We start from the raw sequence: 57,671 nt of genomic DNA, 5'->3' as shown, positions 1-57,671 counted from the left end.
GTCTCCGATCTTGGACTGAATCTCCGACGAACTGTATCCGGCCGCCGAAAGCACCAGATAGATGCCGTTGGCAGACCCTTCTTTTGCCAGCTGGATCAGCACGTCTTCATATTGGTTCTCCGTTTTTTCCTTAAAATTCGCATAGCTGTCTATCATCACTATAATTGACGGACAGGTCACTCCGTTAGCCTGCACATACTGGCTGTAATTTCCGCCCTTAAACAAAAGCTTGCGCTCTGATAAGATCCTGGAAATCATGGTGAAGAACTTGGAAATCTTCTCCATATCCCCTTCATACATGATCCCGCCCACATGGGCCAGCCCCTCAAACGGGGACATCATGCGGCTGCTGAAATCAATGGCATACAGGTTTACATAATCAGGCGTATACCGGCTGACCAGCGCAAACGCCAGAGACTGTAAAAATGTGCTCTTTCCGCTCATAACCATACCGCAGACCGCATGGTGTCCGCCTTCTGCAAAATCCACCACAAGCGGGCTCTGAGCCTGGTTCTCAGGATCGTCATAAAGTCCGATCTTAACCTGAAGATTCCATCTGTGGCCCTGTTCCGGCCATCTTTTTCCGTCAAAGCTTTCCTCTTCATATCCGGGAAGCTGTTTCAAATACATGGTTTCAGGAAGAACGGGAAGCCATAATTTGATATCGTTTTGGTATCCCAGCCGCTGAGCCGATTCTTTCAGGTATTCCACCACAGCGTCCAGCTGGGTCTTCTCCTTCTGCTCCGGCAGCTTCTTTCCAAGGCGTTTTGCAGCCGCCACAATGCGGGCCGCCTGTTCTTTTTTGTCTTCCTCCGCTTCCATACAGATATCTTCGTACAGCTCTGTAAAATCCATCAGCCGCCTTGTGTTATAATCGTTCACAGCATAGTCCACATGATCCCTCTCCATCATCTGATAGATCAGAGCCACCGCTTTTTCCATATTTCTGCCGGTCTTTTCAAGAGCTTCTTTCGCATAGCCCATCAGTTTGATAATCCAGCGTTCCAGAACCTCTTCTTTCCGCTTCATCTTCGTATGGCTTCCGGTGATTCCGGTCTTTCCGGTTTCGGAAATCATCTTTGCCACCACATTTTTCGCATTGCCAAGTTCCGCGTCATAGGACGCTCCGCTCCATCCCGACTGGAATAATTCATACAGCTCATCATTTCCCACCTGAAGATAGCATCTTCCCGCCTGGGTGAGATAAGCCGCGTCCGGTTTATGCAGCATATCCATGCTGTCCTGACGGTCCTGAACTCTCAGGCAGAGGCGGAATTTGGAGTTGCTCCAGATATTATCATCCACCGTTCCGCTGGGCTTCTGGGTTGCCAGAATCAGGTGGACGCCAAGGCTTCGGCCTACCTGAGCCACGCTGATCAATTCCCGCATGAAATCCGGTTCTTCCCGCTTCAGCTCTGCAAATTCATCGATGATGATGAACATGTGGGGAATGGGGATTTGGGCCTCTTTATTCTTATACAGATTGGTATACAGGTTAATATTGTTGACGCCGTATTCGTTAAAGATCCTCTGCCGCCTGCGGTTCTCACTTTTAATGGATACCATGGCTCTGTGAACCTGATTTCCCGACAGATTGGATATCTGTCCGATCAGATGGGGAAGTCCGGCAAACAGGTTTGCCATTCCGCCGCCTTTATAGTCAATGATGAAAAATCCGATGTCGTCCGGGCTGAAATTAATGGCCAGGGAGAGCATATAGGTCTGAAGGGTTTCGGACTTACCGGAACCTGTGGTTCCTGCCACCAGACCGTGAGGCCCGTGATATTTCTCATGAACGTCCAGATAACAGGGCGCTCCTCCGGCTTTCTGTCCCACAAGAGCCCTCATATTCTCAAAGGTTCTGTTCTTTCTCCAGCGGTCCGCCACATTCAGCTCATTAAGGCCGGAAATTCCGTACATGTCAAAAAATGTCAGTGAAGACGGAATCTCGCCGCCGATCTCCACTTCGTTCACTTCGATATTGCTGAGACGCCTTGCAAGCGCCTCCAATGCATTCCGGTTCATCTCGTCAAAGCGGACAGCCGTCCGTTTGGCATAATCGCTGGCCGCATTATAGAATCCGGCAAAGGAGCTGTCATTTTGAATAATGCATTCGACCGCATTGGGCAGGTCCTCATATTTTTCCGCCAGCAGAATGGTTGACAGGCCAAGATTCCCCGCCCCTCCGTAGATATACTTTGCCGCAGGCTCGCCTTCCAAAAAGGAGGGTTCTGCAATCACCAGGATATAATACGGCTTGGGCGCCGTCTCTTTATTCCGTCCGGCCTGCTCTTCGGACCTGAAGCGGAATACCTTTGTCAGTTCATAGAATACGTCGCTGGCATCCGATTTGGTACCCGCCACATAACGGGTTTTCTTATCTTCCGACCACACATGGGGCAGCCATCTGGCAAATTCCCAGCAGTCCGCGTCAATTCCCTGGGCTTTATCATAGATAAACGCCAGTTTTACGTCCGTATAGGAGTTGTTAGCCGCTATCTGGGTTACCAGATTGTAAACCACATCCACTGCGCCCTTTTTATGCTCTCCGCCGATCACGCCGATCAGATGCTCTTTTAACAGATCCATGCAGATGGGAACATCGTGAAGAGTGCTGTAATTATCCTGAATGAATTTAGGTTTATCGGCCAGGGAATCGTTAATTAACGTAAATTTTTCCTTAGGAATGGTGATGGGAACCTGAAATGGAATATCCCCCATGCCCAAGCGCTCCGTCAGGAAATCCCCATGGCTGCTGTTTCTGTTCCAAAGCTGCATGGTTGTGCTGTCATATCCGCTGCACACCGCTGCCGACGGGTATTGTTCATTTAAAATCCGGGTATTTTTTTCATATTTTCCCCTGATGGTATCCGTACATTTGATCAGATATTCGCTGTAGCGCTCAAACCGCTTCAGCTCTTCCTTCTTCTTTCGATCTTTCGTATAGCGCAGATTGGCAATGGCCCATCCGGCTCCGATCACGGCCGACGATACGGCTGTGATCAGCCCCGTATACATAAAAGCGCTTGTATTGCCGCCTGACATCCGGCTGCTGTAGATGGCCAGACCGCTTCCTAACAGCATGGGAATTGCCATAGTCATGGCCGGCCCGATTACCATCGCCAGGGGAGTCTCCCCCATATCCTGAGGGCTTGGCGGCGCTTCGATCTCCACCGCTTCGTCTTCCAGCTTTTCGATATTTCTCGGCGCGCGGTGAAAATATTCTTTCTCGCGTTTGATCAGTCCCTGAGGCTTTGAAACCTCTTTGACCGGCATAGTCCAAACCTTCAGCAGTTCATGATTGATTTCCAACGCTTTACAGGGACGGACCGCCAGAATATCCCCCAGACAGACCATATTGAGCCCGAAGATATCCACGCTGTCCCCAAAATGAAGCTGGGCCGAGCCCACCACCCGGACGGAGTTGACGAATACGCCGTTTCTGCTGGTATCCTCCAAACGGAGCACATGACCCTGCATCTTTAAAACCGCATGGTCACGGGAAACCAGTTTCTGATACTGGTAGCGGATCATGGATTCCGGTTTATTTCCCACCGTGACCGCCATGCCGTCTTTTAACAGGTATTTTTCATAGGCGCAGAAAGAGCTTTCCTGCTCGCTGACCGTAATGGAAAGCTGTTCTTCATAGGGCGTGTTCACCAGAAAAATGTCATCGTTTCGCAGCGGCTCCCTTCCGTACGGCTCTGTTCCTCTGCTTATGGAATAGCGATTCCCGGCAAACATCCAGCGGTTTTCGATCACTTCCAGCTTTAAAACCACATCCTGATGCAGCCGGAACAAACGCTTATCAACTATGATGGTGGTATCATCATTATTAATTGCAGGCAGTACAAATTCTTTAAATGCGCTTTTACTATAAACGGAAAGTACAATACTCATATTTTTCTCCATTCTGCAGGCAAAGACGGCTTTTCCTCATCAATTTCTGATAATGGAAACTTCTAACCGGACGGAACCGGCGCTGATGCAGTCTCCTGACTGTATTTTAATGCCTCTTTCATCTACAATGACGGAATCCGACTTTCGAAGCAATATGGTGGGAACCGACATTTGGCAGTTTCTGATATATAAATCCTGTCCGTACTGAAAAATCTCACACTGGCGTTCCGACAGGCTTTGATTATTGATCACAATTGTATTTACATCAAACTGCCTTCCGATCCTTATGACTTCAGATGGGTTCAGCAGATATTTTCTCGTCGATAATTCATTGATCTCGGTCAGCTCCAGCATACATCTGCCGCGGGCCGGGGCTTCCCGTTTCAGCGCTTTTTCATCCTGTCCATAATCCACCGCAACAGGGCGCTGAAGACCTTTTCTCTCTTTCACCTCTTTCTTTTTAGCCGGATTTTCAAGAGCCCGGTCCAACGCTTCTTCCCGCAGTTTTTCCATGGCAAGCCTGCGCTGTTCCTTCTTCCTTTTTCCGGTTTTCGAAACGGTTATGAGAGCTATGATAACAATTATAACTATTACACCGATTATTATATAGAATGGATTATTTAGTAATTTGAAACCCATTTTCACCGGGACTCCCCCCTGTTTTCTAAATTCTTTTTATAAATAAGGAGTCTGACAAGTCAGACTCCGGCGTTTGCTATGATATCAAAAAAAGAGCCCGAATATCCAGCATTGTGATGGCTTGCGTCATCACAATACCAGTATTCTGCTCCTTTCGATTTTCGAAACCAGCTTTTACGACCACGCTCATCATACTTCCCCTGTGTGTAAAATCTTTTTTTAATGGTTCAAGTATACCATGTAAACGGTATTACGACAAGCTGATTTACATCCGGTTTTACTACCACAAAAGGCTGGAAACGATGTTAAAATCACCGGAAGTTATATCGATACACCACTTACCGTTAACCTTAATTACGTTCACCGTAATATCCTGGTCATCGTCATCTTCTTTTCCTTCAATGCTGATATTAACTTCCAGAGTATATCCGTCTGTCACCTCAATATCTTTTAAATCGTCAGAAAGCTGATTCACTAATTTATTGAATTTTTTAAGCGTAGAGGAATCCAGTTCATCCTCAATATCTCCGTAAAATCTACCGTCTTCCTGTACCCATTCCAGATAAGAACGAAGGTTTTTATAGGAACTTTTAACCTTTTTAAGATCGCTCTTGCTCATCTTGTCTTTATCCAGGATTTCGTATTTCACTTTGAAATCTTTTCCGTACATTTCCTTCAAATCGTCAAATCCGTCGCTTAATTCATCTTTGGCCTCGTCCATAGCCTCGTCAAATCCGTCTATGTCGCTCATGAGGCTGACACCATTGTTATACGCGTTTACCATGAACTTAGGACATACCGCATCTACGTATTTTTCAATCTTAGTATCTCTGTTATTCAGTAATTTGCATACCTGATTCAAAGGCTTTGTATAGCTTCCGCCTCCGAAAACCTTCATCGCGATCACCACGATCACGATCAATGCCAATGCTCCGGCCGCAAGACCTCCGATCAGCTTAACATTCTTCTTGTTGTTCTGTACCGGAGCCGGCTCTGCCTCATATACCGGCTGATTCACATAACCTGATGGCTGCTGTACGCCACCTGCCTCTTCGTCTACTCTCTGTCCGCAAGTTCCACAGAACACGGAATCATCTGGAAGCTCTGTTCCACAATTTGGGCAAAACATACTCATTTCCTCCTTTTGTATCTCTTGGTCTTTATCTATCAGTGATTTATTTGATAGCCTTATTCTAACTCAATTAATACTGCTACCGCATAATTCCTGATAAAATGCACATCAGGCATGATGAACAACCTGATTCAAGGCCATTTTATACCAGTTCATACAATTAAGCAATCTCTGTTTTACACAATTACGACACAATTCGAGCTTTTTATCATTCATATTTTCCCTAAACTGTCTTCAATGAAACAGAGGCGAAAAATACGCCGTCCCGCTGTTCAAATTTCACGGTTCCCCCATAACGGGCGGCAATTTCGCGTACCGAAGCGGTGCCGATCCCCTCGCCTTCCCGTTTGGTGGACAGAGGCGTTCCGTCTTTAAATGATACCGGCGTCCGGCACGTATTATCTACCAGAATCAGCAGTGAAGACTGCCCCCTCTGTTTCACTCTGAGCTTAATAAACTTTTGGCAGTCCTTTTCCTTTTTACAGGCCTCCACGGCATTTTCCAGCAAATTTCCTAAAAGTACCGTAATATCGGTTCTGGACATGGGACATTCCTTGGGATAAGAGACTTTCGACATAAATTCGATTCCCGCCTCCCGCGCCATTGACGCATAATAGCTGATAACCGCATTTACCACGTCGTCTCTGCAGAAATATTCCGTCACATCGGGCGGAAGCTTACTTTGGTAAATGTCCAGATAATCCGCCAGTCCCGCCTTATCATCCCGGTCAATATAGGACTGTACCACGGTCAGATGCTGGCGCAGGTCATGGCGGGCCTTCCTCATCTCATCCATGTGGGCAGAAAGGCTGTCAAACTGCTTTTTCTGAGCCATCAGACTCCGGTCCGCATATTTCAGCTTCTCTTCTAACTGTGTGCGGCTGCGGGAGATTTCCAGAACTTTCAACGCAACATAGGACACATAGCAGGTACCGAACAGCATAAGGTAGCGGGACACGATAAACTGCCGTGTGGCATAAGCATAAACATCATCGGTGAAACAGTACAGCATTCCGAACATCGTGGAAAACAGCGGAATCTCCCACAGATACCGCCATATGGATTTATCCTCAATTTTCAGGGCGCTGGCTACGGTCCGGTAGAAAAACCGGAGCATAAACGGGCTGATTATCAGATAAATCACCACTCGGGCAATATTGTAAATCAAGTACGGATGACGGTCGGAGAAATCCCAAAAGTAACGGCTTTCAATATAATTGGCATTGCCATAGACGAAAAAGGCCCAGGCAATCAGCAGCAGATTGGTAAACAGCACTTTAGTGAACCGCTCCTTGATAAACAGAAAAGACAAGGTCATATAGAACAACAGAAAGCTGTAGCGCATCAATGTGGTACACTGCGCCGCCGCTTCATATCCGCCCAGATTGACCACATAAAAAGCTGCGCAGTTGATGACCGTAAGGGAAAACAGCACCATCACCGTATATCGGAACGGAATCCTCAGCTTGTCCCGAAAAAGCCAGTACTGGGGCAGACTGAAGGGAAGAAAATCCAAAAGGGGAAATGCGATAACCATCAAAGTGTCAATCACCTTCATCATTCCATCTCATCCTCCCTTTCCCTCCAGAATAAATACTCATCAAAAAGCTCTTCCATCTCTTTCTTTTTCCTCCCGGAAAAAGGAACTCTGTCACCGGTATCCAGCAAAAAATCCAGGCCGTCCACCTGTTCCACCCGGTCCATATTGACAATACAGCTCTTATAGCAGTTCACAAACTGCCGGTAAGGCGCCAATAGCCCGGTCAGTTCCGCAAAAGGGATGCGGGAGCGGAACATGCCCCTCTTTTCAGTATGTATCTGAATATAATGTCCGTCACGGTCACACCAGAGAATCTCCCGCAGCAAAAACTTATTCTGTTCTACGCTGATAAAGCGGGCGCTTCGTATCTTTTCCAGATGGGTAAGTTCCATGGTTTTCCTGAATTTCTCATATGTATATGGTTTAACCAGATAACCGCAGGCCCTCACCTCGTAACTGTCTATGGCATGGCTGAGACTGGTAGTGACAAATACAAGAGCTGCCAGCTCGTCCTTTTCCCGGATTTTTTTGGCGGTGTTGATTCCGGATAACCCATTCATATACTGATCAATAAAAATAATGTCATAGTCCCCCGGCCTGAAATGGGACAAAAAATCCTCCCCGCTTTCAAACTCCCGGATCACCGGCATGTCCCCCGAATAAGTTTCGTCCAAATAGCGATTCAAACTCTCACGCATTTCCTCCCTGCAAATCGCAAGGTCATCTATAATAGCGGCTTTCATCTCAGAAGTCCCCCTCCCGCATCGTCAAACAATTTGCCTGTTAAAGACTATTTTACAAGAAGAATTGGATTCCCGCAATGTAAGTTCAGGCCAAAAAACGTCACTTTCAGGCCCGGCGCTTGTAAACCGCCGTCTTTTCATCTATGTTAAAGTTAAATTAATGGATCATACGGATTCGGGTTTCAAAAGGTCTTGCCCCTGCAAATTGTCTGAATTGTTTGCATGTGCAGGAATTTAGGAATCCTTAGACTGCCGGATTTAGCGTTGAGACGAAAATGACAGCATGTCTGAGCGCAGCGAGTTCTGCATTTTCGTCTCGCTTTTAGCAAAATTTGGCGGTCTTAGGAGTCCTTAATTCCGAACCCTGACAAACAATTCAGACAATTTGCAGGGGCAAGACCTTTTGAAACCCGAACCCCATACGGAAAGGAGGAATTCTATGTGGAATATAATTGTCTGTACCTCTGACCCGGCGGAACGGGAAGAGATTTTAGAATATGTCAGGCGTTTCTGCGCCCAGAAAAACCAGGAGGTATCGGCCAAAGGATGTAAAAACTGGCCAGAATTATTTGATATGCTCCGGCAGGCGGAACCCGACATAATCGTCATTGCCCAGAATGGGGTTGACGGGCTGAACCTCATCACCAGCATCCATCTGCCGCATGAGAAATTCATCTGGTTTTCCGACCTGGATTTTGGAGTACAGGCGTACAGACTTTGTCTGTCCTGGTTTGGGAAAAAACCGGTGACCTATCAAAAAATGCAGCAGGCCCTGGGGCGGTGCATGGGGGTGGGGGAATAAGCGTTTACTGGCGAGGGGACGCATGGAATCGGGAGGCGGAACCGGGAGACGAAGGTTGAAGGGGCTGTCCGGGCCGGGGAAGGAAGATGCGGGCAAATGGGATTCGGGATTCGCCCCTAAGTGCTGCTAAGGCCCGTAAGGACAGAACGAGGCAGCACTAAAGGGGTTCCATACGATCCCATTTGCCCGCATCTTCCTTCCCCGGCCCGGACAGCCCCTTCAACCTTCGTCTCCCGGTTCCGCCTCCCGATTCCATGCTGGTTTTCGCTGGCCTGGTGAAAAGCAAACTGCTTATTCAGGTAGATTGAGTATGGTGTGAAGGGATATTCTTAGGTAAAAGCGTTCTGGACCAATTGGGACAGGGTTTCTGGGTTAAAGGGTTTTACCAGGAAAGACCAGGCGCCTAGGTTTAGTGCTTTTTGGACTATTTCTTCTTTTCCGACTGAGGAGCACATGATGACGCGGGCTTGGTGGTCTATGTTTATCAGGGCTTCTAATACTTCTAGGCCGGACATTCCTCCCATGGTTATATCAAGTATTACGAGATCAGGCTTTTCTTTTTTATACAGTTCTAGCGCTTCTTTTCCTTTTTCAGCTTCTAAAAAGCGGCTGAAACCGGCGCGTTTTAATGTATTCTTAATCAGAAGCCGGATAAATGCCGCGTCATCCACGATTAATATTTTTTCTTCCATTCTTTTCCTCACATTCTGCCGCTTCAGCAGCATTTTTTTATCAAAGGCTTCTGTAACTCCTTTTTTAATATGTAACTGTTTGATCCGCAGTAATAAAAATGCTTATATAATATTAAATCGCAAAGAATGGCAAAATAAAACGGGCATTTAGCGATTTTTTATTTTCGAGGGCGAAAGTCAGGTAACAGTTCCGCCTTCCAATCCCTGCGCGGGCTCCGTCTGTTTCCAAAAACAGAGGATTCATAGACAAATTCAAAAGATGGTAGTAAAATGTATAGAGAACAGAAATTAACGAAGTTAAATTGGAGGAGGTTCTGTGGCAATGGTTAGAGAAGTTAAGGAAAGCGATTTAAACGGATTACTTCATTTGTACGAACAATTACATAACAGCGAAGTCGTTATAAATTCAGACGAATTATCAAAACTTTGGAATCAGATTTTACAGGACAATAATCATCACATTATTGTAGTGGAGGAAGATGGTAAAATAGTCTCTTCCTGTGTCTGTGTAATTATTCCTAATCTAACGCACAACCAGCAGCCATATGCATTTATAGAAAATGTCATTACAGATGAAGCATATAGGAAAAAAGGATTGGCCACAATATGTCTTAATTATGCGAAAGATATTGCGATAGCAGAGAAATGCTATAAGCTTATGCTGTTAACCGGTTCCAAGAAAGATGCAACATTACAATTCTATCGAAATGCCGGCTATAATAGCGAAGATAAGACGGCGTTTATACAATGGATTTGATACATTCCGATTTATAAGGGGTGGGACAACGCCACAAATCGGGATTTGGAGGGAACTATGGAATTAAATATAAATTCTCCCGCTTATTTTACAGAGCATTTTGGTGTTGATGATGAAGTATATAGGTTCTGCCAAAAAGCATATATTTTTTTCAAAGGCAAGGAATACAGTGATATTTTGCATATTATTGGTATAGTTCCTGTTGTGGCTCCACAAATTTGATTATGATAAATTCACAAACGATTTATTATCCATAAACTAAGCAACTTCATAGCTGTCCTCCAATTAACCATATTGGCTATAACAAAAAAAGCCCGCCGTACAAAATTATCCGCAAAAAGAGAACAATCTTTTCCAACTGACTTTCCTGTCTGTAAACCCTTGCTTTGTTGAATCGAAAAACGTTTTTTACTCCATTTCGATCTCAATTCCCAATTCTTTAGCAATCCGCTCTTTTGTTCTTTGGCTTAAATTCCGTCCAAAAATAACATCACTAATCGTAGAATTTGTATACCCCAGCTTTTGGGCCAATTCCTGATTCGTCATGTTGTTTTTAATCAGCGCTATTTTTACCTGCATTCCAAAAGGCGTACATTTTTTCAAATTAGTCATAAACGATGCCCCTGCTTTCTCTGGTGTTTTTAATCCGGCCCGAGGTCATACCCGCCGGAACTTTACTACATAATGTAAATTATGTAGTGTTCTTTTGATAAATACATATTTATTATGCAATTTTTTATTTAAAAAAGCAATATGAGGGTCTCCAAAATTTGCAAAAAAACTGGTTTGCAAGTAAATTTATTGTTTTTACCTTTCAATATTTCTCTTTTTAATCTTCTATAATAAATAAATATTCGCTTTTTATCTCTTATTTACCGGGAAAAAACCACATAATTTACAATATGTAGTTTTTTTATTTTCTTAACATAGCAGTTTTAATTTGGAAAGCATTTTTTTGTGTTCCGTACCGCTTGAAACCGTATAAATTCTGGTTGTTTCGATGCTGGAATGTCCCAGAATATCCGCCAGTCTCAGTAAATCCTTCTCTATTCCATAGAAAGTAAATGCGAATAAATGGCGCAGATTGTGAGGATATACCTTTTTGGAGTCCACACCTGCATCCTTGCATAAAGCTTTCATCATGGTCCATATATTGCTGCGGTCCAACGGTTTACCGCTCTTAGTAATAAAAACCGCCCCGTTCTTAATACGATTCCTATTGCAGTATTCCATCAAACGCGCGGACAATTCCGGCGCCAGAAATATGGTTCTGGTCTTTCCCTTGTTGCAGATAACCGCATATCCTTTTTTTACTGCTTCTACAGATATAAACTGGTGCTCGCTGACTCTGATCCCTGTGCAGCATATGGTCTGCATCAGCAGGCTCAGCCGTTCATTGTCCCTGGATTTTGCGGCCTGTACCAGTTTAAGATATTCTTCCCTGGTCAATTCCTGGTCTTTACGGCAAAAAAGATTTCTCTGCAGCTTAAATTGTTTCACACGGCATTCCATAAGACCGGCATAAACAAGAAAACTGTTGACTGCAACCAGAATCGAATTTACACTGCTGATCTTATAGGTCCGCGCCAATTGATTTTTGAATGCGATCATCGCCTCTTTGCTCACGCGTTTGTCCTCTGACAGGAACAGGAAAAACTTTTTAATATCCCTGATATATTTTTCTATCGTCGCCTTGCTTCTTTCTTCTTCAAACAGATGCCTTTCATAACGTTCAATCAATTCCATGGTGATTTCGCCAGTTATCATAATACGCTTCTCCTTTCCGATTCCATTATTTCAAACATACATATAGTATAAACAGTATATTGCCCGGACAAACATCCTTTATGCGGCGTTCCTTAGATATGTAAAAATACCGTGCTTCTATGCATCACCATATTAGAACAAAAAAGCACAACAAAAAAGACTACTTCTGGTCTTTTTTGCTGTGCTCTGCAAATTAAATATTTATAAAATTGTTGAGTTCTTCCAACAGGCTCTGGATGTCTAAAGGCTTTACAATATACCCGTCCATTCCGGCTTCATATGCAATCTTCCTGTCTTCGTCAAATGCATTAGCCGTCATTGCTAAAATCGGCACCCGGTATCCCGTATCACGTTCCAGCATACGGATTGCCCTGGTCGCTTCCAGCCCATCCATAACCGGCATGCGGATATCCATGAGTACTGCAAAATAATATCCCTGGGACGCCGCCAGATATTTTTCCACCGCCATCTGTCCGTTGGACGCATCATCCACCTTGATTCCATAATTCTCCAAAAGGACTTTAGCGATCTCCAGATTCAATTCATTATCTTCCACCAGCAAAACCCTCTGCCCGTTAAAGCAGAACTGATTTGCACTGGTGCGAGACGGAGACGGCCTGCGCCGTTCTTCCAGATGGGCAAATGTCTGATATATGGTGGAGCGGAACAACGGTTTTGGAATAAAGCAGTCCGCTCCCGCCTCCCTGGCCTCTTCTTCTATTCCGGACCAGTCATAGGCCGATATAATGATAATCGTGGTATCCGGCCCGGTTATACGGCGAATCCGGCGGGTAGTTTCCAACCCGTCCATATCAGGCATTTTCCAGTCAATCATGGCAATATCATAAATATGTCCGCGTTCCAGAGATGCCTTCATCTCCTCCACCGCCTTCTGCCCTGTATCCACCCAAAGTGAATTTGCCCCGATCCCGCTGAGGATTAAAGCCGCCTGTTCCCCCACAATCTCATCATCATCCACGACTAAGACATGAATATCCTTTAATAATTCCCTGTTTTTCCTCTGCAGTTCCTGTTCTTCGTTATCTTCCGTCACTTCCAAAGGCACGGTAACACAGAAAGACGCCCCTTTTCCCTTTTCACTCTGAACGGTCACGGTTCCATTCATGAGCTGAACCAGGTTATAGACAATTGCAAGCCCCAGACCGCTGCCCACATTATTGCGCGCTTTTTCAGAGGATTCCTGCTCAAACGGCTGGAAAATTCTTTCTAAAAATGCCTGGTCAATTCCGATTCCCGTATCGCTCACCTTAATATCCAGATATGCGAATCCATTGGTGCGCCTCGCCTCCCGGATATCCATATCCACCCTTCCTCCGGAAGAGGTGAATTTCAAAGCGTTGGACAACAGGTTTAAGAGAATCTGTTTCAGCCTCAGTTCATCTCCTATATAATACCGTTCTATCTCCTGGCTGATATGCACTTCAAAATGAATCCCTTTGTCAATGGACTGAGGATAAATGATGGATATCAATTCTTCCACAAAATCGGTAAAATCGAATTTTTCTTTCATGATCTCCATCTTTCCCGTTTCGATCTTGGACATGTCTAAAATATCGTTGATCAGAGAAAGCAGGTATCTGGAAGAAGCGTCTATCTTTTGGAAACAAGACATAACATGCGCCGCATCATCGGTCTTTAACTGGCCGATCGTGCTCATGCCGATGATGGCATTCATCGGAGTCCTTATATCGTGACTCATTCTGGAAAGGAAATCTGATTTCGCATTATTCGCCGCTTTGGCGGCCATCAGCGCATCCCTCAGAAGCTGTTCCTGGCGCAGCTTTTCTTCCCGCTGTTTATCCAGCACTTTTACCATCTGAATCGCCAGCACATCATCATTAACCGGATTGTCGACATAGATCATGTGAATCGCAATCCAGTGTTTTTCACCGGTGGATTCTTCTTCCTGCAGTTCCATATAGATCTCATGTTCCCCGGATTCAAACCGTTTTAGTATTTCCTGCCTGGAAAATTTATTGACAAAATCTTCCCGGAAAGAAGGGTAAACCTGCGACGCCATTTCCTCCAGCAGATCATCAAACGCTCCCTGACTGGATTTTAAAAAGCTCTTCTGCTCTTCAATAAAACAATTATAAAGGTTCTTCGTCAGGTTAATGCTCATAATCATAGGATAAGCCGTGCAGGTAGCTGCCCTCAGCGAACGGTTTTCTATGATCCGTTCCTGCTCCTGGGCGATCAAAAGGGTTTTCATCTCTGTTATATCATTAAAAATCGCCTGGTTAACTTCCACGCCATCCGCATTGATTAAACGTTCCATAACCACATTAACCCAGACAGAACTTCCGTCCTTTCTGCGCCCTTCCCGGCTATAGGTTATCATCCCGCCGCCAAGCGTCATATTTCTGAGAAGTTCTTCCACCTCTTCCCGGTCTTTTAAAAGTACCAGTTCAAGGGGTGATTTAACTTCCTTCCGATATTCCTCTTCCGATGAAAAACCATAGATTTCCCACACCCGCCTGTTTATGCTGACAATCTGGTGGGAATCATCCGGCATAAACTGGATAATTCCACATGGGATCGTATTATAAAGCTGGGCCAAAAACCTGGTTCTCCGCTCCACGTCCTGATTGGCTTTGGCAATCTGCCTCTCCTTTAAATCCAGGCTCTCCTTTAACCGCTCATACGCCTCTCTGCCGGCCCTCGCCGGGAAGAGCTCATCTTCAGAAATATCCGAATAGTCTACTGAATTATGTATGTGGGCGGTCTTCAGCCGGCCGTTTTCACGCACAAAAATGAAGGTAATCCGCTGGTGCGTCATAAAATACATCTCAGTATTGTTCTTTGGTGAAATCCAGCTCTCTCCTTCACACAGGTAGCAGTCTTCCGCCAGCTGACGCGTCACATAACTTCCCTCCGACATGTCACAGGGGGCCAGATCGCTCTGTCCGCTCCGAAAGCAGGCCGCAACCCGTTCCGCCCCTTCTTCCTTCTGATTCGGTCCGGCTCCAAGCCACACAATATCCGGAGTAAATGTGGAGATCAGAAACTCTACATTCGATTCACAGAAATAGCTGCGCAATATCCGGTCTGCGAAGGATTCTATCTCTTCCTGAATTTCTCTATTCATTAACCTCCCCCTCCACAATCATCTTATGGCGCTCCAGCATAAGGCGCAGTTCTTCCTGAGCCTTCTTTGTCTGTGTGATGTCAATTAAAACGCAGACAAAATGTTCTTTTCCTTCGTCTCCCGTCACAAGGCGGCTCTTATCCAATACCCACAGAACACGCCCGTCTTTTGCAGTCACCCGGTACTCCACTTCCACGGAATTACCGGATTTCAGCTGTTCCTTCACCTGCCGCAGAAACTCCTGCCGGTCTGCCGGGTAGATAAGATTAACAAACTGGTTGTTGAATTTCTCCTTAATCTCCTGCTCCGTGTATCCTAATAAGTCTGCAAATCCCTCATTTATATGGAGGATGGTAAATCCCTGGTCATTGAGACACTGCTGAATCCCTCCCAACAGTCCCTGTAAAACATTGTCATCATAACCGGAAGGCGCATTTTCCTTTGCCTCCGAAATCTCCTGATCCAGTTCTTTCCATATTAAAACAGCCTTTCTTTGATGAGGATATCCGGTATCAATCCGCATCACCGTAACTTCGCACCAACGGTATATCTTCCTGATCCGGTCATAAATGCGGCACTTTTTCGCCTTTTTCATATAACCCGCTTCAAAAAATTCCGCCATATCAGCATCCAGAAATTCAAGCATCATGGCCTGATCCTCCGGATGGACCGCATTTTCAGTAAAGTTATGAATTGCTTCCGTAAACTGGCTGCCCGTTTTCAAAGGCTCAAAATCTTTGCTGGACAGATAGACCACATGATACAGATTTGTATTTAAATCCACTTCCATAACCGTGGAATCCATGTATCTGAGCAGCGTAAAATACTTCATCTGCCCCAGCTGAACGGTGTCTAAGCTGTCATTGATCTTGGGTTTTAAAAAGGAATCGGACTTTAAATCATCGCTCTTTTGAAGATTATTATCCGCATATTCTTTCGAAAGATTTGCAAATGTGACGCGCACGTTCTTAAAACATTCCAATAGCTTAGGTGAAAATGATCCGCACTCCCCATTTAAAATCATGTTAAATGCCACTTCCGGCGAAAGGGCTTTTTTGTATACACGATCCGTAGTCAGCGCGTCGTAGCAGTCGGCAATTCCAACAACCTGTGCGTATACGGGTATACTCTCTCCTTTCAGTCCGTCCGGATATCCTTTTCCATCCCACCGTTCATGATGGTAGCGGCAGATGTTATAGGCATACTGAAGATACTCACGATCACTCATCCGGTCGAGTCCGGCCAGCAGCTCACAGCCTTTTACCGCATGGGTTTTCATGATCTCAAATTCTTCGGGCGTCAGGCGTCCCGGTTTATTGAGGATCGAATCCGGTATGGCTATTTTCCCGATGTCATGCATGGAAGAAGCGCTGACAATAATGCTGATATTCTGCTCTGTTAATCCGAATTCCGGATAACTTCGGGCCACGTCCTCCAAAAGGATCTGGGTAAACATCCGGATACGTTTAACATGCTGTCCTGTTTCCACGCTCCTGTACTCGATAATAGAAGACAGCGCATCGACCATAACCGCATTGGACTCCCTCAGCTTTGCCGCCTGTTCTTCAATCAGCTCTTCCTGATTTAATTTATGTAAATTCAGTTCTATGATATTCTGAACACGCCGTTTTACCACATGAGGTTCAAATGGTTTCATAATAATATCGGATGCGCCCAAATCAAATGCCTGAACCTCATTCTCAGCCGAATCCTCAGCAGTTATCACGATAACCGGAAATTCAGCCAGAAGATTCTTATTGCCGATCTCTGTCATTACCTGATATCCGTCTTTTACCGGCATCACCAGATCTAAAAGCATGGCTGCAATCTCGCTGTGATGCTGTTCTGCCAAAAGGAGAGCCTGATCTCCATTTTCAGCCTCCAGCAGCTTATAATCTTTTTCGAACACGCCCCGAAGAATAACACGGTTGATCTCCATGTCATCTACAATAATGATCGTATCTCTTTTCATACCTTTTATCACCTCTGTTCATGTTCTATAATCTGGTATATCTCCTTATAGGCGTTTTCAAAATTATTGTATAAGCCTTTGGCATCTTCATACTTTTCATTTCGAATCAGATTGACAATCTCAGAAGCAATTTCATAAACTCTGTTAATTCCCAAATTGGCGCTGACGCCCTTTAGCGTATGAGCAGCAATCAAAGCCGTATCAAAATCATTGTCTCTGAATGCCGGCTCCATCTTATCGAAATTATCGTCAGCCAGAAACTTCATTAAAAACTTCTCATATAACCCTTCATTACCGCAGAACCGTCTGATACTTCCTTCCACATCTACCCCAGCTTCAACCAACGCCGTCTTAAAATTTTCGTTCATCTCTTTCTCCTTATTATTATCACTGATATTTATATGTTCCTAATCCAAAATTGTTCAGTACTCTCATAAATTAACTCCATAAAAGACAGGCAGCTAACCTGCAATAACAAATACCTGCTTTTATAAGTTTAACACAATCACAAATTTTATAGAATAGATATTTTGTTCGATCTGTCAAAAAAAGCCTGAAATATGAATAAAAACCGAGTAAATACGTTTTTTATCCAAATTGCAGGCAGGCTCCTGATATGATATCATACTAGAGGGTATTTCGTCAGACGGTGATCCGTCTGCTGAAACTAAATATATTGGAGGTTTTGAATGAAAAAGTTAGAAACGGTCAAAGAATTTATTATCATTACTCTGGCGACTATAATTGTTGCCGCAGCTGTATTTTTCTTTTTAATCCCCAGCCATGTCTCGGTAGGCAGCATCTCCGGTCTGGCCATCGTTTTGGGGAACTTTGTTCCCTTAAACATTTCTGTAATCACCCTGATTCTAAACACCCTGCTGCTGATACTGGGCTTTCTTTTCATAGGCAGGGAATTTGGCGCCAAGACCGTGTATACCTCATTTCTGCTCCCCGTGGTGCTGGGTGTTTTTGAAATGATGTTCCCCAACAACCAGTCCATCACCAACGACGCATTTCTGGATGTGCTGTGCTACATCTTTGTGGTCAGCATCGGACTGGCCCTTTTGTTTAACCGGAACGCATCGTCAGGCGGACTGGACATCGTGGCAAAGTTTTTGAATAAATATCTCAGGATGGATCTGGGCAAAGCCATGTCCTTAGCCGGCATGTGCGTGGCCCTGTCCTCGGCTCTCGTCTACGATAAAAAGATAGTGGTGCTCAGCGTCTTGGGAACGTATCTGAACGGAATCGCCCTGGATCACTTCATCTTTGGCTTCAATATCAAAAAACGGGTATGCATCATCTCCCAGCGCGAGGAAGAAATCAGAGATTTTATCCTGCACCACCTCCACAGCGGCGCAACTATCTACGAAGCCATCGGTGCCTATGACGGAAAGCCCCGGAAGGAGATCATCACCATTGTCGATAAAAACGAGTATGCAACGCTGATGACCTACGTTCTGAAAACGGATAAAAATGCGTTCGTAACCGTTTATACGGTCAATGAGATCATTTACCGGCCAAAGCGCTAGACCGAACAGCTTATGCGAAATCATCCATCCACAGATATTCGGCTATTTTTTTCTGAAGCATCTGATTTTCCACATCGCAATACCGCCGCTGCGTGACTCCTTCCCTGCCGGGCACATCGACCGCCAGCAGCCGGTATTCCGATGGAAACATATGAAATACGTCTCGGAAACGGTAATTAAAGGATTTTAGGTCCGGAAATCCGTTGTCAATGGCAATTTCTGTCAGGTTTTTATTGGTATTATCCAGATCATCTAAGGCTTTCATGAACCGGACTCTTGTCAGATACTCATAAAAGTTCATTCCCACATTTAACTTGAAGAATGTTGAAACATAGGTTTTATTATATTTCGATATACGGGCTAAATCTTCCAATGTGATTTTCTGTGTATAGTGCTTGTCGATGTATTTTATAATGTTTCGTATGCTCTTCTGGCGGAATTTATCCTTGGGACGGATGCTGGGCACTTCCACCGGGGAAAAGTAACAGTAAAGCGTTGACAGAATCAATTCCATGGATGCTTTTGCGGTCAAATGAGAATAAATGTGCCGGTGCATGGAAGCTTCCAAAATCTGCGCCATAAAGTACCGCAGCTTGCAGAATTGGGGCTGATATCTGGTTTTTGCGTTGGAAATACAATGAAATTGATAATGATTTCCGGGATTTACATACTTTTGTAATGCTTCGGCAGAGAATCGCAGCACCATGGAAATCGTGTTAGGTTCCAGTGTAAAAGAACCGTGTCCGTCTCCGCAATTGATTACGATGATGTCATCGGCCTCCAGTGTGTGAATATTTCCCTCACAGCAGAACTCGGCTTTGCCTTTTAAAATAATATCGATTTCGTATTCATATTCGTGCCAGTGGAAACTGTAGCGGGCTAATTCATGTGCGTAAATGATTAGCGACAGATTTTCTGCCGGGCAGTCTAAATTGAAATCAGCGTTCATAAAACCCCACCTTTTTAGCTCAAGGGTGAAGGCATTTTGGAAAATGCCTTCACGTTTTACTTTAAACTTCAAGGCATTTTCAGAAATGCCTTCACCCTTTATGTAAAAATATCACGTTTCTATAAGTATAGCACATCCAAAGATTCTCCACGTGTAAAATCTTTCGGTTATTTTCTCCTCCCTCCACCCCAAATCCCCCCGCTCACCTCATATTTTCACCCCTCACGCCCCTCCACTCATTCATAATATTTGGATTTTATCCCCCTCTTTTCACAAATTTTTTTCCACCCAAACAAAAATCCCCAAAAAAGTTTCATATATCGTAAAAAATATCAACGACAAATCCCCCAAAATCCATTATCCTCACCTTATCAAACCGCATGACCGGTCAAATAATGCGAACATTTACAAGGAGGATATAATGGATTTACAACTTACCGTATGCATTATCATTTTTGCATTAACTCTGGTTGCTTATATCGTAAATAAGGTTCCTATGTGGGTCACAGCAATGACTTCAATGATTCTTTTGGTTTTAACCGGCTGTCTACAGCCTGCAACTGCGCTCAGCGGCTTTTCTAATGCCAACACCATTTTAATGGCAGGCATGTTCATGGTGGCGGCCGGGCTCCGCAATACGTCATTTGTACACAATTTATGTGATTTTATTATGAAAATCACAAAGGGGTCGTTTTTAAAAGCTTATTTTGGATACATCATCATAACCGTTATTCTGACAAACTTCATTTCCAGTCCTATGGTTGTGTTTGCCATCGTCGCTCCGCTTGTTTCTGCTCTCTGTGACGAAAGCGACGTGAGCCCATCCCAGGTCATGTTTCCACTCGCCGTTGTGGCAATCGGATGCTGTATGACATTTCCAACGGATGCAGCCATCACGCAGGCCAGCCAGAACAACGCATTTTTAGCCACTTATGAGATGAGCCAATACGTAATCGAACCCATCGATTTCTTCTTCGCAAAATGGCCGATGCTGATTCTGATCCCTGCCTGGGCCATATTCATAGCTCCTAAGTTTATGCCGAAAACGCCCACTCTTCCAATTAACAGTTCCGTTAAAAAAATGAGCGGCGGCAAAAAAACAGAATTGTCTAAATTTTCTGATACGGCAGGAATCTTCATTTTCTTTGCTACAATTATCGCCCTGTATTTTTCCGGCAAGTTAGGGGTAGCCAGCTGGACGATTGCCTGCATAGGCGGAATATTAATGGTTTTATGCGGCGTACTTTCATCAAAAGATGCTATGGGCGCTCTTCCTTTAGATATGATATTATTATTTGTAGGAGCGTTGGGTCTGGGAAGCGCATTGAGCGAAACAGGAGCCGGGGACGTGATTGGACAGTGGCTGAGCGCAGTTGTGGGAGGAACACGGAACGGATTTGTGATCGGCGCATTATTCTTTATTGTTCCATTTATTGTTACTCAGTTTATGTTAAACAGAGCGGTTATCCAGGTATTTACCCCGATCTGCATCCTGGCCTGCAAGGCGCTGGGAGCTAACCCGGTTGGGCCTATGATCCTGGTAAGCGTAGGCTGCCTCACAGCATTTCTCACCCCTATGGCAACGCCGGCAATTCCCATGGCCATGGCTGAAGGCGGTTATGATTTGAAGGATCTGATAAAAGGCGGCTGGCTGGTCACGATTATATTGACCGCGGTCTATGTATTTTATGTGATGACAGTATTCCCGGCCTTTTAATACAGGGAAATGGAGGAGTTTATGACACGGGACGAATTAATTAAACTGGCCGAATCAGCCAGAAAAAATGGCGCTTTTCAGACAATATCTAAAGACGAACTGGATTCACTGCCTGTAAAACAGAACGAACAGTACATACCTGCCACGGAAAATGGCGTTCATATATTTGAATTCAGACCGGAAACGCCGGCCAATAAAAAACTGCCGATGCTCATCAATTTTCACGGCGGCGGTTTTATCAAAGGTCGGGCGGACAGAGACCAGGTTTACTGCAGCCATATGGCGGACCGCATTGGCGCCCTGGTATGGGATGTGGATTATGTTTTAGCGCCGGAACATCCATTTCCTGCTGCGGTAAATGAGTGTTATGACTGTATTGTATATGCGTTTACACATGCAGACCAGTTAAATGTGGACACAGATAAGATCCTGTTACTGGGTCACAGCGCCGGAAGCAATCTGATTGCAGCTGCCTGCATTAAAAATGCCGAAAGCCATGCATTCAGGCCTGCTGCCATGATCTTAGATTATATACCTGCCAACCAAATGACCAATCCATTTTGCAAGCTGTCACCGGATCAATACGGTGATGAGCGTAAAATGGCCCGGGCTAAGATGGAGAAATTATATCTGGACTTTTACATGCAGCCGGAGGAAGCCGTTTCCCCACTGGCTTCACCGATTCTGGCATCCGAAGAAGTTTTGGGCACCTTTCCCGACTGTCTCGTCATAAGCGCAGGACACGATTCCCTCATGGAAGAAGGGGAAGCTTTCGCCGCCAAATTGGCTAAATCAGGGGTCACCGTCACCTCCCGCCGGTTCAGAAATTCTATGCACGGGTTTACAATTAATAGAAACGGCGAGTGGGAAGAGGCTTTACGGCTTCATGAGACATTTATTAACAACCATATCGGGCGGTAAAATATGTAACAACTCAGAAGGGGGCATCTTCTTACATGGCCTTTACCCGCACAAGAAGATGTCCGCTTAGAAATGGAGGAACTGAAAAGATAATGAAAATTACTGATGTTAAACTGCTTTATGCAAAACATTATTTATTTGTACATGTGTACACAGACGAAGGAATTGTTGGTTTGGGCGAAGCCGGAAACTGGGGATATTTAAACGCTACGGCTGCGGCCATTGAAAAATTCAGCAGCTATCTAATAGGTAAAGATCCGTTTAAAATTGAAGATATAAATCAAAATTTCCTGCGGTCCGTTTATTTCCGGGGATCGGTTATTATGAGCGCCATATCGGCAATTGATATTGCATTATGGGATATTAAAGGCAAAAAATTAGGGGTTCCGGTTTACGAACTTTTAGGCGGAAAAACCAGAGATAAGGTCCGCGTTTATGCGTCCGTTATGACAAAAACGGAATCAAATGAAGAATTGGCGAAGGGATATGCCAAGCTGAAAGAACAGGGCTTCACAGCCGCTAAAATATTTGTCAACGGCCCCATTCATTCTAAAAATGATGGGCGGGATGAGTTTTTCTGCGGCCGCATTAACGATGAGTTGGAAAAAGTGAGGATTTGCAGAGAAGCCGTTGGAAATGATTTCGATTTTGTGCTGGAAGCCCACAGAGGAATGACCGTACCGGAAGCCGTTGCTTTTGGCCGCGCTGTGGAACCCTATCATCCTATGGTATTGGAAGATCCGATCGGGCCGGATAATATTGATTCTATGGCTGAAGTGGCCTCAAAAATATCGGTTCCCATCGCCACAGGCGAACGCTACATCAACTTAAAAGAATTTGAAATGCTCCTCTCCCGCCGTGCGGCTGAGTATATCCGCCCCGATGTCTGCGCAGTAGGCGGAATCACCGTCAGCAAGAAGATCTGCGCGGTTGCAGAAGCCCATGACGTCCTGGTAATCCCCCACAATCCGCTGGGACCGGTTTCGACAGCAGCGTGCCTGCAGATTTGCGCCAGCATACCAAACCTTGGCATTCAGGAGCTGCCTGGCTTCTGCTTAAATGGAGAGGAAGACAGAATGGTAAAAACCCCATTTTCCTATGAAAACGGCTGTCTGATGATCCCCGATGCCCCCGGAATCGGGATTGAGCTGGCAGAAGACGCAGAAATTCTGTACCCGGCTAATGAGCGGGGAAGCAATTCGGCGAAAAGAGCATTTGACGGTTCCGTTAAGGACTGGTAATACCATGAAACCCGTGAAAGAGCGGGGAGGAAATATAACCAACTCGGTATATTTCCTCCCCGCTCTTTTGTTACAAGTATCCTCTGGCGCCCATTAATCATATCCCGCGCTTTTAATTCAGAGAATCTGACAGGTCTTTAAATTGCTTATAGAGTTTCGCTTCATTTTCCTCAGCTTCTTCTGACGACATGTATTTAGGCACCTGTCCCAGATTGCTGAGCGCTTTGATACAGTCTTCATTTTCCAGCATTTTCTTTGTTGCTGCTTCATATGCCGTGATCACTTCGTCCGGCGTGTCTTTCGGGAAATAGAAGGAGAAATCCTGAGGCGCAAATTCTATATCAATTCCCTGTTCCTTAAACGTCTTTATCCCCGGAAGGACTTCGCTGGGTTCCGGCCCCGGAAATCCCAGACAGGTAAAAAGTCCGGCTTCCATATAATCTTTGGCAACGCCGTAAGAGGAAGGGCTTAAAACAATCTGTTCACTCAATAGCGCCGCCATTTTCTCCGAGGTAGATCCCACATCCACAAAATCCAGGTCAATTCCCGCCGCCTGCTCAAATGCCAGCAGTTCATAATAAGTATAAGCCCCCACTTCCGTACAAGCCTGCAATTTGCCTGGATTGGCTTTGGCGTCCGCTATAAATGATTCTAAATCCGGGTACGTATTGGTATTCGTGTAAAGCTGCTGCGCCGGTTCTTCAGAAAAATTGGGCCCCAGCTTGAAAGCTTCATAATTGTAGTCCGTAACTCCGGCCACATTGGCCACGTTCACCAGATTATGTCCGTATAATACGGTGCAGCCGTCCGGTTCAGACTGCAATACCTGGTTAGCCGCTACGGAACCGGTGGCCCCGGCGCTGTTAACAACAACGGCGTCCCAACCGCAGACTTCCTTCACATATTGGGCCCAGATTCTTGCGGAAAGGTCTACCGTCCCGCCTGCGGATGCGGGTAGAACAACCGAAATCACGGTCTGCGGTTTCCATTCCGGATCAGCGGTAGCGAAACTGCTTTCTTTATCCTGTTCCGCCGCACCTGCGGCCGTTTCCGCTGCGGTTTCTGCGGTTGTTTTGTCTTGTACTGCCGTTTCTGACGCTGCTGCTGTGCTTTCTTTTGATGTTTCAGCCTTTGTTCCCGAAACAGAGCCACCACATGCGGCCAGACTGACCGCAGCCCCCATTACCAGCGCTGATAATACTGCTTTTCTCATCTTACCTTCTCCTTTGCTTTTGTGATCTTTGGATCATCATTTTCCTCTCAACAAATGGCTGCCGTTATGTAAATTTCCTTCGCTCCCGGTTACCGGACTGCCAGCGTATCGCTGGAACAATATAACAGCCTGCCGTCGATGACCGTAGCCATCGGTTTTAAAATCCGTTCTCCCACCACTTTGTTATTATATTTATCGGTAAATTCAATTTTCTGGTTTTCCATGCTGAGAACGGTTATATCCGCGCAGGTTCCAACCTTTAATACCCCCATCTCCCCCGGCTTTCCGAAGATTTCAGCGGCATTTACAGTTACCCCTTTCAGCACATCGTCAAATCCCATGCCCAATGCCATCAATTTTGACATAGTCATTAAAAGGCTGAAATCCAGCGGACTGTTCCAGTTTTCGATGTTCAGATCGGTGCTGACCGTATATGGCAAAAATCCCTGGCTGACCGCCTTTTTGGCCAGCGCTATGGAAAAGTTTCCTTTTCCCTGGGATACATCGAAGATAACCCCTCTGTTCCGTGCCTTCTTAACTTCTTCATCCACCTCGTCTCCATCCATAATCGTATAACCTTCCTGATGGTACATATGGCACATCACATCGCCTTTTCTAAGATAGGAAGCCACCTCCGCCATGGGCACCGGCGGGTCCGTGGGATGGACAAATATTCTGGTATTCAGATGCCCGGCCAGCCGCAGAGCTTCTTCTAAGGGGCGCATCCCCAGTTCCTGAACCACATTTCTGCTGATTCTCAGTTTAATTCCCACAATCCGGTCACCAAATTCCTCAAATGCCCGTTCAAATAAATCCGGATTCCAGACACTTGGGTCAATATTTTCGCTGTACTGTTTCGTCATGATCTGGCCGCCGGCGCTGGCGTGCAGCATTATTTTAGTTTTCGTCTCACAGGTATCCATATACCGCAGCAGAGACCGGCAGTTAGAAACGCCGGAGCTTCCCGCATCAATGGTGGCCGTGACTCCCATAGGGATTCCTGCAAGATCGGCCGGCATACCGATATAGTTGCCAAGCCAGTTAATATGAGTGTGAACATCAATTAAGCCCGGAACCACGTAAAACCCTTTTGCATTTACCGATTTTTCCGCCTCCGCCGTCAGATTCGGGCCCATCTCGACAATTTTGCCTCTGTGGACAGCGATATCACCGATGAAATCGGTCTTTTGTCCCGGGTCGTAAATGCGTCCGTTTTTAATTATTAAATCGATCATATTGTTTTTATCACTCCTTATTTGTGACAGTTCCGCTTGCGTTTCTGTTAAAACAAATTATAATGAAAGCAATAGTGGTTGTAAAGTTTTATAAATAACCAAAAATAGTGCAAAAAACATTACACTTAGGAGGGCCTATGAACTTAAAACAGCTTACATATATCACTACAATCGCCGAGACTCAGAATATCTCCAAAGCCGCCGATCTGCTTTTTATATCGCGGCCGGCTCTGAACCATTATCTGACAAGTCTGGAACGGGATCTGGGTTTTCCATTGTTTAAGAGAATTAGAAAGAAGTTGATTCCTACGGAAGCGGGAGCGGTTTATATCCGCTCCGCTAAAGAAATATTGGAGATTAAAAAACAGACGTATAAAGTGCTGGATGAACTGGCTAACTGTGAAACCGGATGTTTGAACCTGGGAATTACCCGCGTGATAGGCGCGGCCATGTTCAACCGGATTTTCCCTGTTTTTCATGAAAAATATCCTTATTTCACAGTCAATCTGGTGGAGGGTAATGTGAACAAGCTGGAGGAATATGTGGCTGAGGGGAAGATCGACTTTGCGGTTACCGGCCAATGCTCCATTCATTCCCAGCTGGAACACATTTCTTTTGCGCCATGCGAGGTGGTGACCGCCCTGCCCCTCAATCATCCTCTGGCGCATTTAGCCGTCCCGCCGAACCAGCCATACGCTTCCCTGGACTTAAAACTGCTGAAAAATGATTCGTTCGTCCTCATGTCCAGGGATACAAAGCTTCGTTCCATCGCCGAATCCCATTTTATAAAAGCCGGATTTCTGCCAAAAATCATGCTGGAAACCAGCCTCAGCTCCACCGCATACGAGATGGTGCGTCAGGGCGTGGGGCCGTCCATTCTGATGGAAACTTCCATTAAAGATAAAACGAGCGCCGCCTGTTTTTCGCTGGAACCTAAGGAATACTGGAGCCAGAGCATTTCATTCAGAAAAGGGATGATCTTTACGAAGGCGGAGCAGTATTTTATAGAACTGGCTAAGGACTATTTTGAACGGCTGATTTAACCAATTCAGCCGTCATCCAATAGTTATGGTACACCCGCGGCATTCGAACTACATCTCGTCTATTACTTTCCGGGCGAGTTCGATTGCCTCGGTTCCTCTGATATGCAGATTGGCCTTAACACCTTCTGCTCCTACCACAAATGGATTTTCTTCTCCAGGTTTTCTGGCCTTCAATTTATCAGCCTTTTCGAACAGGCCGCACCGATGCGGATGAACGCCAAGCACAACGTCGCACTCCCTGAGTTCACACTCTTTTTGGAATATATAAGCGGAATATGCAAAATCACAGGCATTGCCAAGCTGCTTATCAATCCCTTCATTTGGTCTGGGAAGACCGGCGCCTCCCCAAAGGCTGACCCAATGCTCTGTTCCATTGTCATGGCAGTTAAATATAAGAGACATACAGCCCGGCGTATGGCCTGGCGTTAAGATTGGGCGGAAAATATGCTCTCCAAATACCATTTCTTTTCTGTCTTCGAGAATAAAGTCAATGTGAGGGTACTCAATTTCTTCGCCCCGATACTCGGAATATACCATATACCCGCTGTCTGTCAATCCGATTCCGACACGGCAATGAAATTTATCCTGGAGATGTTTGGCTCCGGCAAAATGGTCAAAATGTCCGTGAGTCAGAATGATATCTGTAATGTCCGCCGGATTCAGCCCCAGTTGTTCCATCCCTGGAATAATGTGTTTTTCTGCTGCGTCCACCGGGTCCATCGAATCAATCAATACAATGCCTTCGCTGGTTGTTACGGCAAATACACCAACACCTTTTCTGCCGATATAATAAACATCATCAAAAATCTTAATTGGCTCAACCGGCCCATCCTGAATCTTTTTTCTTGGCTGTTCTGTCATAATTTATTCCTCCTCTTTTTTACATAAAGGGTGAAGGCTTTTTTGAAAAAGCCTTCACGTTTCACTTTAATTTCAGCCTGGAATCAGCGGAAATACAAGCGGTACCCAAATAATAAATATCAAAAACTGTGCGACGCTGTAGACAATTCCCTGCTTAAAATGCTGTTTTAACGTATATCCGCCTGCCTCATAAGCCATGGTAATCGGCGGCGCTGCAGTAGGCAGTGCAAAACAGTTGCCAACGCCCGCCTGAACGGCCAGCATCAATGCCCGAGGATCGTAACCGCTTTGTACTGCGATAACTGCCGCCAGCATTTTGAATGTGTTGGAAACCACTGAGTTTGTCAGGAACTGCGTCATAACCATACAAATTACATACATACAAATCATAACCAGTATCGGACTCATATTTCCGGTCAAACTCTGGAAAGCATTGGCCAACATGACATCCGCTCCGGTAATCTTCAGCGCGTTAGCCATTGGCAGAGTTCCCACGAAAATGAATATAACCGGATTTCCCATTGCGCGAATCGCTTCACGGTCATTTAAAATGCCCAGTAAAACCATAAGCATGGCTCCGATAACAGATGGATACCACGTATTTACGTTTGTCAGTGCACACACTACAATACCGGCTACCGTACCGATAAAGATTATTTTCGCCAACTGCTGCTGAGCTGCCGTCAGTTCTTTTTCTTCTCTTTTGCCTTCCTGCCTGCCTCTGCCGTCGTTTTTAGCCTTTTCAGTGCCTAATGTCGGGATATTTCCATTATCCGGTGCGAACTTTAAACCAACTACAAATGCAAGAATACATATGATAATTACGCTCGGCACTTTTAATATGAAATTAGTGAAATATGTAAATGTCCCCACACCGCCCAGTTTTTCAACTATGGTATTGTTGGCAAGATAGCTTCCTGCATTGCCTCCGGTAGGGATAAATCCGGCCCACATGGAAGACAGGATCATAATCGGGTGCATAAACTTGCTGACCGGACGTTTGTGTTCCGCACAAACCTGGTATACAATGGGTATCAAAATTGCCATTGACGCCGATCCGTTTACCACACTTCCCAGAAAAACTGCAGGGATCATAAGGCCGAATAGAATTTTAATGTCGCTGGCCCCGGGTTTGATTACCGCCTTGCTCAAGTTAGCCACTAAGTCGGTTTTATTTAATCCTGCCGCAACTACAAACATGGAAGCCATCATAATTACGGATGAATTGGTAAGCCCGCCCCAAGCCTCTTCAAATTTTAGTACTCCGGTTATTTCCAATACAATCGGAATCAGCATGGCGGCCACGTGAATCTTTACCTTTCCGGATACTACCAGACCAAAAAAGGCCGCAAAAGTAATAAATAAGATGCCAATCTGCATATAATTTCCTCCCCCTCTTTCTTTTATCTGTCTACAATTGAGCCATCTTCGTGTTGGTTAATTCCCCCATAAGCTCCTTCAAATTTAAACACTTTATCAATATCATCAATCAATTCCACACCCAAACCGGGTTTTTTCGGCAGGATTATATAGCCGTTTTCCACTTCAAACGGCTCTTTCATCTCCTTGTCCAAACGGCAGACACCATTTCCCATAGGATATTCCTGAATCTCAAAGTTGGGGATGCAGGCGTCAAGCTGCAGGCATGCGGCAGTCGACACCGGCCCCAACGGATTATGGGGAATCAGGTAAATTCCTTTGGCTTCCGCCTGTGCGGCTATCTTTTTACCGGCCGTCAGACCTCCGGCCACGCACATATCCGGACGGATGTAGCGGACGGCTGAATGGCTGATCAGCGTGTCAAACTCCATTGGATTTATAAAACGCTCCCCGGTGGCAACAGGGATTTGGCACTGTTTAATCACCTCAGGCATAGCTTCCGCATTATCCGGAACCGGGTCTTCAAAAAAGTAAGGCCGGTATTTTTTAACAGCCCTTCCGATTTCGATCGCCTCTGAAGCTCTGAAACCGCGATGGCATTCGATTGCCACATCCACATTCCAGCCAACCGCTTCTCTGACCTTTTTCATCATTTCTTCCGCCTGCATTACCTGTTCAGAGAAATTGTCACCGCATCTTCCGTCCTTATCTTTCGAGTGATGAAGAGAAAATCGAATGGATTTGAAACCGCTTTCTGCAAGTTTTGCGGCATTTTCCGCTACCTCGTCACTATTTCTCCCTCTGGCGTTAACGTAGATTTTAATCTTTTCCCTGACCATTCCTCCCAAAAGTTCATAGCAGGGAACATTAAAAAACTTTCCTTTTAAATCCCACAGGGCTATATCGATCCCGGAAATTGCGCTTTGGACTAAAGAACCTCTGAAATGCAGGTTACGCGTCAGTGCATCCCAAATAAATTCAATCCTCATCGGATCCAGGCCCATTATCAATTTCTCCATCTGCTTCAGCACAACAGCCGTCGCTTCCTGATATCCCCAGGCCCCACATTCCCCAATTCCGGTCAATCCGGAATCCGTATGAACCTTGACAAACAGATAGCGGTGTCCCGCCAAAATCGGCTCAATTTTTGTAATCTTCATCAACGCTCTCCTCATTTCAACATTTTTAGCAAATATACCGGTATTTAGCTTGTTTCATCGATGGTTTTAGTATATTATCACATACCCTCGTTATCAAACGAGTTTATCTTGGTCAGATTGAGTATTTTTAATATAGATGAACACAAAAAAGAAGGTGGAACTGGTTTCTATCCGAACCCAAATTCCGCCTTCCTTTTTATACCTTTTCTATCATCCCAATGGACAAACAGGCTGCTTTCATTCTTTATTATATTTTTGACTAACATCTTTCGCAATGGAAAGAAATTTTTTAACTGCATTAAACTGATATCTGTCCTTCCTCCAAAAACAACTCACATACCGGTTAGGCAGTTCATTCAGTGTAAATGCTTTAATTAATGAATTATACCGCACTGCGCTCATGGGCAGAAATCCGGCTGCTATGTTCTGTTCAATATAACGTTCTACCGTATACATCTGGCTTGTTTGCTGCAGGATGACCGGCTCCATCCCCCTTTCCGCAAAACGCTGCTTGATGCTGACAGTCTGCATAAAATTATCTTTCAAAAGGATCAATGGTTCCCCGGCAATATCCTCCCATGTGACAGATTCTTTCATGGAAATTGGATTTTTTATATTGACGCAGAATGCCTGCCTGTCTCTTATTAACTGCATTTTGCCATATACCTCATCGAATTTAAACTTTTCTTCCGGTGTTTCAAACCGCCGATGGGTTATTATTACATCTAAAAGGTTCTCGTCAAGCATTTCAAACTGGCGCTTTGTAGATTCCTCCATAGTTGAAACCACCATATCCGGATGCTGTTTCTTCAATTCGGACAGGATAAGGGGAAATACGGCATTTCCGCCCAAAGTGGAAACTCCGACGCGGATATAGTCCCTGTTTATGGACATATTCTGAATTTTATTCTCCAAATGATTATATTTCTCGAGGATGGAACTGATTTCTTCCCGGATATTTCTGCCTGCCTCCGTAATTCTCAGCGCATTTTTATCCCGCTCAAAAAATATTATATTATACTCCTTTTCCATATTTTTAATGGACAGCGAAATCGCCGACTGTGACACGTGAAGCTGTTCCGATGCTTTTAAAAAACTGCCCCATTGACATACCGCCTGAAAATACTGCATTTGAACTAACGTCATAGCTTTCCCCCTCCAATTATTGTTTAACAGCTCTCATATTTTTTATTATAACATTAATTGTGAGGATTATATCAGTAATTTCATTGACGCTTTTTAATATGGAAATTAATAATCATTAATCCGGTTCATCGAATAATCCATATTTTTCATCACCGCGCTGTCGAAATTCTTCTTAATCAGCTCCGCCTTCAGCACAGCATAATCAGGATTATCCCAAAGGTTCACAAATTCCTCCGGATCATTTTCCAGATCATACAACTCTCCAAACTCTTTATTATGATAATTAACGATTTTATATCTGCCGTCAAACCGCATGGTAGCAAAAATATCCTCATGGGTTCCTTTCAGGCAGTAATAATATTCGGAATACACGGAATCCTTATGGTAATCCGGAGACGCCTGTCCGGTCAGAATAGGCGCCAGGCTCTTTCCCTGCATATAAAACGGCACTTCATATCCGGCCAGTTCCATCAGAGTTGGGGCGATATCCACCAGTTCCACCAACGCATTGCATTTCAGCCCCTTTGGAAATCTGGACGGGCAGGACATGATTAACGGAATATGAGTCAGGGCCTCGTAAAAATAAGCGCCCTTCCAGTATAGACCGTGATCCCCGTTCATCTCCCCGTGATCGCTCATAAAGATCACCAATGTATTGTCCTTTTCCCCAATCTCTTCCAAATAATCCATCAAACGTCCGAACTGGTCGTCAATCAGTTCGATTTCCGCATAATAATCCCGGAAACGCTCCCGTTTGTCATCATCGCTCAGTTCAGGAAACGGCTCCGCCTGTCCGTCCTGTCCTCCCTGATAGAAATCCTTCTGCTGGTGGGGCGGCTTGTTGTCCAGTTCGCCCTCCTTCCACAGTGGAAGCGGCATATCCTCAATCTTTAAACGGTCTTTGTACTCCTGAGGCGGGTCTAAAGGCGGATGGGGATCATAAGGATTCAGGCTGATCAGCCACGGCGTTTCCTTTCCCCGGTTCTGCTCTATAAATTCTATGGCCTTTTCCACGCACCAGGTCGTCTGGTGATACCGGGCCGGGACGCCTACCGTTTTACCCGTAAAATTGGGGTTTGGCGTAGGGGGCCAGGTTGCCATGCTGGTGTATTTTCCGCCGTAGATTTCTTCCCATTTCTGCCCTTTTTCCTTCAGCCAGTTCTGATAATCATTTTCTCCGTTTGGCCAGTCATTGTTGGGATGCTCGCTCCATTGTATGTAAGAATAGCCGTCGTCTGTCCGGTTCTCCATCCGTCCCTGTGCGGAAGTCAGATGCAGTTTGCCCGACAGGCCGCAGGTATATCCTCTGTCCGAAAGCAGTTTTGTCACCAGCTTTTCGTCTTTGGAATAGGTGTCATTTCCATTGAAAAATGCCTTCGTCGTCCTCGGATACCGCCCCGTCAGAAAACAGGAACGGCTGGGCGTGCATATGGGAGCCTGTGTATATGCCCTTGTAAAGGCCACTCCCTCCGCCACCAATTTGTCAATATTCGGAGTTTTTATATATGGGTTCCCCAGACTGTGAATGGTGTCCCATCTCTGCTGGTCCGTACAAAACCAGACGATATTAAGGGGTTTGTCAGCTGTGGTTTTACTTTCCATGTTACAATTCGATCCTTTCATAAAGTTCAGACGGCGCTTCATTTTCTTTCATAAGTTCTTTCATGGCCGCTTTCATGCGTGCTTCTGTCTCCGGATCTTTAAGAGGGTTCTGCTGTCCGGGGTCTGTCTCCAGATCAAACAGCAGATCGCCATATTTCATATGCTGTTCAAACCAATAGCAGGAATTGTTGGGAGACGTCTCCCCGCTGGCCGGAATCTTCATCACAGGAGCGCCTTTTGTAAATGAAAATTCATCCGTCAGCACCGTGTCCGCCTCTTTCAGCTCCGCAACCGAAAACGGTTCAAACATATGAAGCGGTATCAGGGTATAATTATTCAATATCCCCTTTTCAGCGCTGCGGCCGCTTCTCATATACACATATCTTCCATCCGTTATATTCACATGTTTTCCAAAATACCCGAACAGAATATAATCATGAATCTTCTTATGATCCGAAATCACGGGAAGCAGTGACTTGCCAAGCATATCTTTAGGCTTTTCAATATGGAAACAGTCTAAAATGGTGGGCGCGATATCGATTGTCTGCGCCAGCTCATCCCTCCGCTCTCCGTCGAAATCCAGATCGGGATGATGGAGGAAAAACGGGGTGTGTGTGATCTGCTCATAATTGGGCATATAGTTCTTTCCGAAGAACCCGTGCTCTCCCAGCAGATATCCATGATCGGTATTAACGATCAGCATGGTATCCTTCCACATGTCGTGTTCGTCCATAAAATCCAGGATTTTTCCAAGATAGTGATCCATCATGGAAAGCACAGCCCTGTAATTAATTCTGGCTTCCTTCACTTCATCCGACGCTTCGTCCACCTCGCCGTAAAACGGCCAGTCGAACTCGGCCGCCTGATCCGTATACATCTTTTTATACCGGTCCGGCACAAAATAAGGCTCATGGGGATCGAAATATTCGATATGAAGATACCAGTTGTCTTTGTCCGCATTGTCCTCTAAAAATTTCATTCCGGCCTGGTATGTTTTATAGTGGGGATGATTTTCTTCCCCCTGCATTTCCGTCCGGTTCACCGCATCCTGGCGGTGGAGATCCAGATTTTTTTCAAATCCATCCACTTTACCGCACCAGAAATCGCCTTCCTGTCCGCGGATCATCTCGCAGGTGGTAAATTTGGTATGGTAAGTGCTGCCGCCCTCCTGCCAGTAGTGAGCATGGTCTGTAACACAGTGGGAATAAATGCCGTTTTCCCCCAGTATAGCCGGCATGGAATCATCGAACGGTTCCAGCGGCCCCCAGCAGCGGTGCATGAAATTATACCGCCCTGTATGGAGCTCCCTTCTGGCCGGGATGCATGGCAGGCTTCCCACATAAAATTTGTCAAATGTCACCGTTTTTTCGGCCAGCCGTTTGAAATTCGGTGTTATCGATTCCGTGTCACCATAGCAAGGCAGGTAATTACGGTTGAGGGAATCATACATAATCGTTATTGCCTTCATCTATTCCTCCGTCATCTATCTTATTTCTGCGCCGTATTTGTAGTATTGGTTCATTTTTACAGAATTTACCACCATTTAATCAGCTCAGTAACTTCATTTCTGAGCCTTACGAACTCAGGGTCCGCAATATCCCTAGGGCGCGGCAGGTCATTGATAATCGTGGTTTTTACCGTGGTCGGTTTATTGGTCAGAATCATGATCTTGTTGCCCAGATATACCGCCTCTTCGATGTTATGGGTGATGAAAAGCACGGTTGTCTTGGTCAGTTTCCAAAGCTTTACCAGTTCATCTTCCAGCTTGAAACGCAGTTCGATATCCAGCTGTCCATACGGTTCGTCCATCAGCAGAAGCTCCGGCTCCGTGGCAAATGCCCGGGCTATGCTCACTCTCTGCAGCATGCTGGCTGAAAGCTGTTTGGGATAGTATTTTCTGAACTTGGTCAGACCTACGATCTCTAAGTATTTTTCCACCTGCTCTTTTTTCTTCTGCTCCGGAATCTTCTTGATATCCAGGCCAAACCGCACATTTTCCTCTACGGTAAGCCATGGCATCGTGGAATCTCCCTGGAAGATGTAGGCAATATTCTGGATTTTGGGATCTACCTTTTCGCCGTTTAACAGGATCTCACCTGACGTAATGTCGTATATCTTAGTCAGGCTGTTTAAAAATGTAGTTTTTCCGCAGCCCGTAGGTCCCACCACGCAGAGCAGGTCTCCGTCGTCTACATTAAAGGACATATCATCAAGAACAAGCAGATCCCCAAACTTCTTTGTAAGATGGTTAACTTTAACTTTTACTTTTTCGCTCATCGTCCACCTCTCCTATAATGTGCTGTCCATGATGCCGGTTATTGTCTTTCTCAGTTCCAGAAATTCCGGCGATACTAGGTTTCTTGGTCTCGGCAAGTCGATGATATATTCCCTTTTAACCGTTGCCGGACAGTTTGTGAGCACCAGTATCCGGTCTGCCAGATAGAGGGCTTCTTCTATATTATTCGTTACAAAGATTACGGTCCGCTTTTCCGCTTCCCAGATTCTCTGCAGTTCCTCCTGCATCAGATAACGGGTCTGCGCATCCAAAGCGCCGAACGGTTCGTCCATCAGCATCACTTCAGGCTCGTTGCAGTAAGCTCTGGCAATACCCACCCTCTGTTTCATACCGCCTGAAAGCTTGGAGGGAAATGATTTTTCAAATCCCTGAAGTCCCACCAGATCGATATATTTCTGGGCTTTCTTCTGGCGCTCTTCCTTGGGCACTCCGGCCACCTTAGGTCCGTATTCCACGTTGCCCATAGTTGTCATCCAAGGAAACAGGGCGGTTGACTGGAATACAACTCCTCTGGACGGGTCCGGCTTTTCCACACTTTTTCCTCTCATCAGAATCTTTCCGGAACTGGCTTTTTCAAATCCGGCGATCAGGTTGATGATCGTGGTCTTACCGCACTGTCCCGGTCCGAACAGTACTAAAAATTCATTCTCTTTTGCTTTTACATTAAAATTCTTAACGACTTCGTATTCACCATTGGGCGTAGGAAATGATTTACATAAGTCAACACATTCAATTACTGAGTCTACTGACCGCTCTTGTTCCACCGACATAAGATTTCCTCCGCTTTTCTCATTATAATCGCCAGGATGTAGCCGACTACGCCAATCATCACAATTCCTGACAAAATCTGAATCATATCGTTATTGTTCATTCCGGCTACGATCATCCATCCAAGTCCTTCGGACGATCTCACCATCTCCGCCGCCAGAACCGTCGCCCAGCTGCTTGAGATCGCTACCTGTAATCCGGCAAATATGGCCGGAACCGATGCGGGAAGCACAATGGTCATAAAAATCTGGCTTTCCTTCGCCCCCAGCATCCTGGCGGCGTTAACAACTTCCGGATCAATGCTTTTGGCCCCGGACATGGAATTTAACGTGGTGTTTGAAAAGGACGCTAAAAAGATCAGAAAAATCTTAGCATTTTCCCCTAAACCAAACCAGATAATTGAAATCGGTATCCAAGCGATCGGCGGAATCGGCCTGATAATCCTGAATAACGGATTAAAGATAGCGTCCGCCATGGGGTACCACCCCATCAAAAGGCCTAAGGCCACGCCCACGATAGAACCGATGGTAAATCCGATCATAACACGCATCAGGCTGTATCCCGCATGGGCCAGTATTCCGTGCTTTCCTACTTTTCCCACAATGCCCGCTCCAACTGCTTTTAACACTTCCACCGGTCCGGGAATCAAAAGGCCCAAAGTTGTCGCCTTGGTGCCCCACAGCCACAGCACGAGGAATAATCCGATGGAGATACAGGCTGCCGCCGTGGATATGGCCTTATCTGAACTCATCTTTTTGCTCATTTTACATTCATTCCTTTCGCAACTTTAACCTCTACAACATGGAGCAGCGCGTCAAATATGGCCCCTACAGCTCCGATTGCCAGCATTCCGACAATGATAATATCCGGTCTGGAGATCGCTCTCGCCTGCTGTATCATATAACCCAGTCCCTTGGTGGACGCCAAAAGCTCCGCCGCAACCAGCGCGGTCCAGGACGTTCCAAGAGCAACCCTGAGCCCGGTAAATATCATCGGAAGGGCGGTAGGAATTGCGATCTTGAATAATTTCTGATGATCGGAAGCTCCGAACACATCGCCGACCCACAGATGAAGTTCCTTCGTCTGGCTGATTCCCGTATAGCTGTTCACCACGCAGGCGATCAGCGCGCCCAGGAAGATAACCAGGGCTTTTGATGTGATGCCGATACCGAATAAAAGGATGAACATGGGAATCCATGCCAAACCGGGAATCGGCCGGATTAAGTCGAATAAAGGCCTTACAAAACGGTCCACCCATTTATTCCATGCCATCGCGATTCCCAAGGGAACGCCTACGACAGCGCCCAGCATATATCCGAACAGGGCGACCTTGATGCTGGCCCAAAGATGCTGCTGCAATGTGCCTCCGTCAGGGGCTTTCGTATAAAACTTCTGTACAAATGTCCGGAATACCTTCATTGGCCCGGGAAATACTGTTTCAGATTTCATATGCAGTACGTTAATGCACAGATACCAGATAAAAATAACCACGCAAATGGACGCACAGGAAACCGCCAGGTATTTCATCTTTTTTCCATTTTCTTTCATATGCTCTCCTCATACAAAACTGCCGCTGTGTTACAAACGGGATTCAGCTTTCTGCCAAATCCCGTTGTCAATCTTATTTACCAGCACGCGCTTTTACATTCTCAATTAATGATGAGTTGATGCTGGCTCCCACTTTCGGGAAATCATCTTTTGAAATAACATCCTGATCTACATAAAAGCTGCCGATATCAATCATAAACTGTCCCAACTGATTTTCTGAAGCAACGGTTTCCCGTGTGTAGTAATCCTTAACGGAAATCTCGGTATCCATATCGGATTCACTGTAGGTGATACCCTCTTCCGCATACCATTCCATAGCCACTTTTCTTCTGTTGGCTTCGTCTTTCATAAGGTCTTCACATGCTCTGTAGTAGCAGTCCAGGAATAATTCCAAATCTCCGCTTCTCTCTTCCATAACCTTGTTCTGGGTAAAGATCGTATCGATGATCGGGCTGTCGGAAACCATGTTCATATCACAAACTTTTACATATCCGGCCTCTTCCAACTGATTGGTGTATGGCATCTTATTGGCAACCAGATCGCCTTCGCCTGTAACAAATGCCTGATAAGCCTGAGGATAGTCCATAGAAACCATGCTGAAATCATCCGTTGTCAAACCAAATGTTTCCATGTACTTGATCGCCTGATAATGAGCGGTTGTAGCCAGAGGCCCTAAAATGGATGCGCCTTTTAATACTTCAGCATCTCCGATAACCCCTCTGTCATTAGCCGCCGCTTTTGCAATCGGGCTGTCCGCTCTCGCATAGATGGATTCACCGCCTGTTGTAATAACACCGTCGCCGATATATGTATACATGCCTGTTGCCAGAGCGTAAACGGAAGCCATACCGCTGACCGCCACATCCAGGTTTCCTGCCGCCATCGCCTCGTTAATCGGAGCTCCGGTTGCAAATATCTCAATCTTCACGTCCAAACCTGCATCCTTAAAATATCCGGCGATATCAGCCTGATGAACCGGAAGGCCCAGGGAGTTGGCCATGGTTCCTACGATCAGTGTCTTTCCTGAACTGACAGGCGCTTCCTTATTCCCTTCTTTCGACTCTGCTGCTGCCTCTCCTTTGGTTTCTCCTGCTGCCGCCGCTGTGGTAGTCTCAGCAGCTTTTGCCGTTGTACTGTCGGTAGCTGTGGTTTTTGCTCCGCCGCATCCCACGCCTGCCGCCGCCATGGTAACCGCTAATGTCAACGCTAAAATTTTCTTTTTCATTTTCTCCTCCTTGATTAAATGTGCTTTGCTATTTTGAATACGTATTCATTACATGATTCTTTTATATCACCGCCAATTATATTTGTCAATAATTTTTAAATATTTTCTTTTTTTATTGTGTTGTTTGTATATTTTTTAACAGGTATGGAGGGTTTTTCTATCATTTTGCGCATTTTATTTTATTGTTTTTTCTATATTTTGGTTTATTTGTACAATTAGCAAAATATTAGGGGGGATTTGTAAAGGTGGGAATCCTGTAGATGAGCACTATCCTATGATATAAAAAAGCGTGTGTGATTCAGCTTACAGCCAAATTACATACGCTTTTTACCCGCATCCCCCTCTGACACTATGTAAAGGGCTGCGCCATATCTCCATTATTCAATCATTCATCGTCGTTTCCCGGATCACCAGATGGGGCTTAACCCATTCCTGTATAAAGATAGACTTTTTCTCAATCAAATCCATTAACAGCCTGCACCCCCGGGACACCATTTCCTCTACCGGAACATGGATCGTGCTCAGGGACGGCTTGGTCCATGTGGCCAGCGGAATATCATCCATTCCGATCAGCTGGACATCTTCCGGAACCCTTATTTTAAAATCCTTCAGCGCATTTAACACGCCGATTCCCAATATATCACTGTATGTAAAAACTGCTGTCCTTCTGCCTCTGAATTTTTCAATGTTTTCACCCACACATTCGTAGGCGGACTGCATATTCAGGTTGCAGTAAATGATGTCTTCCTGCTTCATTTCCCATCCGTATTCTTTAAGCGCGTCGTAGTATCCGTTAAAACGCCGGTCCGCATCCTCTGTCTCTTCTCTGACCGTAATAAACATCTTATGGTAATCTGCAAATCTGCCCAGATATTTCCCAGCCAGATAACCGCCGTAATAGCTGTCGGAAAACAGATAGTTCAGATTATCCCGGATATTCATGCTGGCATTCATCATAAACACGCAGGGAACCTGATATTCCTCAATAAGCTTCATCTCCGAATCGGATAATTCCATTCGAAGCACTATGAATCCATCCACTTTACGCTTTTTAATAATTCGTTCAAAACTGGAAAAATCGTCGGATTCATGGTCATAGTAAATTACCATGATATCATAATCATACTGGTTCATCTCTTTTTGAATATAATCGTACAGATGAGCCAGCATGAGGTTTGAGTTCATGCTGATAAAATGTTTTGGAAACAAAATGCCGATGGTATCCGTCTTGTTGGTTCTCAGGCTTTTGGCCTGGCTGTTTAATACAAAACCATATTCTTCGGCTTTCTGGTGAATATATTCCCGCTTTTCCTTAGGAACCAAACTGCTGTTGTTCATCGCCCTCGATACGGTTGACTGTGAAACTCCAATCAGCTTAGCAAAATCTCTGGATGTCATATTTTTCCTATCCCCCTGTCTCTTCTTCCTTTCAATCCCTATTTCTGCCCCTCTCATAGATTCTATCATCACTCGATTTAAAAGTCACCCTACTTTATTCCTGATTCACACGCTCAATCAAAAATTTCAGATTGGCCAGCACAAATGGTTCATTTTTTTTATTTTTAAAAAATTCCAAAACTGCTTCCAGATTATTTTCTCTTGAACAGTCCATGAAGAACATGCGGTTAGTTTCCGGAACTTCAACACCTAAAGACGCCACAAACCGTGCGTTTTCTTTTATATGCTTTACCGATACTGTACAGTCGTGATAACCATGCCTGAATTCATACACCAGCTGCTCAAAATCCGTTTCCTTCGCCATTTGTTCTTTTATCATCTCTGCAACTTTTTCCATTTTAAAATCTTCCATCTAACAATTCCTCCTTTTCCTGTTTTGAAAATGCACCCGGGCAATACTCTTTCCAATGTACAGCCCAGGCGTTTTATAATAATCTCTTTCATATTTTACTCCACTTCAAAATGATTTTCTGCAACTTTTTCCCACTATTCCCACTTCTGGTCAATAAAAGCTCCTCTTTTGTAAAACGGTTTCATGCATAAAGTTTAAAATCACATCAAACGGATTTCTTAAACGTAATTCATTTTACCATCTACCCATAAAGAAATTTCTGACGTATAATAAACCTACACCCCAAGTGCCCCATCTGGCGCTTAAAACAATACGTTAAAAGTGAGGAATTATGTCTAAGAAAATTACCATGGCAGATATCGCCGAGATGTCCGGCGTTGCCAAAAGCACCGTATCCCGCTATTTTAACGGCGGTTACGTTAAAGATTCAACTAAAAAGAAGATTCAGGCCGTCATACAGGCGCAAAACTATGAGCCCAACACATTTGCCCGGTTAAATGCGAAAAACAGCAATGTGATCGGCGTCGTTGTCCCAACCTTAAATTCTAAGGTGACCAGCCGCGTTATCACCAGCATAGACCGCTATCTGCGGGGCCAGGGCTATGAAACCATCATAAAAAATTCCGACCACGATCCGAAACTGGAGCTGGATAACATCAAACGGCTGATCAGCCTTAATGTGGACGGAATCCTTTTCAGCGCCATCAATATCACCGATGAGCACAGACAGCTGATCTCAAACAGCAGTGTTCCCGTTGTGGTGCTGGCCCAGGAATATGACGAAGGGATCTCCGTCGTAGACGACGACCGCCGCGCCGGCCGCTGTGCAGGAGAATATATTGGAAAAACCCACCCTCAATGCGCAGCTTACATCGGTGTCGATGAGAGCGATATCGCCGTGGGAATCGGCCGCAGACAGGGCGTTCTGGACGGTTTAAAGGAATACGGAATCGACAATCCGGTCATTTTAACCGGAGATTACAGCTTTGAAAGCGGGCAGGCGCTGACGGAAAAACTGCTGGAACTGGCTAAACCCGACGCCATCATCTGCGCCACAGACCGGCTGGCATTCGGAGCATACCGCGTATTGGAACAGCACGGGCTTCGTATTCCGGAAGATGTATCCGTCATGGGATTTGGCGGTTATGATGAAAGCGCCCTGTTAAAACCTCAGCTCACCACCATAAAATTTGACTCCTATGCAGTGGGCTATCTGGGCGCTGAAACCCTGTTAAAGATGATCCACGGAGAACCCGTACCGCAAAAACAAACGGTTGGATTCACTCTGATTGAAGGCGGAAGTGTCAAAAAATGCTAGTTCTATACATCATGCACAAATTCTATCGTGAAATTTTGTGTAAGTTTATGTGGAACCGATGCCATATTTTTGTTTGACTTTCTGTGGGAAAAGGTATATTATTTAATTATGGAACCGATACCACATTGTAGCAATATAAAATGCCTTATGGGAGGGAATATTTATGGATTATGCAAAAATAGCCAGCCAAGTAATCGAAAATGTCGGCGGAAAGAGCAACATCAAATCAGTTGCCCACTGCGCAACCCGTCTCCGTTTTCAGTTGAAGAACAACGACCTTCGCAACGAAGATGTAATCAGCGATATTGAAGGAGTGAAAGGCGTCTTTTTGACACAGTCACAATTTCAGATCATTTTCGGCTCCGGCCTGGTCAATCTGATCTGTGACGAAGTTCAGAAACAGCTTGGAACCTTAACGGAAACAAAAGATGAACCGGAAGAGAAAAAGGGGAATCCGATCCAGCGCTTTGTCAAAATGCTGAGCGATATCTTTGTACCGATCATTCCTGCGATCGTTGCAGGCGGTCTTCTCATGGGACTTAATAACCTTCTGACCTCCGCTTTGATTAACGGCCAATCCATCATTGAGCTGTACCCGCAGTGGCAGGGCCTGGCTTCTGCAATCAATACATTTGCCAACGCGCCATTTACATTTCTGCCCGTTCTGATCGGATTCAGCGCCGCGAAAAAGTTCGGCGGCAACGCTTTTCTGGGCGCGGCCATGGGCATGATCATGGTTCACCCCGATCTTTTAAATGCTTATCAGATCGGAATCTCAGAACCGCCTGTTTGGAATATCTTCGGCTTCCAGATCGCAGCCATTGGCTATCAGGGAACCGTTCTCCCGGTTCTGGCCGTATCCTGGATTCTGGCCAATATTGAAAAACGACTGCATAAAGTAACTCCCACATGGCTGGATAACCTTTCAACTCCGCTGCTTTCCATCCTGATCACCTCATTCCTGACCTTTATCTGCGTAGGCCCGGTTCTCCGTGAGGCAGGAAATCTGCTGGCAGCCGGAATCACCTGGTTATACAACACATTAGGACCTGTCGGAGGCGCGATCTTCGGATTTGCCTACGCCCCGATCACCATGACCGGTATGCATCACAGCTTTATCGCAATTGAAACCCAGCTGATCGCGGAAAGCGCCACCACAGGAGGCAGCTTTATCTTCTCCACAGCCAGCATGAACAACGTGGCTCAGGGCGCAGCCGTTATCGCAGTGCTGCTGCTCACAAAGAATGAAAAGATGAAATCCATCTGTTCCGCATCAGGTATTTCCGCGCTTTTAGGCATTACAGAACCTGCTATGTTCGGCGTTACTTTAAAATTAAAATATCCATTTTACGCAGCTATGATCGGATCGGCGGCAGGAAGCGCCTATCTGGCATGGACCAAGACTCTGGCTCAGGCGCTGGGCGCAGCCGGCCTTCCGGGCTTTATCTCCATGAAACCGGAACACTACATGAATTTCGCCATCGGCCTCGTAATTTCCATGGGCGTATCCTTTATCCTGACCTCTGTTTTCTGGAAAAAATTCGGCCTCGATAAAGACGAAGCAAATGCCGCCGCTGCAAAAGCGACATCCACAAAAGCAGTAATTCAGGAGGGCATTTCCACAGAAAAAACTGTTTCCGCCAATGATCCGGCTGCTGAATCCGAACCTGCTGCCGCAGACAAGGAAACAGTGAAAGCTGCTGCTGCCGCAGAGTTATACTCTCCGATGAAGGGTGAAGTTTTACCGGTTGAACAATCCGAAGACCCTATGTTCGCATCCAAGATGCTGGGCGACGGAATCGCCGTCAACCCCACCGACGGAACCGTATATGCTCCCTGCGACGGAACATTATCCCTTTTATATGAGACAAAACACGCCCTTGGTATTACTTGCGACAATGGTATCGACTTATTAATCCATGTTGGAATCGACACCGTTCAGATGAACGGCGAAGGCTTTGAAACCTTTGCGGCACAAGGCGACCGCATCCGCAAAGGCCAGAAACTGCTGACCGTGGATTTAGACCTTGTAAAAGAAAAAGGCTACAGCACCCAAACCATGATGATCCTCCCCCAGGCTGACGGAATCACTGCCAATATCATCCCCACAGCGCAGGCCGGCCCCGAAACCATGGTCATGGCGCTATACAGATAATCCCCATATGTGCCGGAAAGGAAACCGTCTTGAAGAAATACGAAAAAGTTTTTAAATCTGATTATGAACAGTGGTATCAGGAAAATGAAGCGTATCGTGCAGACGTGAAAAATGACCCCCGCCGCCTTCATTACCACCTGATGCCGGAAACCGGATGGCTGAACGACCCCAACGGCCTCTGCCAGTTCCATGGCGTTTACCACATTTACTATCAATATACCCCCTTTGAACCCACCGGAGAACTGAAACTGTGGGGCCACTACACCACCCGGGATTTTATTCATTACACCCAGGAAGAGCCATTTTTATATCCGGATACGGATTTTGACGCCCATGGCGCATATTCCGGTTCCGCTTTTGTGGAAAATGACACGATCCACTATTTTTACACCGGAAACGTAAAATATTTCGACCGTCCGGATTATGACTACATCATGAGCGGCCGCGGCAGCAATACCATTCATTTCACAAGCACAGACGGGTATCACATCTCCCCCAAAAAAGTGTTGTTAACCAACAGCGATTACCCGTCCGATATGAGCGGTCACATCCGCGACCCCAAGATTCTGAAAGTCCGCGGCGTTTATTACATGGTTTTGGGCGCCCGCAGCGCCAACGACTGCGGCATGGTGCTGATGTACCGTTCCGAAGACCTGGAACACTGGACCTTTTTCCGAAAAATCACGACCGAAGAACCCTTCGGCTATATGTGGGAATGTCCCGACCTGTTCTATCTGGACGGACAGCTCCTCCTTCTCTCCTGCCCCCAGGGAGTGAAGCCGCGTGGCGTGGATTTTGAAAATGTTCATCAATGCACCGTGATGAACCTGGACATTGACTTTGAAAACAATACCTGTCTTATCGATGATGTGAATGACATCCGCCTGGTGGACAGAGGCTTTGACTTCTATGCGCCACAGACATTTGAAGATGAAAATGGACGCAGAATTTTGATCGGCTGGATGGGCATTCCCGATGCAGATTATACGAACCCCACCGTTACCGCCGGATGGCAGCACGCTCTTACGCTGCCGCGGCAGCTGCATCACAGAAACGGCCGCCTGATCCAGGAGCCGGTTGAAGAATTGAAATCACTTCGCAGCAATAAACGCACCTCTGACATAAAGAACAGCTTCACCGATCAACAATCCCCATTGGTCTATGAGGCAGAAATCCGGTTCGCTTCCTGTGAAGACATGGAAATGACTCTCAGGGAAGGTGTAAGACTGATCTGGAAAGACAGATTGCTTGTTTTGGACTTAGGCGCCTGCGGCGCGGGACGCACTTCCAGAAAAGTGGAACTGCAGGAACTTAAAGATCTGCGGATTTTCTCGGATAACACCTCACTTGAGATATTTGTTAACAGCGGTGAAGAGGTGTTTACCAGCAGAGTTTATGGGGACTTGGGTAAAGTGAAATTGGAAGGCAGATTTGAAGGTAGAATGGATATGTACGAGATGAATGCATTTCAGATTGAGCATTCATAATTGGGAGTAAGTTTATTATTTATTTTTAATGAATATCCGCTTATGCCCCAAATGAAATGGTAAAGTTTCCGCATGGAAGGAAAATCCCCCCTACAAGGAAGTGTGATAATATGGCATCCATAACAACTGAAATCAACATAGACGAAGAGTTAAAAAAACAAGCGGCAGAACTATTTGCACAACTTGGCTTAGATATGTCAAGCGCAATGAATATGTTTTTAAGGCAATGTATTCTCCATCAAGGTCTTCCATTCAATGTAGAATTACCCAAATATAAGCCCGCAGTAATTGAAGCCATGGAAGAAGCAAAACGCATTACTAAAGATTCTAAAACGAAAAGATATAACAGCTTTTCAGAAGCATTAGAGGATATGGATACTCACGCTGATTTATTCAATCGTTAGTCGCTGATAGTATTTAAAAATACATTATACGCACAAAAACTCTGGTAAAAACCAGAGTTTTTGTCAATTTAACAGAATCAATGCAGACAATAATTCTTCAACCTTTTGGTAATAAAACATTGCCAATCTTCAACAGAAAAATAAAAATCCCAATTCTCACTTTTTAAGTATCCTCTCCAAATACCCCGCATCCAGCAAATTCACCGTCTCAAATTTCCCCTTATAAAACACCGCCCAGTTATTGAAAACACAAGGCAGTTCCTTTGCTTTTTTCAGCTCATCCACCTGAATTAACGTCACCGGAACCTGATTCATTTCACAATAGTTTTTTGTAAAATCAATTTTCTGGCAGATATAAGGGCACTGCATATCATAATAAATGGTCAGCTCTTTATTTTCAATCTCCAGCTTTTTAGCATTTTGCGCAAATCTTGGCGTTGTTCCGTCGAGAGAAAGAGCCAGCAGTTCATACCCGTTCTCCGTTGTATCCACAACCTCAAAACCGAATTTCTTCGCAAAAGACTGATCGGAAAGCCAGCTTTTCTGCTTTTTCGCTCCCAGCATACAGATACCGGACTTTCCCTTCGCTTTGGCATCGGCCAGGCAATATTCCATCAGTTCTCTTCCGTATCCCTTGCCCTTGTGGCTTCCGGTAACCCATAAACAGTACAGGTAATAATAGTTATCGCCAATTATCGGTACCCAGGCCGTTTCAAGAGGTGCATATTCGATAAACACCACAGCCTTTTCATTCAGCTTTCTAAAAACATGGCCTTCCTTCAGACGTTCCGAAAGCCATTGCCGCTTGGCCTCAACGCCCGGATGAGGCTTTTTACTGCGGATGATACAGCATAAATGTTCACTGCCAATGTTTTCGGCCGTTAAGTTTACAAAATCACGATTCATATGCGCCCTCTCTTCCAATTATTATCCGTCGGTTACTTTCCATTTTACAGTAATAACGAGAAAAGAACAAGCTTTACCCCCGGTTCAGTTGATATTGATATTCATAGCTGCCTGAGCCAAGCTCCCGAACGCTTCCGTCTTCCAGATACACTGACGCAGTGGTATTCGCAGGAATTGTGACGGAAACGGACACTCCATTTCCTGACCTCTCCCATCGCGTAACAATCTTTCCGCGAATAGATTCGTAAATACATTCCGCATAGGAAAACGCTTCATTTGTCTGTGGTTTTAAAATAATATGCTCAAAACCAGGCTTATTTTCATCCGTATTGATCCCTGCCACACAGCGGTAGATCCAGTCCCCGATGGAACCATATGCATAGTGGTTAAAAGAATTCATGTTATCGCTCCAAAAGCTCCCGTCCGGCTTTCTGCCGTCCCAATGTTCCCATATGGTCGTGGCTCCCTGCGTCACCTGATAGAGCCAGGATGGGAAGTCCTTTTGAAGCAGCAAAGTATAAGCCAGATCCCCATATCCGTATCTGCTCAGAACATGGCAGAGATAAGGCGTTCCCGCAAATCCGGTCTTCAGATGCATCTGATTTTCTTTCAGCATATCCACAAGCGCATCTATGGCATTTTTTTCTTCCTGAGCGTCCAAAAGTCCAAAATACGCGGGAAGGATTTGGGCCGTCTGAGTAGCAATTTTAATCTTTCCGCCGTCTATATAGTTATCTTTAAAATTCTGCTTAATCTTCTCATACAGATCCCGGTAATAGGCCGCGTCTTCTGCCTTACCCAGGATTTCCGCACATTTTGCCACAATTTCCGCTGAGTATGCATAATAGATCGTTGCCACATAATTTTCATTGGTAGCACCCCGGTAGCTGCCCTCTTCGCTGTCCAGTCCCAGCCAGTCGCCTAACTGAGGACCCCAGTCCCAGACATAAGGATTTCCGCTTCCATGTACGGCGCCATCATAGATATAGGATAAATACCTCTTCATATTCTCATATGTATGTTCAAGTATGTTCACATCTCCATAATATTCATATAACGTCCATGGACAGATGGTGACCGCGTCTCCCCAAACAGCCGAAGTGTGGCCTGCACCCAGCCCGGCCTCTATCATAAATGACCAATCCTTAGGAAGCACATCCGGAACTACAAACGGCACGGCTCCGTTCTCATATTGATCCGCCTTCACATCTTCCAGCCACTTTGTGAAAAATGAATCCGCCTGGAAGTTATAGCAGGCCGTCCGGCAGAAAATCTGAGCGTCCCCCGTCCATCCCAGACGTTCATCCCTCTGAGGACAGTCGGTGGGCACATCCAGGAAATTCCCTTTCTGCCCCCATTTCAGGTTATGGCAGAGCTGGTTGACCAAAGGATCGGAACAGGTAAACTCTATGGACGGCTTCATATCCGTATGGAGCACAATTCCTTCAAAATACTTAGCTTCCACCTCCTTAGGAAACTCCAAAACCTTAATATACCGGAATCCATGGAAGGTAAAATGCGGTTCCAGACAGTTTTCACCGTCCCTTAACGTATACGAATCTTCCTGCATAGCCAGCCTTAAATTGCCGCTGTAGAAATTACCGTCCTTATCCAGAACCTCTCCGTGTTTAATCCTGATTCTATCCCCTTCTGACCCATTTATACGGATTCTGACCCATCCGGTCATATTCTGCCCCATATCGATCAGGGTATCCCCTTCAGGCGTATGAATCACTCCGACAGGCTCTATCACTTCAACCCTTCTCGTCCCCTCATTCATCATTCCGATCATTTTCGCCTTACAGTCCGGCATGGGATCAGATAGCCGCCACCTGGAATCATCATACCCCGGGCAGTTCCAATTGATATCTTCTTTCGTCAGATCATAAATCTCTCCGTCATAAATGGAGGATTTTTCAATCCCGCTGTCCGCCATTTTCCAGGAAGAATCCGTCTTTATCACTTCCTTATGGTCCTCATATTCCATAATTAAGACAGCCGCAAAAGAGATTTTATCCCCATAAAAATGGGTCTGGTGGTTAAAGGATATCTCTCCGTCATACCACCCGTCCCCCAGTCTGACGCCGATCACATTCTCCCCTTCCTTCAGATTGGAGGTGATGTCATAAGACAGATATTGAAGGTGATTCTCATAGCTGGTCCAACCGGGCGTCAGCACATATTCATCCCTGTCCACGCCGTTTACGGACATCTCATAAAGTCCTCTGGCGCTGATGAATATCTTAGCCCTTGCAGGAATTTCAGCAAGATAAATGCTTTTACGGAATAACGGACAATTCCCCAAATCTTCTCTGTCCCCTTTTCCGATCCAACAGCCGTCCCAAATCTCCTCCTGGAACAAGCCCGTTTCGAAAAATGCCAGCTGTCCCGTCTCAAGCACCCGTCCGTCCTCAAGGCGGCTGGTTATCTTCCACTTGTAACGGGTATTTTCCCTCAGTTCCTTTCCCTGGTAAACGATATGTACGGTTCTGGAATTATCCTCCCCATACTTCCATACAATCTCTCCCGTTCTTTCCTCTTCTACTTGTATCTCCCAGCTCTTCTGCATCACTCCGCAGCCGGAAGCCTCGATCTTCCAGCAGAACCTGGGATTCTTTACATTGATCTGCATAGGAGTGTCTTTATATTCACAGCATAAATCATAAATTCTATCCATATCATTTCTCCTTTCCGCTTATCCTTTGACAGCTCCCGCCGCCACACCGTTCACAAACTGTTTCTGGAACACTCCAAACAACAGAATGAGGGGAAGCGCGCATAAAATACACGCTGCAAACAACACCGTCCACTGAGCCGGATTCTCTTTATCTCCCAAAAACTGCAGAAGAGCCACTGGAAGAGAATACTGCTTTGATTTGCTGATAAATACCATTGGGAAGAAATAATCGTTCCAAATCCAGATTCCCTGGGTAATAATTACGGAAATCGTGGCCGGTTTTAAAAGCGGAAATACAATTTTGAAAAATCTCACTGCAAGGCTGGCCCCATCAATATATGCCGCCTCTTCAATCTCCACAGGCACCCCTTTTAAAAATCCGGTATACAAAAATGTGGTAAATGGAAGGCTGCATGTAATGAACATGATCATCGGCGTGAACCGCGTATTCGGTATATTGAGACCACTTATCATCTGTGTAACCGGAATAATGGTCATCTGCGCCGGTATAACAAGGCCGGCAATAAAGAAATAGTATAAAAAACGGCTGAACCGTGATTTAATTCTGCTGACCGGATAAGAAGCTGCCGATCCCACAAACACAATCACAACTAAGGAACCAAATGTGGTCAGCACGCTGTTTAAAAACACCTGCCAGAAATTCATCCTTTTAAATGCGGTCAAATAACTGTCAAATGTAAATTCCGTAAACAGCTTTAAAAAGTTCTGGTTATTTCCCACATGCCGGAAGGAACCTGACAATACGGTTAAAAGAGGCACTAATGTTATGATACAGTAGATGCCAAGCACTGCATAGATGGCGAGGTTTTGAATATTAGCCTTTTTTTTCATTATAATTCTACCTCCCTCTTATTCATGAAGATCAGCATTCCTATGGTGATGGCGATAATCAGCACGAATGCAATCATGGACAGCGCGGCCGATTTGCCCATCAGCTGTTCATTAAACGCCAGCTTATAGATCGCATACATCAGCGTATTCGTAGATTTTCCAGGTCCGCCGTTTGTCATGATAAATACATAGTCATATGCCTTTAAACCATTAATTACGTTGAGCACTACATTGATGGTGACGGTAGCGGAAATCAACGGAAGTTTGATATTTTTAAGCATCTGCCATCCGGCGCATCCGTCGATCTGGGCCGCTTCGATCAGCCCATTGTCAATGGTCTGAAGGCCCGCCAGATAGATGATCATAGTCGTACCTATATGTTTCCAGATATCCACGCAGATGATAGCATAAAGGGCGGTCTTAAAGCTGGCTAATATGTTGAATTTGGAGCCGTCCATTCCCACAACGTTCATCAGGCTGGCAATCAGTCCGTCGCTGGGCATATAGACATAGGTCCAGATAAAGCCGATCACAATGGCGCTGAACAGGGTTGGAATATAAGCGGCCGTCCTGAAAAAGCCCTTTCCCCGGATTTTGGCATTTAATAAAAATGCCAACGCCAGCGCGATTACATTGGAAAACACCACTAAAACCACCGTATAAATCAATGTATTTGGAAGTACTGCTTTTAACGTACCGTCTTTTATCAGGTTCAGATAATTCTGTAACCCCACAAAAGAATAGTTCTGGTTCACCCCGTTAAAATTAGTAAAACTGTAACGGAACAGCTGAAATACCGGCAGCACCCAGAATATTGAATACAGCAGCAATGCCGGCACGCTGAACCAAAACATCTTTGACGGCATCGTTAATGACCTTTGCCCCTTTTTTGCCTTCATATTTTTCCTCCATTTCTTTCCTGAATCCCATTTTTTCCAAAGAGAAAGCTGCCACGCAGGAAATGATCTTCTTCCCTTTGCATGGCAGCCGCCTGCCTTACTGCTGCAGTAATTCTTCCAGTTTATTCTGCATTCCTTTTGTAATATCCGGGATTGTCGTGCCCGCTCCGCCGATTAATTCACCGAATAAAGTTTCCATCTCTGTTTCCGTACCTGCCGGCCATGCCTGATTGCACCAGTAGAAGGAATGGCCCTCGCCGTATAAATCCATAAATGGCTGGTACAAAGGATCGACTACGGCTCCCTGGTTGGAAGAGATGAATTTTCCGTTGGTCTCATATGATTTATAAAGTTCAGATTCCCCGTCAAACCACAGCTCGATGATCTCTTTGCATAAATCGATATTCTTGGAACCGGAATAAACTGCCGGCCCTGCTCCGGGAGCGCCTGCCACATACAGCTGGCTGCCTTCATCATTGGCCGGAAGCGGGAAATATCCGCGTTCGAAATCAGCGCTTCCCTGTGCCTCAACCGCCTTGCGGTTAAATGTTCCGTCGAAAATCATCGCAGCCGATCCGTCAATAAATTTCTGCTGGGCCTGGGAAATTCCAAGTCCCAAAGAACCGCTCTGAATATAGCCTTTTTCATATAACTCATAATATCTGGATAAAACCTGGTCCCAGGTGCCTTCGTCCGTGAACTTGGCTTCCCCGTCTCTTAACTTCTGGTCATAGTCAGGATCTGCCGGATACACCATGTTGGCCGCCATCTGATATAAGCCAAACTGCATCACGTACATGTCCTTATCGCCCATAACAACCGGCTGAATCCCCGCATTTTTCAGAGTTTCACAGCAAGCCAGAAATTCCTGCCAGTTTGTCGGCACGCTGAGCCCATTTTGCTCAAATATAGTTTTATTATAGTAAGTTCCAAGGAATGTAACTCCGCCCGGGATGCCATATACCTTATCCTGATAGGTAAATGAATCCACTCCGTTTCCTACCAGATCCACACATTTTAAATCGGATAAATCAGCCAGATATCCGGCTTCCGCCAACGTATAAGTGGCGTTGACGCCAGCATATCTTGGCTGTACCCAGAGAAGATCCGGAGCTTCTCCTGTAGCAAGTTTTGTTTTAAGAGCCGTGTAATACTGATCGTCCGGCAGCATTGTAACTTCCAAAGTGACATTGGGATATTTTTCCTTTACCAGTCTCGGAAGGGAATCCGCCCTGAAATCCTCTCCATCCGCGGATTTCACCCCTGAACACATAAATGTGATTGTAATATCATCGCCGCTGTCCGGCTGTTTCGCTTCCTCTGTTTTTGCAGTCTGGCTTGAAGAACCGCCGCTCTGGCATCCTGCCATAGTCCCCGCCGCAAGAGCCGCCGCCAACACAACACTCCATAATTTTTTTCTCATTTTCTCCTCCATTCCGCCGTTTTACCGGCTGTTTCATTTCTGCACTTCCTTTTGATATATTTATTGTACCATGAAGAAAGTGTACTTTTGTTTTATCATATGGTATACTTTTGTTAGATTTTTAAGGAGGACGGTGCAATTATGAAGCTAAAATACAAATTTTTAATCATCTTTCTTCTGCTGTCCAATATTCCACTGATTCTCATCACCTGGTTTGCCTATAACCGGTATACCAGCCTGCTGGAATCCCAGCTGGACCAAATTTCAGAGAATCTGATCGAAAATGCGGTGGACGCCGTGGATTCTGCAATCGTGGATATCAACCGGGTCACAGAGATTTTCACCTTTTATTCAGAATCAAAGGACTCCATTGTGGACGACTTAAAAAAATATACCGGCAAAACCGAATACACCGATTACGATGTATTCCAAAGCAACAAAAACATCAAATTTATCTGCCAAAACCTGATCTATTCTTCCGACTACATCAACGGTATCTTCGTGTTCACGCCTTCCGGCGAGGTTCTGGGCTACGGTTACGGCAACAACATCGACATCTATCCCGATTACAGTCCCTTTGAGGACGAATGGTATAAAAATGCGGTGGACGCTAAGGGAAAGATAATTACCGACGGCATCAATACTAAAAATTATATCATCAATGCTGCTCCGTCCATCACATTTTACAGGGCTTTGTACGATGTTTTTTCTCACGAGTTTTTAGGAGTATTAGTCACCGACTGTTCACCCGGAATATTTGACCTTGGTAATGTCAATACCATGCCGGACAACGTTATGCTGTCCATCCAGAGCGGTCATAACCAAATCCTATACTCCAATGCTGATCTGCTGCCCTATAATTTCTCCAATCATTCCACGATTGTAACCAAAAAACCGCTGTCCCTCGAACCGCTCACCTTGGTGGCAGCAATCAACTACGACGCTCTTTATAAAGAATTTGGAGCTTCCAGGCTGCTCTTTTTAGCCATTGCAGTGGTATGCGTGCTGGTGTTCCTGGTGATTTCCATTCTACTGTCCACCAGCATAACCAGACCCATCTCCTATTTAAGCCGTTGTATGTCCAATCATGACTCCAACAATTACATAACCGAAACAAAATATCTGAACAAGACGGATGAAATCGGAACCTTGTTCAATGAGTACAACGCCATGCTCCAAAAGCTGAATTCTTACATCAAAAGGGAGTATCAGAACAAACTGATCACCCTGGATTCCCAGATGAAGTCTTTAGAAGCCCAGATCAACTCCCATTTTCTGTACAACACTCTGGAATCCATTAACAGCATTGCGGAAATCGAGGAAGTGGAAAGCATATCTATCATGTCCATGGCCCTTGGAAACATGTTCCGCTACAGCATTAAAACCCAGAGCGAGTTGGTAACCATCGCCGACGAACTCGGCCATGTAAAGGATTACATCTCCATCCAGCAGATACGTTTTTCCTATCATTTTAAGGTATTGTACGATATCCCGGAAGAGATGCTGTCTTTGAAGGTGCTGAAATTAATCATGCAGCCCATCGTGGAAAATGCCCTGTACCACGGCTTAAACTACTGTTCCACAGGCGACTGCATCAAAATCGCATGCCGCGCAGAAGGTGAGCTGATCTACATCACTATCTCAGATAACGGCTGCGGAATGGACGGAGATCAGTTAGAAAAACTGCGTCAGGAACTTTTGGAACCGGCCCAGTTTAAAGAGCTCGGCCAGCGCACCAAACAGAGCATCGGCCTGAAAAATATTCACAGCCGCATCGAACTCTACTACGGCCAGTCCTACGGATTGTCCATCAGCAGCGTGCCGGACGAGGGCACCACAGTAACCCTGCGCCTCCCGCTGCTCCACTTGGACCGCAAATAATTCACGTTTAAAATGGGGGAAATCTATGTACCGTTACATTGTCATCGACGACGAAGAACTGACCCGCAAGGGAACGATCGCTAAATTAAAGAATATGAATCATCTTGTCACCTGTGCCGGTGAAGCCGGGGACGGGCAGGAAGCCCTTCTCCTGATCGAACGGGAAAATCCCGACATCATCATCACAGATATGAATATGCCCAATATGTCGGGCAGCGCCTTGCTTCCGCTTTTAGCCGAACAGTATTCCGACAAGCCGATTATCGTTATCAGCGGCTATAAGGATTTCGAATACACCAGACAGGCCATCCGGGCAAAAGCTGTGGACTATCTGCTAAAGCCCTTTGGCCGGGATGATTTGCAGGCCTCTATGCAAAATGCCATTCGTTTTATCGAAAATACCGCCTCCATGCAGAATCAGCTGATGGACAGCGAGCAGGAAAAGGAATACGCCTGCTACGAATATGATATCCAGTCGTTGAAAAATTCCATCTTAGGTTACCATACGGAAAAACTGACCCTGGCCTCACAAAAGCTCAGCTATATCAATGACACCCATTCCCTGATGCTCATGACCATCCATAGCGGAGATACTCTGGAAGAAGAGGAAATGCAGAACTACCTGGCGGAAAATGGATTTGGGGACCTGGCCTTATACTTACAACACATCAATAATAAACACTTGGGATTCTTGATCCTTTTTATGCCGGAGCAGTCCATATTAAGCCCCAACGCCCTGTGCCGTCAGATCGCCAAAAGTATTATCACTTTATTTGAAACGAGAGATGTCTCCATATCCATCGGAATCAGCGTGCTCCACAACCAGCTTTCGGAACTTCATGACGCATTTCTGGAAACAGTGGAAGCGCTGAACACGAAAAAGCTCAAAGATATCAACCACTTTTATTTCTATCAGGAAAATACAGGTGAATACCGCCATTTCCAATGGAATAAGCAGAATGAGCTGCTGTTTAGAATCGAGGCCGGTATGGAACAGGAAGTAAAGCAGCTGGTCCATGAGCTGTTCACCTATTTCGAAAGCTTTCCGGAATCCAGCTTTTCCGACGTGAAATACTTCTGCTTCCAGCTTTCCGACCAAACCCGTGGAATTCTGACAAACTACGTGGAACAGGTCAACCCTTCCTCCGTTTCTTCCAGCATCCAAAATATACTTAATACCATGTTCGCTTTAGATGAGCTGGAAGCCTATTACCTTCAGTTTTTTACAAATATCACAAACGTATTAAAGGAAAAAGGAATTTACGCCACGGACAATGTTATTGAAAAAATCAAGCTCTATGTGGAAAAGAATTATTATAAAGATCTGTCTGTAGAACTGCTCTCCTGCTTCTTCTATATGAGCCGCAGTTATCTGAGCCATTTGTTCAAAGAACAGACAGGCGAGAAATTCGTAGATTATCTGAACCGCATCCGCATCGAAAAAGCCAAACAACTGCTGCTTTCTTCCGATAAAAAAATGTACCAGATTGCAAAGGCGGTGGGTTATGACAATATCAAATATTTTTTCCGGGTCTTCAAAAAATGGACAGGAGAAACGCCGGAACAGTGGAGGACTTCTCATTTATAACCGAACTAAAGGGGGTTAAATATGGACTTACGTCAAATTGAAAATATCCTTAAAATCGCCCAGGAAGAGAACATCACCCGGGCAGCGGAAAAGTTATATATTTCCCAGCCTGCGCTGAATCAGCAGCTTTTGAACCTAGAAAAAGAGCTGGGTACCCGGCTCTTCTACCGAAACCGCAACAACTGGAAATTAACGGAAGCCGGTGAGATCTACGTGGAAGCCGGAAAGAAGTTATTAGAGATAAAAAAAGACGCATATTCCAGAATCTCTGATTTAGCACAGACCAAACGAGAACAGCTGACAATCGGCGTAACGCCCGGAACAGGGGGACGTATGCTGGCATGGGTTTACAAAAAATTTCATCGCACGTATCCCGAGATCAGGATTCAGGTTTCCCAGTCCTTCGGGCGGCAGATGCAAAAGGATATTGCATCAGGAGTCTTAGATATAGGCATCATGACCATCGGTAATTCCTGGTCCTCCAAAGAAGTGACCGAAGAGCTGAGAAAGGCGGAAATGATTCTTGTGATGTCAAAAGACAATCCCATGAAAAACGCCGCATTTTTTGAACCGGACGGTACGGAAGTCATAGATTTAAAAGCTCTCTGTGATGAATATTTTGTGCTGGGAAACAGAGCCGGCATCAACCATACGATTCTGACCGATATCTTTGAACAAGCCGGGTTCACGCCAAAAATTTATTCCCAAAGCGGCGTATTCCAGCTGAATATGTCCATGGTGGAAGAAAACCTGTGCTGCGGCATCATTGAAGAATACCACAAAGATGAGCTCCCCGAAGGCGTTATCAGCTACAAACTCTCCTCTCATCCCACCTTAAATGTTGTGGCCGTCTATAAACAGGGGAAATATCTGAGCCGCGCAGCAAGAGATTTCATCGACATCGCCAAGGAATACTGGAAAGAATGTGAATTAAAATTTGAATAGTTCCATCGAAATTGACAAGTGTACAAATGCCCCCTTCACCGATATACTCAAATTGTCTTGAATGTATTGCGCAATATACATATCAATCATAAAGGAAGGTGTCTATCTAATGGCTTGGCAAATGTACTTTACATTTTTTACATTCTTTCTGGTAATTATCCTGCTGTCCAGCGGAAAATTCCGTATTGCGACAGTGGCGATGATGGCAGCGATCATTTTGGAAGCATCGGGAATCCTGACCTTTAAAGAAACCTGGTCCGGGCTGACAAACTCCTCAGTTGTCCTGATGGCCTCCATGTTTCTGGTGGCTCACGGCCTTTCAAAAACCAGTCTTATCTCAAAATTAAGCCGCAGCATGATTAAACCGGGTTCCAGTGATACCAAAATTATGTTCGGCTTCTTCATTATGATCTTTTTGTTGACCTGCTTCACCAAT

The 57,671-nt window shown here is 45.4% G+C and carries 48 protein-coding genes (2 of these 48 cut by a window edge); 16 read left to right on the top strand and 32 right to left on the bottom strand.

Going from position 1 to position 57,671, the window contains the following annotated elements:
* The 5 genes from essC to C0033_RS12540 all read right to left on the bottom strand — a co-directional run.
* Positions 1 to 3,912 carry the 5' portion of a type VII secretion protein EssC gene (gene essC / locus C0033_RS12560; RefSeq protein WP_103228213.1) on the bottom strand. The gene continues 1,062 nt to the left of window position 1, outside the view, so the window shows 3,912 of its 4,974 coding nt (coding positions 1-3,912); it begins with the start codon at positions 3,910 to 3,912; the stop codon falls past the left edge of the window.
* A gap of 27 nt (positions 3,913 to 3,939) precedes the next feature.
* Positions 3,940 to 4,413, bottom strand: coding sequence for an FHA domain-containing protein (locus C0033_RS12555; RefSeq protein WP_146043765.1), 474 nt, complete (start codon positions 4,411 to 4,413; stop codon positions 3,940 to 3,942).
* Positions 4,414 to 4,819: 406 nt separating this feature from the next.
* Positions 4,820 to 5,668 carry a zinc ribbon domain-containing protein gene (locus C0033_RS12550; protein WP_180994711.1) on the bottom strand — a complete coding sequence of 283 codons (849 nt, stop codon included), beginning with the start codon at positions 5,666 to 5,668 and terminating at the stop codon, positions 4,820 to 4,822.
* Positions 5,669 to 5,894: 226 nt separating this feature from the next.
* Positions 5,895 to 7,232 (bottom strand): sensor histidine kinase, encoded by a 1,338-nt coding sequence (locus C0033_RS12545; RefSeq protein ID WP_242984491.1) that lies wholly within the window; start codon positions 7,230 to 7,232, stop codon positions 5,895 to 5,897.
* Positions 7,229 to 7,954: a LytTR family DNA-binding domain-containing protein gene (locus C0033_RS12540; protein WP_103228210.1), complete on the bottom strand. Its 726-nt coding sequence runs from the start codon at positions 7,952 to 7,954 to the stop codon at positions 7,229 to 7,231. The genes C0033_RS12545 and C0033_RS12540 overlap by 4 nt, the downstream gene beginning before the upstream one ends.
* A 439-nt stretch (positions 7,955 to 8,393) precedes the next feature.
* Between C0033_RS12540 and C0033_RS12535 the strand changes: the two genes are divergently transcribed.
* On the top strand, positions 8,394 to 8,756 hold the full coding sequence (locus tag C0033_RS12535; protein ID WP_103228209.1) for a hypothetical protein: 363 nt from the start codon (positions 8,394 to 8,396) through the stop codon (positions 8,754 to 8,756).
* 329 nt (positions 8,757 to 9,085) lie between these two features.
* Here the strand turns inward: C0033_RS12535 and C0033_RS12530 are convergent, their stop codons facing one another.
* Positions 9,086 to 9,448: a response regulator gene (locus C0033_RS12530; protein ID WP_103228290.1), complete on the bottom strand. Its 363-nt coding sequence runs from the start codon at positions 9,446 to 9,448 to the stop codon at positions 9,086 to 9,088.
* A gap of 322 nt (positions 9,449 to 9,770) precedes the next feature.
* Between C0033_RS12530 and C0033_RS12525 the strand changes: the two genes are divergently transcribed.
* Positions 9,771 to 10,205, top strand: coding sequence for a GNAT family N-acetyltransferase (locus C0033_RS12525; RefSeq protein ID WP_103228208.1), 435 nt, complete (start codon positions 9,771 to 9,773; stop codon positions 10,203 to 10,205).
* A gap of 57 nt (positions 10,206 to 10,262) precedes the next feature.
* Positions 10,263 to 10,427 carry a hypothetical protein gene (locus C0033_RS27050; RefSeq protein WP_180994710.1) on the top strand — a complete coding sequence of 55 codons (165 nt, stop codon included), beginning with the start codon at positions 10,263 to 10,265 and terminating at the stop codon, positions 10,425 to 10,427.
* A gap of 186 nt (positions 10,428 to 10,613) precedes the next feature.
* Here the strand turns inward: C0033_RS27050 and C0033_RS12520 are convergent, their stop codons facing one another.
* From C0033_RS12520 to C0033_RS12500, 5 genes are all read right to left on the bottom strand, one after another.
* Positions 10,614 to 10,817: a helix-turn-helix transcriptional regulator gene (locus tag C0033_RS12520; protein ID WP_103228207.1), complete on the bottom strand. Its 204-nt coding sequence runs from the start codon at positions 10,815 to 10,817 to the stop codon at positions 10,614 to 10,616.
* Between the two features lie 309 nt (positions 10,818 to 11,126).
* A complete protein-coding gene (locus C0033_RS12515; RefSeq protein ID WP_103228206.1) occupies positions 11,127 to 11,972 on the bottom strand; it encodes a tyrosine-type recombinase/integrase in 846 nt (281 codons plus the stop codon).
* 193 nt (positions 11,973 to 12,165) lie between these two features.
* Positions 12,166 to 15,081: a response regulator gene (locus tag C0033_RS12510; RefSeq protein WP_103228205.1), complete on the bottom strand. Its 2,916-nt coding sequence runs from the start codon at positions 15,079 to 15,081 to the stop codon at positions 12,166 to 12,168.
* Positions 15,074 to 17,053 carry an HD domain-containing phosphohydrolase gene (locus C0033_RS12505; RefSeq protein ID WP_103228204.1) on the bottom strand — a complete coding sequence of 660 codons (1,980 nt, stop codon included), beginning with the start codon at positions 17,051 to 17,053 and terminating at the stop codon, positions 15,074 to 15,076. The genes C0033_RS12510 and C0033_RS12505 overlap by 8 nt, the downstream gene beginning before the upstream one ends.
* An 8-nt stretch (positions 17,054 to 17,061) precedes the next feature.
* Entirely contained in the window at positions 17,062 to 17,421 is a 360-nt protein-coding gene (locus C0033_RS12500) for an Hpt domain-containing protein (protein WP_103228203.1), read from the bottom strand.
* Positions 17,422 to 17,742: 321 nt separating this feature from the next.
* Between C0033_RS12500 and C0033_RS12495 the strand changes: the two genes are divergently transcribed.
* Positions 17,743 to 18,585: a YitT family protein gene (locus tag C0033_RS12495; RefSeq protein WP_103228202.1), complete on the top strand. Its 843-nt coding sequence runs from the start codon at positions 17,743 to 17,745 to the stop codon at positions 18,583 to 18,585.
* A 10-nt stretch (positions 18,586 to 18,595) separates the two neighbouring features.
* On the opposite strand, the gene C0033_RS12490 is transcribed toward C0033_RS12495, so the two are convergent.
* Complete coding sequence (locus C0033_RS12490) at positions 18,596 to 19,534, bottom strand: AraC family transcriptional regulator (protein ID WP_103228201.1); 939 nt, start codon at positions 19,532 to 19,534, stop codon at positions 18,596 to 18,598.
* 421 nt (positions 19,535 to 19,955) lie between these two features.
* Between C0033_RS12490 and C0033_RS12485 the strand changes: the two genes are divergently transcribed.
* The 3 genes from C0033_RS12485 (at position 19,956) to C0033_RS12475 (ending at position 23,413) form a co-directional block, all read left to right on the top strand.
* Positions 19,956 to 21,251, top strand: coding sequence for an SLC13 family permease (locus tag C0033_RS12485; RefSeq protein ID WP_103228200.1), 1,296 nt, complete (start codon positions 19,956 to 19,958; stop codon positions 21,249 to 21,251).
* Between the two features lie 21 nt (positions 21,252 to 21,272).
* Positions 21,273 to 22,172 carry an alpha/beta hydrolase gene (locus C0033_RS12480; RefSeq protein WP_180994709.1) on the top strand — a complete coding sequence of 300 codons (900 nt, stop codon included), beginning with the start codon at positions 21,273 to 21,275 and terminating at the stop codon, positions 22,170 to 22,172.
* Between the two features lie 92 nt (positions 22,173 to 22,264).
* Positions 22,265 to 23,413 (top strand): mandelate racemase/muconate lactonizing enzyme family protein, encoded by a 1,149-nt coding sequence (locus tag C0033_RS12475; RefSeq protein ID WP_103228289.1) that lies wholly within the window; start codon positions 22,265 to 22,267, stop codon positions 23,411 to 23,413.
* Positions 23,414 to 23,525: 112 nt separating this feature from the next.
* On the opposite strand, the gene C0033_RS12470 is transcribed toward C0033_RS12475, so the two are convergent.
* Together C0033_RS12470 and C0033_RS12465 are read right to left on the bottom strand one after the other, a co-directional pair.
* Positions 23,526 to 24,626, bottom strand: a complete 1,101-nt coding sequence (locus C0033_RS12470) for a tripartite tricarboxylate transporter substrate binding protein (protein ID WP_103228198.1) — start codon at positions 24,624 to 24,626, stop codon at positions 23,526 to 23,528.
* Positions 24,627 to 24,715: 89 nt separating this feature from the next.
* Complete coding sequence (locus C0033_RS12465) at positions 24,716 to 25,861, bottom strand: amidohydrolase family protein (RefSeq protein WP_103228197.1); 1,146 nt, start codon at positions 25,859 to 25,861, stop codon at positions 24,716 to 24,718.
* A 137-nt stretch (positions 25,862 to 25,998) separates the two neighbouring features.
* Here C0033_RS12465 and C0033_RS12460 point away from each other — a divergent pair, with 137 nt between their 5' ends.
* Entirely contained in the window at positions 25,999 to 26,904 is a 906-nt protein-coding gene (locus C0033_RS12460; RefSeq protein ID WP_103228196.1) for a LysR family transcriptional regulator, read from the top strand.
* 48 nt (positions 26,905 to 26,952) lie between these two features.
* On the opposite strand, the gene C0033_RS12455 is transcribed toward C0033_RS12460, so the two are convergent.
* From C0033_RS12455 to C0033_RS12395, 13 genes are all read right to left on the bottom strand, one after another.
* Positions 26,953 to 27,765: an MBL fold metallo-hydrolase gene (locus tag C0033_RS12455; RefSeq protein WP_103228195.1), complete on the bottom strand. Its 813-nt coding sequence runs from the start codon at positions 27,763 to 27,765 to the stop codon at positions 26,953 to 26,955.
* A gap of 72 nt (positions 27,766 to 27,837) precedes the next feature.
* On the bottom strand, positions 27,838 to 29,145 hold the full coding sequence (locus tag C0033_RS12450) for an SLC13 family permease (RefSeq protein ID WP_103228194.1): 1,308 nt from the start codon (positions 29,143 to 29,145) through the stop codon (positions 27,838 to 27,840).
* A 23-nt stretch (positions 29,146 to 29,168) separates the two neighbouring features.
* A complete protein-coding gene (locus tag C0033_RS12445) occupies positions 29,169 to 30,305 on the bottom strand; it encodes a mandelate racemase/muconate lactonizing enzyme family protein (RefSeq protein WP_180994708.1) in 1,137 nt (378 codons plus the stop codon).
* 237 nt (positions 30,306 to 30,542) lie between these two features.
* The gene (locus C0033_RS12440) at positions 30,543 to 31,451 is read right to left on the bottom strand and encodes a LysR family transcriptional regulator (RefSeq protein WP_103228192.1); all 909 of its coding nucleotides are present in this window, start codon (positions 31,449 to 31,451) and stop codon (positions 30,543 to 30,545) included.
* A 105-nt stretch (positions 31,452 to 31,556) separates the two neighbouring features.
* Positions 31,557 to 33,074 (bottom strand): sulfatase-like hydrolase/transferase, encoded by a 1,518-nt coding sequence (locus C0033_RS12435; RefSeq protein ID WP_242984490.1) that lies wholly within the window; start codon positions 33,072 to 33,074, stop codon positions 31,557 to 31,559.
* Entirely contained in the window at positions 33,055 to 34,521 is a 1,467-nt protein-coding gene (locus tag C0033_RS12430) for a sulfatase-like hydrolase/transferase (protein ID WP_103228190.1), read from the bottom strand. Before C0033_RS12430 ends, C0033_RS12435 begins: the two co-directional genes overlap by 20 nt.
* 65 nt (positions 34,522 to 34,586) lie before the next feature.
* Positions 34,587 to 35,330 carry an ABC transporter ATP-binding protein gene (locus C0033_RS12425; protein ID WP_103228189.1) on the bottom strand — a complete coding sequence of 248 codons (744 nt, stop codon included), beginning with the start codon at positions 35,328 to 35,330 and terminating at the stop codon, positions 34,587 to 34,589.
* A 12-nt stretch (positions 35,331 to 35,342) separates the two neighbouring features.
* Positions 35,343 to 36,119, bottom strand: a complete 777-nt coding sequence (locus C0033_RS12420; protein ID WP_347501103.1) for an ABC transporter ATP-binding protein — start codon at positions 36,117 to 36,119, stop codon at positions 35,343 to 35,345.
* Positions 36,092 to 36,868: an ABC transporter permease gene (locus C0033_RS12415; RefSeq protein WP_242984489.1), complete on the bottom strand. Its 777-nt coding sequence runs from the start codon at positions 36,866 to 36,868 to the stop codon at positions 36,092 to 36,094. Before C0033_RS12415 ends, C0033_RS12420 begins: the two co-directional genes overlap by 28 nt.
* Positions 36,869 to 36,876: 8 nt before the next feature.
* Positions 36,877 to 37,665 (bottom strand): ABC transporter permease, encoded by a 789-nt coding sequence (locus C0033_RS12410; RefSeq protein ID WP_103228187.1) that lies wholly within the window; start codon positions 37,663 to 37,665, stop codon positions 36,877 to 36,879.
* A 73-nt stretch (positions 37,666 to 37,738) separates the two neighbouring features.
* Entirely contained in the window at positions 37,739 to 38,890 is a 1,152-nt protein-coding gene (locus C0033_RS12405) for an ABC transporter substrate-binding protein (RefSeq protein ID WP_103228186.1), read from the bottom strand.
* Between the two features lie 381 nt (positions 38,891 to 39,271).
* On the bottom strand, positions 39,272 to 40,288 hold the full coding sequence (locus tag C0033_RS12400) for a LacI family DNA-binding transcriptional regulator (protein WP_180994707.1): 1,017 nt from the start codon (positions 40,286 to 40,288) through the stop codon (positions 39,272 to 39,274).
* Between the two features lie 94 nt (positions 40,289 to 40,382).
* Complete coding sequence (locus C0033_RS12395; protein WP_103228184.1) at positions 40,383 to 40,700, bottom strand: hypothetical protein; 318 nt, start codon at positions 40,698 to 40,700, stop codon at positions 40,383 to 40,385.
* A gap of 331 nt (positions 40,701 to 41,031) precedes the next feature.
* Here C0033_RS12395 and C0033_RS12390 point away from each other — a divergent pair, with 331 nt between their 5' ends.
* From C0033_RS12390 to C0033_RS12375, 4 genes are all read left to right on the top strand, one after another.
* On the top strand, positions 41,032 to 42,018 hold the full coding sequence (locus tag C0033_RS12390) for a LacI family DNA-binding transcriptional regulator (protein WP_103228183.1): 987 nt from the start codon (positions 41,032 to 41,034) through the stop codon (positions 42,016 to 42,018).
* Between the two features lie 163 nt (positions 42,019 to 42,181).
* Positions 42,182 to 44,173, top strand: a complete 1,992-nt coding sequence (locus tag C0033_RS12385) for a sucrose-specific PTS transporter subunit IIBC (protein ID WP_103228182.1) — start codon at positions 42,182 to 42,184, stop codon at positions 44,171 to 44,173.
* A 29-nt stretch (positions 44,174 to 44,202) separates the two neighbouring features.
* Positions 44,203 to 45,660 carry a glycoside hydrolase family 32 protein gene (locus C0033_RS12380; protein WP_103228181.1) on the top strand — a complete coding sequence of 486 codons (1,458 nt, stop codon included), beginning with the start codon at positions 44,203 to 44,205 and terminating at the stop codon, positions 45,658 to 45,660.
* A gap of 110 nt (positions 45,661 to 45,770) precedes the next feature.
* Positions 45,771 to 46,064, top strand: a complete 294-nt coding sequence (locus C0033_RS12375) for a type II toxin-antitoxin system RelB/DinJ family antitoxin (protein WP_103228180.1) — start codon at positions 45,771 to 45,773, stop codon at positions 46,062 to 46,064.
* Between the two features lie 156 nt (positions 46,065 to 46,220).
* On the opposite strand, the gene C0033_RS12370 is transcribed toward C0033_RS12375, so the two are convergent.
* From C0033_RS12370 to C0033_RS12350, 5 genes are all read right to left on the bottom strand, one after another.
* A complete protein-coding gene (locus C0033_RS12370; RefSeq protein ID WP_103228179.1) occupies positions 46,221 to 46,970 on the bottom strand; it encodes a GNAT family N-acetyltransferase in 750 nt (249 codons plus the stop codon).
* A gap of 73 nt (positions 46,971 to 47,043) precedes the next feature.
* Positions 47,044 to 49,647, bottom strand: coding sequence for an alpha-L-rhamnosidase (locus C0033_RS12365; protein WP_103228178.1), 2,604 nt, complete (start codon positions 49,645 to 49,647; stop codon positions 47,044 to 47,046).
* Between the two features lie 18 nt (positions 49,648 to 49,665).
* A complete protein-coding gene (locus tag C0033_RS12360) occupies positions 49,666 to 50,499 on the bottom strand; it encodes a carbohydrate ABC transporter permease (RefSeq protein WP_103228177.1) in 834 nt (277 codons plus the stop codon).
* Complete coding sequence (locus tag C0033_RS12355; protein ID WP_242984488.1) at positions 50,499 to 51,398, bottom strand: sugar ABC transporter permease; 900 nt, start codon at positions 51,396 to 51,398, stop codon at positions 50,499 to 50,501. The genes C0033_RS12360 and C0033_RS12355 overlap by 1 nt, the downstream gene beginning before the upstream one ends.
* Positions 51,399 to 51,495: 97 nt before the next feature.
* Entirely contained in the window at positions 51,496 to 52,821 is a 1,326-nt protein-coding gene (locus C0033_RS12350; protein ID WP_180994706.1) for an extracellular solute-binding protein, read from the bottom strand.
* 141 nt (positions 52,822 to 52,962) lie between these two features.
* On the opposite strand from C0033_RS12350, the gene C0033_RS12345 reads away from it, so the two are divergent.
* The 4 genes from C0033_RS12345 to C0033_RS12330 all read left to right on the top strand — a co-directional run.
* On the top strand, positions 52,963 to 54,702 hold the full coding sequence (locus tag C0033_RS12345; protein ID WP_103228175.1) for a sensor histidine kinase: 1,740 nt from the start codon (positions 52,963 to 52,965) through the stop codon (positions 54,700 to 54,702).
* A gap of 25 nt (positions 54,703 to 54,727) precedes the next feature.
* On the top strand, positions 54,728 to 56,290 hold the full coding sequence (locus C0033_RS12340) for a response regulator (RefSeq protein WP_103228174.1): 1,563 nt from the start codon (positions 54,728 to 54,730) through the stop codon (positions 56,288 to 56,290).
* Between the two features lie 21 nt (positions 56,291 to 56,311).
* Positions 56,312 to 57,235 carry a LysR family transcriptional regulator gene (locus C0033_RS12335; RefSeq protein ID WP_103228173.1) on the top strand — a complete coding sequence of 308 codons (924 nt, stop codon included), beginning with the start codon at positions 56,312 to 56,314 and terminating at the stop codon, positions 57,233 to 57,235.
* 109 nt (positions 57,236 to 57,344) lie between these two features.
* Positions 57,345 to 57,671 carry the beginning of an SLC13 family permease gene (locus tag C0033_RS12330; RefSeq protein WP_180994705.1) on the top strand. It continues 828 nt past the right edge of the window, so only the first 327 of its 1,155 coding nucleotides appear in the window; the start codon lies at positions 57,345 to 57,347; the stop codon falls past the right edge of the window.

The sequence above is a fragment of the Clostridium sp. chh4-2 genome (genome assembly GCF_002899675.1).
Classification (GTDB): domain Bacteria; phylum Bacillota; class Clostridia; order Lachnospirales; family Lachnospiraceae; genus CHH4-2.
The sequence above is the reverse complement of the archived record's forward strand: the minus strand, read 5'-3'. Positions and strand labels throughout refer to the sequence as shown.

Coding starts and splice junctions, on each gene's coding strand:
- C0033_RS12555 (WP_146043765.1), bottom strand. CDS start 4,413: ATGGAAAAACTGCGGGAAGAAGCGTTGGACCGGGCTCTTGAAAATCCG.
- C0033_RS12550 (WP_180994711.1), bottom strand. CDS start 5,668: ATGTTTTGCCCAAATTGTGGAACAGAGCTTCCAGATGATTCCGTGTTC.
- C0033_RS12545 (WP_242984491.1), bottom strand. CDS start 7,232: ATGATGAAGGTGATTGACACTTTGATGGTTATCGCATTTCCCCTTTTG.
- C0033_RS12540 (WP_103228210.1), bottom strand. CDS start 7,954: ATGAAAGCCGCTATTATAGATGACCTTGCGATTTGCAGGGAGGAAATG.
- C0033_RS12535 (WP_103228209.1), top strand. CDS start 8,394: ATGTGGAATATAATTGTCTGTACCTCTGACCCGGCGGAACGGGAAGAG.
- C0033_RS12530 (WP_103228290.1), bottom strand. CDS start 9,448: ATGGAAGAAAAAATATTAATCGTGGATGACGCGGCATTTATCCGGCTT.
- C0033_RS12525 (WP_103228208.1), top strand. CDS start 9,771: ATGGTTAGAGAAGTTAAGGAAAGCGATTTAAACGGATTACTTCATTTG.
- C0033_RS27050 (WP_180994710.1), top strand. CDS start 10,263: ATGGAATTAAATATAAATTCTCCCGCTTATTTTACAGAGCATTTTGGT.
- C0033_RS12520 (WP_103228207.1), bottom strand. CDS start 10,817: ATGACTAATTTGAAAAAATGTACGCCTTTTGGAATGCAGGTAAAAATA.
- C0033_RS12515 (WP_103228206.1), bottom strand. CDS start 11,972: ATGATAACTGGCGAAATCACCATGGAATTGATTGAACGTTATGAAAGG.
- C0033_RS12510 (WP_103228205.1), bottom strand. CDS start 15,081: ATGAATAGAGAAATTCAGGAAGAGATAGAATCCTTCGCAGACCGGATA.
- C0033_RS12505 (WP_103228204.1), bottom strand. CDS start 17,053: ATGAAAAGAGATACGATCATTATTGTAGATGACATGGAGATCAACCGT.
- C0033_RS12500 (WP_103228203.1), bottom strand. CDS start 17,421: ATGAACGAAAATTTTAAGACGGCGTTGGTTGAAGCTGGGGTAGATGTG.
- C0033_RS12495 (WP_103228202.1), top strand. CDS start 17,743: ATGAAAAAGTTAGAAACGGTCAAAGAATTTATTATCATTACTCTGGCG.
- C0033_RS12490 (WP_103228201.1), bottom strand. CDS start 19,534: ATGAACGCTGATTTCAATTTAGACTGCCCGGCAGAAAATCTGTCGCTA.
- C0033_RS12485 (WP_103228200.1), top strand. CDS start 19,956: ATGGATTTACAACTTACCGTATGCATTATCATTTTTGCATTAACTCTG.
- C0033_RS12480 (WP_180994709.1), top strand. CDS start 21,273: ATGACACGGGACGAATTAATTAAACTGGCCGAATCAGCCAGAAAAAAT.
- C0033_RS12475 (WP_103228289.1), top strand. CDS start 22,265: ATGAAAATTACTGATGTTAAACTGCTTTATGCAAAACATTATTTATTT.
- C0033_RS12470 (WP_103228198.1), bottom strand. CDS start 24,626: ATGAGAAAAGCAGTATTATCAGCGCTGGTAATGGGGGCTGCGGTCAGT.
- C0033_RS12465 (WP_103228197.1), bottom strand. CDS start 25,861: ATGATCGATTTAATAATTAAAAACGGACGCATTTACGACCCGGGACAA.
- C0033_RS12460 (WP_103228196.1), top strand. CDS start 25,999: ATGAACTTAAAACAGCTTACATATATCACTACAATCGCCGAGACTCAG.
- C0033_RS12455 (WP_103228195.1), bottom strand. CDS start 27,765: ATGACAGAACAGCCAAGAAAAAAGATTCAGGATGGGCCGGTTGAGCCA.
- C0033_RS12450 (WP_103228194.1), bottom strand. CDS start 29,145: ATGCAGATTGGCATCTTATTTATTACTTTTGCGGCCTTTTTTGGTCTG.
- C0033_RS12445 (WP_180994708.1), bottom strand. CDS start 30,305: ATGAAGATTACAAAAATTGAGCCGATTTTGGCGGGACACCGCTATCTG.
- C0033_RS12440 (WP_103228192.1), bottom strand. CDS start 31,451: ATGACGTTAGTTCAAATGCAGTATTTTCAGGCGGTATGTCAATGGGGC.
- C0033_RS12435 (WP_242984490.1), bottom strand. CDS start 33,074: ATGAAAGGATCGAATTGTAACATGGAAAGTAAAACCACAGCTGACAAA.
- C0033_RS12430 (WP_103228190.1), bottom strand. CDS start 34,521: ATGAAGGCAATAACGATTATGTATGATTCCCTCAACCGTAATTACCTG.
- C0033_RS12425 (WP_103228189.1), bottom strand. CDS start 35,330: ATGAGCGAAAAAGTAAAAGTTAAAGTTAACCATCTTACAAAGAAGTTT.
- C0033_RS12420 (WP_347501103.1), bottom strand. CDS start 36,119: ATGTCGGTGGAACAAGAGCGGTCAGTAGACTCAGTAATTGAATGTGTT.
- C0033_RS12415 (WP_242984489.1), bottom strand. CDS start 36,868: ATGAGTTCAGATAAGGCCATATCCACGGCGGCAGCCTGTATCTCCATC.
- C0033_RS12410 (WP_103228187.1), bottom strand. CDS start 37,665: ATGAAAGAAAATGGAAAAAAGATGAAATACCTGGCGGTTTCCTGTGCG.
- C0033_RS12405 (WP_103228186.1), bottom strand. CDS start 38,890: ATGAAAAAGAAAATTTTAGCGTTGACATTAGCGGTTACCATGGCGGCG.
- C0033_RS12400 (WP_180994707.1), bottom strand. CDS start 40,288: ATGACATCCAGAGATTTTGCTAAGCTGATTGGAGTTTCACAGTCAACC.
- C0033_RS12395 (WP_103228184.1), bottom strand. CDS start 40,700: ATGGAAGATTTTAAAATGGAAAAAGTTGCAGAGATGATAAAAGAACAA.
- C0033_RS12390 (WP_103228183.1), top strand. CDS start 41,032: ATGTCTAAGAAAATTACCATGGCAGATATCGCCGAGATGTCCGGCGTT.
- C0033_RS12385 (WP_103228182.1), top strand. CDS start 42,182: ATGGATTATGCAAAAATAGCCAGCCAAGTAATCGAAAATGTCGGCGGA.
- C0033_RS12375 (WP_103228180.1), top strand. CDS start 45,771: ATGGCATCCATAACAACTGAAATCAACATAGACGAAGAGTTAAAAAAA.
- C0033_RS12370 (WP_103228179.1), bottom strand. CDS start 46,970: ATGAATCGTGATTTTGTAAACTTAACGGCCGAAAACATTGGCAGTGAA.
- C0033_RS12365 (WP_103228178.1), bottom strand. CDS start 49,647: ATGGATAGAATTTATGATTTATGCTGTGAATATAAAGACACTCCTATG.
- C0033_RS12360 (WP_103228177.1), bottom strand. CDS start 50,499: ATGAAAAAAAAGGCTAATATTCAAAACCTCGCCATCTATGCAGTGCTT.
- C0033_RS12355 (WP_242984488.1), bottom strand. CDS start 51,398: ATGAAGGCAAAAAAGGGGCAAAGGTCATTAACGATGCCGTCAAAGATG.
- C0033_RS12350 (WP_180994706.1), bottom strand. CDS start 52,821: ATGAGAAAAAAATTATGGAGTGTTGTGTTGGCGGCGGCTCTTGCGGCG.
- C0033_RS12345 (WP_103228175.1), top strand. CDS start 52,963: ATGAAGCTAAAATACAAATTTTTAATCATCTTTCTTCTGCTGTCCAAT.
- C0033_RS12340 (WP_103228174.1), top strand. CDS start 54,728: ATGTACCGTTACATTGTCATCGACGACGAAGAACTGACCCGCAAGGGA.
- C0033_RS12335 (WP_103228173.1), top strand. CDS start 56,312: ATGGACTTACGTCAAATTGAAAATATCCTTAAAATCGCCCAGGAAGAG.